The 55,742-nt window shown below is 68.1% G+C and carries 50 protein-coding genes, 2 tRNA genes and 1 pseudogene (1 of these 53 running past the window's edge); 15 read left to right on the forward strand and 38 right to left on the reverse strand.

Annotation, left to right across the window (positions count from 1 at the left end; all coding sequences use genetic code 11):
- Positions 1-279: 279 nt before the first annotated feature.
- Positions 280-1,689 carry a type I glutamate--ammonia ligase gene (glnA, locus tag ACK4IU_RS07875; protein ID WP_409733422.1) on the reverse strand — a complete coding sequence of 470 codons (1,410 nt, stop codon included), beginning with the start codon at positions 1,687-1,689 and terminating at the stop codon, positions 280-282.
- A 93-nt stretch (positions 1,690-1,782) separates the two neighbouring features.
- A complete protein-coding gene (locus tag ACK4IU_RS07880) occupies positions 1,783-2,121 on the reverse strand; it encodes a P-II family nitrogen regulator (protein ID WP_103255696.1) in 339 nt (112 codons plus the stop codon).
- A gap of 168 nt (positions 2,122-2,289) precedes the next feature.
- On the opposite strand from ACK4IU_RS07880, the gene ACK4IU_RS07885 reads away from it, so the two are divergent.
- Positions 2,290-3,996 (forward strand): NAD(P)H-hydrate epimerase, encoded by a 1,707-nt coding sequence (locus ACK4IU_RS07885; protein ID WP_409733426.1) that lies wholly within the window; start codon positions 2,290-2,292, stop codon positions 3,994-3,996.
- Positions 3,997-4,021: 25 nt separating this feature from the next.
- Here ACK4IU_RS07885 and ACK4IU_RS07890 read toward each other — a convergent pair whose 3' ends face one another.
- Positions 4,022-4,453, reverse strand: coding sequence for an Lrp/AsnC family transcriptional regulator (locus ACK4IU_RS07890; protein WP_128516412.1), 432 nt, complete (start codon positions 4,451-4,453; stop codon positions 4,022-4,024).
- Positions 4,454-4,667: 214 nt separating this feature from the next.
- On the opposite strand from ACK4IU_RS07890, the gene ACK4IU_RS07895 reads away from it, so the two are divergent.
- From ACK4IU_RS07895 to aguB, 3 genes are all read left to right on the forward strand, one after another.
- Entirely contained in the window at positions 4,668-5,813 is a 1,146-nt protein-coding gene (locus ACK4IU_RS07895) for a type III PLP-dependent enzyme (RefSeq protein ID WP_409733430.1), read from the forward strand.
- Positions 5,814-5,997: 184 nt separating this feature from the next.
- Positions 5,998-7,041 (forward strand): DUF2235 domain-containing protein, encoded by a 1,044-nt coding sequence (locus ACK4IU_RS07900; RefSeq protein ID WP_409733434.1) that lies wholly within the window; start codon positions 5,998-6,000, stop codon positions 7,039-7,041.
- A 30-nt stretch (positions 7,042-7,071) separates the two neighbouring features.
- Positions 7,072-7,944, forward strand: coding sequence for an N-carbamoylputrescine amidase (gene aguB / locus ACK4IU_RS07905; protein ID WP_409733437.1), 873 nt, complete (start codon positions 7,072-7,074; stop codon positions 7,942-7,944).
- A gap of 81 nt (positions 7,945-8,025) precedes the next feature.
- Here aguB and ACK4IU_RS07910 read toward each other — a convergent pair whose 3' ends face one another.
- From ACK4IU_RS07910 to gltX, 3 genes are all read right to left on the reverse strand, one after another.
- Complete coding sequence (locus ACK4IU_RS07910) at positions 8,026-8,649, reverse strand: alternative oxidase (RefSeq protein WP_409733440.1); 624 nt, start codon at positions 8,647-8,649, stop codon at positions 8,026-8,028.
- A gap of 135 nt (positions 8,650-8,784) precedes the next feature.
- Complete coding sequence (gltA, locus tag ACK4IU_RS07915) at positions 8,785-10,074, reverse strand: citrate synthase (RefSeq protein WP_409733443.1); 1,290 nt, start codon at positions 10,072-10,074, stop codon at positions 8,785-8,787.
- Between the two features lie 96 nt (positions 10,075-10,170).
- Positions 10,171-11,571: a glutamate--tRNA ligase gene (gene gltX, locus ACK4IU_RS07920; protein WP_409733446.1), complete on the reverse strand. Its 1,401-nt coding sequence runs from the start codon at positions 11,569-11,571 to the stop codon at positions 10,171-10,173.
- A gap of 81 nt (positions 11,572-11,652) precedes the next feature.
- Between gltX and ACK4IU_RS07925 the strand changes: the two genes are divergently transcribed.
- Positions 11,653-13,746, forward strand: coding sequence for a ComEC/Rec2 family competence protein (locus ACK4IU_RS07925; protein ID WP_409733449.1), 2,094 nt, complete (start codon positions 11,653-11,655; stop codon positions 13,744-13,746).
- Here the strand turns inward: ACK4IU_RS07925 and lexA are convergent.
- From lexA to pdxH, 15 genes are all read right to left on the reverse strand, one after another.
- The gene (lexA, locus tag ACK4IU_RS07930; RefSeq protein ID WP_409733683.1) at positions 13,740-14,426 is read right to left on the reverse strand and encodes a transcriptional repressor LexA; all 687 of its coding nucleotides are present in this window, start codon (positions 14,424-14,426) and stop codon (positions 13,740-13,742) included. The two genes, ACK4IU_RS07925 and lexA, sit on opposite strands and share 7 nt — an antisense overlap.
- A 79-nt stretch (positions 14,427-14,505) precedes the next feature.
- Positions 14,506-15,675 carry a molybdopterin molybdotransferase MoeA gene (locus ACK4IU_RS07935; RefSeq protein WP_409733452.1) on the reverse strand — a complete coding sequence of 390 codons (1,170 nt, stop codon included), beginning with the start codon at positions 15,673-15,675 and terminating at the stop codon, positions 14,506-14,508.
- A complete protein-coding gene (gene moaC, locus ACK4IU_RS07940) occupies positions 15,675-16,151 on the reverse strand; it encodes a cyclic pyranopterin monophosphate synthase MoaC (RefSeq protein WP_409733455.1) in 477 nt (158 codons plus the stop codon). The genes ACK4IU_RS07935 and moaC overlap by 1 nt, the downstream gene beginning before the upstream one ends.
- The gene (gene trpC / locus ACK4IU_RS07945; RefSeq protein ID WP_409733458.1) at positions 16,148-16,960 is read right to left on the reverse strand and encodes an indole-3-glycerol phosphate synthase TrpC; all 813 of its coding nucleotides are present in this window, start codon (positions 16,958-16,960) and stop codon (positions 16,148-16,150) included. The genes moaC and trpC overlap by 4 nt, the downstream gene beginning before the upstream one ends.
- Positions 16,961-16,968: 8 nt before the next feature.
- Positions 16,969-17,982, reverse strand: a complete 1,014-nt coding sequence (gene trpD, locus ACK4IU_RS07950; RefSeq protein ID WP_409733461.1) for an anthranilate phosphoribosyltransferase — start codon at positions 17,980-17,982, stop codon at positions 16,969-16,971.
- Complete coding sequence (locus tag ACK4IU_RS07955) at positions 17,979-18,566, reverse strand: anthranilate synthase component II (RefSeq protein WP_409733464.1); 588 nt, start codon at positions 18,564-18,566, stop codon at positions 17,979-17,981. Before ACK4IU_RS07955 ends, trpD begins: the two co-directional genes overlap by 4 nt.
- 225 nt (positions 18,567-18,791) lie before the next feature.
- Entirely contained in the window at positions 18,792-19,187 is a 396-nt protein-coding gene (locus ACK4IU_RS07960; RefSeq protein WP_409733466.1) for a phosphomannose isomerase type II C-terminal cupin domain, read from the reverse strand.
- A gap of 113 nt (positions 19,188-19,300) precedes the next feature.
- Positions 19,301-20,326 (reverse strand): L-threonine 3-dehydrogenase, encoded by a 1,026-nt coding sequence (gene tdh, locus ACK4IU_RS07965; RefSeq protein ID WP_409733686.1) that lies wholly within the window; start codon positions 20,324-20,326, stop codon positions 19,301-19,303.
- 8 nt (positions 20,327-20,334) lie between these two features.
- Complete coding sequence (locus ACK4IU_RS07970) at positions 20,335-21,525, reverse strand: glycine C-acetyltransferase (RefSeq protein WP_409733469.1); 1,191 nt, start codon at positions 21,523-21,525, stop codon at positions 20,335-20,337.
- Positions 21,526-21,671: 146 nt separating this feature from the next.
- On the reverse strand, positions 21,672-22,223 hold the full coding sequence (locus ACK4IU_RS07975; protein ID WP_409733472.1) for a helix-turn-helix domain-containing protein: 552 nt from the start codon (positions 22,221-22,223) through the stop codon (positions 21,672-21,674).
- 113 nt (positions 22,224-22,336) lie between these two features.
- Positions 22,337-23,740 (reverse strand): protein adenylyltransferase SelO, encoded by a 1,404-nt coding sequence (locus tag ACK4IU_RS07980; protein ID WP_409733475.1) that lies wholly within the window; start codon positions 23,738-23,740, stop codon positions 22,337-22,339.
- Between the two features lie 147 nt (positions 23,741-23,887).
- Positions 23,888-23,964, reverse strand: a tRNA-Pro gene (locus ACK4IU_RS07985).
- Positions 23,965-24,005: 41 nt separating this feature from the next.
- On the reverse strand, positions 24,006-24,485 hold the full coding sequence (locus ACK4IU_RS07990; protein WP_409733478.1) for a DUF192 domain-containing protein: 480 nt from the start codon (positions 24,483-24,485) through the stop codon (positions 24,006-24,008).
- On the reverse strand, positions 24,482-25,015 hold the full coding sequence (locus ACK4IU_RS07995; RefSeq protein WP_409733481.1) for a cold-shock protein: 534 nt from the start codon (positions 25,013-25,015) through the stop codon (positions 24,482-24,484). The genes ACK4IU_RS07990 and ACK4IU_RS07995 overlap by 4 nt, the downstream gene beginning before the upstream one ends.
- 116 nt (positions 25,016-25,131) lie before the next feature.
- Entirely contained in the window at positions 25,132-25,734 is a 603-nt protein-coding gene (gene pdxH / locus ACK4IU_RS08000) for a pyridoxamine 5'-phosphate oxidase (RefSeq protein WP_409733484.1), read from the reverse strand.
- 95 nt (positions 25,735-25,829) lie between these two features.
- Between pdxH and fabI the strand changes: the two genes are divergently transcribed.
- From fabI to trpE, 6 genes are all read left to right on the forward strand, one after another.
- Positions 25,830-26,660 carry an enoyl-ACP reductase FabI gene (fabI, locus tag ACK4IU_RS08005; protein WP_409733487.1) on the forward strand — a complete coding sequence of 277 codons (831 nt, stop codon included), beginning with the start codon at positions 25,830-25,832 and terminating at the stop codon, positions 26,658-26,660.
- A 13-nt stretch (positions 26,661-26,673) separates the two neighbouring features.
- The gene (locus ACK4IU_RS08010) at positions 26,674-27,288 is read left to right on the forward strand and encodes a LysE family translocator (protein WP_409733490.1); all 615 of its coding nucleotides are present in this window, start codon (positions 26,674-26,676) and stop codon (positions 27,286-27,288) included.
- 11 nt (positions 27,289-27,299) lie between these two features.
- Complete coding sequence (gene gpt, locus ACK4IU_RS08015; protein WP_409733493.1) at positions 27,300-27,827, forward strand: xanthine phosphoribosyltransferase; 528 nt, start codon at positions 27,300-27,302, stop codon at positions 27,825-27,827.
- 61 nt (positions 27,828-27,888) lie between these two features.
- On the forward strand, positions 27,889-29,082 hold the full coding sequence (locus ACK4IU_RS08020) for an aminotransferase (protein ID WP_409733496.1): 1,194 nt from the start codon (positions 27,889-27,891) through the stop codon (positions 29,080-29,082).
- Positions 29,083-29,179: 97 nt separating this feature from the next.
- Complete coding sequence (locus ACK4IU_RS08025) at positions 29,180-31,051, forward strand: peptidyl-prolyl cis-trans isomerase (protein ID WP_409733499.1); 1,872 nt, start codon at positions 29,180-29,182, stop codon at positions 31,049-31,051.
- The gene (gene trpE / locus ACK4IU_RS08030) at positions 31,051-32,559 is read left to right on the forward strand and encodes an anthranilate synthase component I (RefSeq protein WP_409733502.1); all 1,509 of its coding nucleotides are present in this window, start codon (positions 31,051-31,053) and stop codon (positions 32,557-32,559) included. Before ACK4IU_RS08025 ends, trpE begins: the two co-directional genes overlap by 1 nt.
- An 87-nt stretch (positions 32,560-32,646) precedes the next feature.
- Here the strand turns inward: trpE and ACK4IU_RS08035 are convergent, their stop codons facing one another.
- Both ACK4IU_RS08035 and ACK4IU_RS08040 read right to left on the reverse strand, forming a co-directional pair.
- Positions 32,647-34,332 (reverse strand): divergent polysaccharide deacetylase family protein, encoded by a 1,686-nt coding sequence (locus ACK4IU_RS08035; RefSeq protein ID WP_409733505.1) that lies wholly within the window; start codon positions 34,330-34,332, stop codon positions 32,647-32,649.
- Positions 34,333-34,662: 330 nt separating this feature from the next.
- Positions 34,663-34,736 (reverse strand) — tRNA-Cys (locus tag ACK4IU_RS08040).
- A gap of 131 nt (positions 34,737-34,867) precedes the next feature.
- Between ACK4IU_RS08040 and ACK4IU_RS08045 the strand changes: the two genes are divergently transcribed.
- Positions 34,868-35,881, forward strand: coding sequence for an NAD-dependent epimerase/dehydratase family protein (locus ACK4IU_RS08045; RefSeq protein WP_409733508.1), 1,014 nt, complete (start codon positions 34,868-34,870; stop codon positions 35,879-35,881).
- A 109-nt stretch (positions 35,882-35,990) separates the two neighbouring features.
- Entirely contained in the window at positions 35,991-37,352 is a 1,362-nt protein-coding gene (gene tpa / locus ACK4IU_RS08050) for a hypotaurine--pyruvate aminotransferase Tpa (protein ID WP_409733689.1), read from the forward strand.
- A 109-nt stretch (positions 37,353-37,461) separates the two neighbouring features.
- On the opposite strand, the pseudogene ACK4IU_RS08055 reads toward tpa, so the two are convergent.
- Positions 37,462-38,270: pseudogene (locus tag ACK4IU_RS08055) on the reverse strand (IS5 family transposase).
- Positions 38,271-38,454: 184 nt separating this feature from the next.
- Positions 38,455-41,154, reverse strand: a complete 2,700-nt coding sequence (gene mprF / locus ACK4IU_RS08060; RefSeq protein WP_409733511.1) for a bifunctional lysylphosphatidylglycerol flippase/synthetase MprF — start codon at positions 41,152-41,154, stop codon at positions 38,455-38,457.
- A gap of 63 nt (positions 41,155-41,217) precedes the next feature.
- Between mprF and ACK4IU_RS08065 the strand changes: the two genes are divergently transcribed.
- Entirely contained in the window at positions 41,218-41,919 is a 702-nt protein-coding gene (locus tag ACK4IU_RS08065; protein WP_409733514.1) for a DUF502 domain-containing protein, read from the forward strand.
- Positions 41,916-43,895: a VTT domain-containing protein gene (locus ACK4IU_RS08070; RefSeq protein ID WP_409733517.1), complete on the forward strand. Its 1,980-nt coding sequence runs from the start codon at positions 41,916-41,918 to the stop codon at positions 43,893-43,895. The genes ACK4IU_RS08065 and ACK4IU_RS08070 overlap by 4 nt, the downstream gene beginning before the upstream one ends.
- A gap of 40 nt (positions 43,896-43,935) precedes the next feature.
- Here the strand turns inward: ACK4IU_RS08070 and cyoD are convergent, their stop codons facing one another.
- The 13 genes from cyoD to ACK4IU_RS08135 form a co-directional block, all read right to left on the reverse strand.
- Positions 43,936-44,280, reverse strand: coding sequence for a cytochrome o ubiquinol oxidase subunit IV (gene cyoD, locus ACK4IU_RS08075; RefSeq protein WP_409733520.1), 345 nt, complete (start codon positions 44,278-44,280; stop codon positions 43,936-43,938).
- On the reverse strand, positions 44,277-44,900 hold the full coding sequence (locus tag ACK4IU_RS08080; RefSeq protein ID WP_409733523.1) for a cytochrome c oxidase subunit 3: 624 nt from the start codon (positions 44,898-44,900) through the stop codon (positions 44,277-44,279). The genes cyoD and ACK4IU_RS08080 overlap by 4 nt, the downstream gene beginning before the upstream one ends.
- Positions 44,897-46,972, reverse strand: a complete 2,076-nt coding sequence (locus tag ACK4IU_RS08085; protein WP_409733526.1) for a cbb3-type cytochrome c oxidase subunit I — start codon at positions 46,970-46,972, stop codon at positions 44,897-44,899. Before ACK4IU_RS08085 ends, ACK4IU_RS08080 begins: the two co-directional genes overlap by 4 nt.
- Positions 46,969-47,913 carry a cytochrome ubiquinol oxidase subunit II gene (locus ACK4IU_RS08090; protein WP_409733529.1) on the reverse strand — a complete coding sequence of 315 codons (945 nt, stop codon included), beginning with the start codon at positions 47,911-47,913 and terminating at the stop codon, positions 46,969-46,971. The genes ACK4IU_RS08085 and ACK4IU_RS08090 overlap by 4 nt, the downstream gene beginning before the upstream one ends.
- A 4-nt stretch (positions 47,914-47,917) precedes the next feature.
- A complete protein-coding gene (locus ACK4IU_RS08095; protein WP_409733532.1) occupies positions 47,918-49,345 on the reverse strand; it encodes an MFS transporter in 1,428 nt (475 codons plus the stop codon).
- Positions 49,342-50,892: a DHA2 family efflux MFS transporter permease subunit gene (locus ACK4IU_RS08100; protein ID WP_409733535.1), complete on the reverse strand. Its 1,551-nt coding sequence runs from the start codon at positions 50,890-50,892 to the stop codon at positions 49,342-49,344. The genes ACK4IU_RS08095 and ACK4IU_RS08100 overlap by 4 nt, the downstream gene beginning before the upstream one ends.
- Positions 50,889-51,890 (reverse strand): HlyD family secretion protein, encoded by a 1,002-nt coding sequence (locus tag ACK4IU_RS08105; RefSeq protein WP_409733538.1) that lies wholly within the window; start codon positions 51,888-51,890, stop codon positions 50,889-50,891. The genes ACK4IU_RS08100 and ACK4IU_RS08105 overlap by 4 nt, the downstream gene beginning before the upstream one ends.
- A gap of 82 nt (positions 51,891-51,972) precedes the next feature.
- Positions 51,973-52,134 carry a DUF3096 domain-containing protein gene (locus ACK4IU_RS08110; protein ID WP_409733541.1) on the reverse strand — a complete coding sequence of 54 codons (162 nt, stop codon included), beginning with the start codon at positions 52,132-52,134 and terminating at the stop codon, positions 51,973-51,975.
- A gap of 5 nt (positions 52,135-52,139) precedes the next feature.
- Entirely contained in the window at positions 52,140-52,646 is a 507-nt protein-coding gene (locus ACK4IU_RS08115) for a DUF1269 domain-containing protein (RefSeq protein WP_409733544.1), read from the reverse strand.
- A gap of 24 nt (positions 52,647-52,670) precedes the next feature.
- Entirely contained in the window at positions 52,671-53,942 is a 1,272-nt protein-coding gene (locus ACK4IU_RS08120; protein WP_409733547.1) for an NAD(P)/FAD-dependent oxidoreductase, read from the reverse strand.
- Positions 53,939-54,829 carry a mechanosensitive ion channel family protein gene (locus ACK4IU_RS08125; RefSeq protein ID WP_409733549.1) on the reverse strand — a complete coding sequence of 297 codons (891 nt, stop codon included), beginning with the start codon at positions 54,827-54,829 and terminating at the stop codon, positions 53,939-53,941. Before ACK4IU_RS08125 ends, ACK4IU_RS08120 begins: the two co-directional genes overlap by 4 nt.
- 16 nt (positions 54,830-54,845) lie before the next feature.
- Complete coding sequence (locus tag ACK4IU_RS08130; RefSeq protein WP_409733552.1) at positions 54,846-55,238, reverse strand: DUF302 domain-containing protein; 393 nt, start codon at positions 55,236-55,238, stop codon at positions 54,846-54,848.
- Positions 55,239-55,250: 12 nt separating this feature from the next.
- Positions 55,251-55,742: the 3' portion of a 3-hydroxybutyrate dehydrogenase gene (locus ACK4IU_RS08135; protein ID WP_409733555.1), read on the reverse strand. The gene runs 297 nt beyond the window's last position; the window shows 492 of its 789 coding nt (coding positions 298-789); the start codon falls outside the window, past its right edge; the stop codon is at positions 55,251-55,253.

Consider the following 55,742-nt stretch of genomic DNA (forward strand, 5'->3'; position numbering starts at 1 on the left):
GCCCGGCCAAGCGCGCGCAGGTCGAAGGGCGGACGCTGCCCGCCCGAGGCCCAGATCTCGGGTCGTCCCCTTTCCCCGCGCCTGTCCGAGGGTTCCCGTGCCATCGCCGTCCCGCCTGCTTCCGCGCCGCAGGTTAGCCGTGCCGAACCTGCTTTCCAAGCCGTTAATGTCCGCACAATAATCCAGACTTTGCAATTATTTGGTCTGGGTGTCCCGCTTGGACGCACATGAAAAAGGGCGCCCTCGGGGGCGCCCTTTTCCCTTCACTGTCCCCAGGTCTCAGCAGGAATAGTACAGCTGATACTCGACCGGGTGGGGGGTATGCTCGTAGGCATAGACCTCTTCCCATTTCAGGGCCATGTAGGCCTCCAGCTGGTCGCGGTCGAACACGTCGCCGGCCAGGAGGAAGTCCATGTCCTTCTCCAGCTCTTCCAGCGCCTCGCGCAGGCTGCCGCAGACGGTCGGGATCTGCGCCAGCTCTTCCGGGGGCAGGTCGTAGAGGTCCTTGTCCGAGGCCGGGCCCGGGTCGATCTTGTTCTTGATGCCGTCAAGGCCGGCCATCAAGAGCGCCGCGAAGGCCAGGTAGGGGTTCGCCGACGGATCGGGGAAACGGGCCTCGACGCGCTTGGCCTTCGGGCTTTCGGTCCACGGGATCCGGACGCAGCCCGACCGGTTGCGGGCCGAATAGGCGCGCAGAACCGGCGCCTCGAAGCCCGGGATCAGGCGCTTGTAGCTGTTGGTGCCGGGGTTCGTCAGCGCGTTCAGCGCCTTCGCGTGCTTCAGGATGCCGCCGATGAACCACAAGGCCTCCTGGCTCAGGTCGGCATACTTGTCGCCGGCGAACAAGGGCTTGCCGCCCTTCCAGATCGACATGTTGACGTGCATGCCGCTGCCGTTGTCGCCCTTCATCGGCTTCGGCATGAAGGTCACGGTCTTGCCGTAGGCATGGGCCACGTTGTGGATGACGTACTTGTACTTCTGGATGTTGTCGGCCTGTTCGACCAGCCCGCCGAAGACCATGCCCAGCTCGTGCTGGCAGGTCGCGACCTCGTGGTGGTGCTTGTCGACCTTCATGCCCATCCGCTTCATGGTCGAGAGCATCTCGCCGCGGATGTCCTGGGCCTCGTCGATCGGGTTGACCGGGAAATAGCCGCCCTTGTGGCCCGCGCGGTGGCCGTAGTTGCCGCCCTCGGTCACCGTGTCGGTGTTCCAGGCGGCGGCCTCGGCGTCGATCTCGTAGGCCACCTTGCGCGGCGTCACCGAGTAGCGCACGTCGTCGAAGATGAAGAATTCGGCCTCGGGCCCGAAATAGGCCGCGTCACCGATGCCGGAGGACTTCAGGTAGGCTTCCGCCTTCAGCGCGGTCTGGCGCGGGCAGCGGCTGTAGGCCTCGCCGGTGTCGGGCTCGACGACGTTGCAGTGCACGGCCATGGTCTTTTCGGCGTAGAACGGGTCGATGTAGACCGAAGCCGCATCCGGGATCAGCTTCATGTCGGACTGGTCGATCGACTTCCAGCCCGCGATCGACGAGCCGTCGAACATGAAGCCTTCCTCGAAGAAGTCCTCGTCCACCAGGTCGGCGACCAGCGTGACGTGCTGGAGCTTGCCCTTCGGGTCGGTAAAGCGGATGTCGACGTATTCGACTTCCTCGTCCTTCATCAGTTTCAGAGCTTTGCTTACTGCGCTCATCATGCTGCCTTTCGGTTGGGTTTCGGTTTGGACCTTGCGGCCCGATTCTGGTCAAGCCCAGGAATTTTCGAAGAAAATTCCTGGGCCGTCGCGTCAGACGGCATCGTCTCCGGTCTCGCCGGTGCGGATGCGGATGGCTTGTTCGACGGGCGTGACGAAGATCTTGCCGTCGCCGATCTTGTCGGTGCGGGCGGCTGCGATGATCGCCTGGACGGCGGTGTCGACCATGTCGTCGGTCAGGACGACCTCGATCTTCACCTTGGGCAGGAAGTCCACGACATATTCGGCGCCGCGGTAAAGCTCCGTGTGGCCCTTCTGCCGCCCGAAGCCCTTGACCTCGGTCACCGAAAGACCCTGGATGCCCGCCTCCTGAAGCGCCTCCTTCACCTCGTCAAGCTTGAACGGCTTGATGATCGCTTCGACTTTCTTCATGGGCTGGCTCCCCCGGTACGTCCTTGCCCCTCTGACCACTTCCCCATGAGAGGGGCAATGTGACAGGGTTTCCTTGCGGGCGGATCCACGGGGAATCCCGGGGTGCTGCCTAAAATTTGTGCAATACGCCTGTTGTATGGGCAGTTTGAAATCCGGGATGCGCAAGAAATGACCGAACTCCTGACCGCCGCGCAGATGCGGGCCATCGAACAGGCGGCGATTGCCACGGGTGAGGTCACGGGCCTGGAGTTGATGGAGCGCGCCGGGCGGGGCGTGGTCGAGGCGATCTTCGAGGAATGGCCGGAGCTGAGGGCCACCTCGCACCGAGCGGTGGTCCTCTGCGGGCCGGGCAACAACGGCGGCGACGGGTTCGTCGTGGCGCGGCTGCTCAGGGAATGGGGCTGGGAGGTGGAGGTCTTCCTCTACGGCGACCCGGAGCGGCTGCCGCCGGACGCAAGGGTGAATTGCGAGCGATGGCGGGGGATGGGGGAGGTGCGGCCGCTGCAGAACGATTCGCTGCCCCCATGGGCCGAAGGCACGGCTCTCGTGGTGGATGCCCTGTTCGGCATCGGTCTGACGCGCCCCTTCGAGGATCTGGATGCGGTTCAGGGCGAACTGAACTGGTGGCGATCGGCCAGACGCACGGGGGAAACCCCGCGTGTCGTGGCGGTGGATGTTCCAAGCGGTCTTTGCGCCGACAGCGGGCGCTATCCGGCCAGCGCGGCTGGCAATCCGCTGGACGACCGGGTCCTGGCGAACCTGACGGTGACATTCCAGACACCGAAGCCCGGCCACTACCTCGGGGTCGGCCCCAGGGCCTGCGAGCGGTTGCGGGTGGTGCCCCTGGGCCTCGCCGCTGATGCAGGCGTGACGCTGATCGAGCGGCCGACGGCGACCGCGCGGCTGGGCAAGGCAACCGGGCACAAATATGCCTACGGCCACGCCCTCGTCCTCTCCGGCCCCTCCGGTCGTGGCGGGGCGGCGCGGCTGGCGGCGCGGGGGGCGCTTCGGATCGGGGCAGGACTGGTGACGGTGGGGTGTCCTCCCGAGGCCATACCGGAGAACGCCGCGCGGCTGGATGCGGTGATGCTGCGGGCGGTTGCGGATGGGCTGATGCTGGAGGAGGCGCTGGAGGACAAGCGGATCAATGCGCTGTGCGTAGGGCCGGGGTTGGGGATCGATGCGCGTGCCAGGGAGGTGGTGGCGGTTGCGCTGAGTATTCCGGCCGGGAGCCCCCCACCCCTCTCCCCTCCCCACGGGGGGGAGGGGAGCGGCGAAGGTCAGGCGTCCCGCACAGACGGTGACGGTGACTCGCTTCCCCTCCCCCCCGTGGGGAGGGGAGAGGGGAGGGGGGCCCCGACCTCCGAAAGACGCCATCTGGTCCTAGATGCCGATGCACTCACCATCCTGTCCCAACACCCCGAGTTCTTCGACGCCCTGCACGACGGATGCGTCCTGACCCCCCATGCCGGGGAGTTCGCTCGCCTCTTCCCCGACATCACCGAAAAGCTTAACCAGCCCGCCACCAAAGGCCCCGCCTATTCCAAGGTCGACGCCACGCGCGAGGCGGCAAAGCGGGCGGGCTGCGTGGTCCTGTACAAAGGCCCGGACACGGTGATCGCCGACCCTACGGGCCGCTGCGCCATCAACTCCGCCCACTACGGCCGCGCCGTGCCGTGGCTGGCGACGGCGGGGTCGGGGGATGTGCTGGCGGGGTTCATCACCGGGCTACTGGCGCGGGGGGGTTCACCCTTCGAAGCTGCCTGCACCGGGGCCTGGCTGCATGTGGAATGTGCGCTGTCCTTCGGGCCAGGGCTGATCGCCGAGGACCTGCCGGAAGAACTGCCGAAGGTGTTCCGGGCTTTGGGGGTGTGACGGTGCGTTGTAGCACACCCTACGCCTAAACCGCCCGGTCGATCTTGGTCGAGAGGTGGATCAGGCTCTCCGACGCCCTGACCCCGGTCATCGCGCCGATCTGGTCCAGCACCGAATCGAGCACCTGGGTGTTGGGGCAGGCGACCTGCACCAGAAAGTCGAAGCGGCCGGAGGTGGTGAACACCCGCTCGATCTCGGCAATCGACTTCAGCCGCGCCAGAACTGCGGCCTGCGAGCGGGGTTCGATGGTCAGCAGGACCGAGGCGCGCAGCCGCCCCTCCCGTGCGGCCTCTCCCAGTTTCAGCGTGTAGCCCGCGATCACGCCCGAGGTCTCCAGCCGCTCCAGCCGCGCCTGGATCGTCGACCGGGCGACCTTCAACCGGCGCGAGAGGGTCGCCACCGAAACCCGCGCGTCGGCCGAGAGCAGCCCGATGATGTTGCGATCCAGTTCGTCCATGCAATCTGCCGTCCTTTTCGTCATTATAACGACAGAATGGCGCATTTATATAGTTTTGTTCGGTGAGTTTGTAACCCATATGCGGCATCCTCGATTGCAGGAAAAGGGCGGCTCATACGCACCTGGCCTGGTTCACTTGAAACCACGCTGGTGCCCGGTCCCATAGCTGCACGGGGAAGGGCGAAGCGTCTTGTTGGCAAAGGGAAATACGCCGATGGGACTCTCCAAGACAATCTGGACAAACCCGACTGACTTTCTGAAGAAGCAGGCGCCGGAAAACCCCGTGCTGTTCTTCGCGCCCTCGGCCGCACAGGCAGCTGCGCGCCGGTTCATCGACGGCTTCCCGGGCATGGTGACCTATGCCGTCAAGTCGAACCCCGGCGAGGAAATGATCGAAAACCTGGCGGCGGCGGGCGTGCGCGGCTTCGATTGCGCTTCGCCCTTTGAGATCGACCTCATCCGCCGCCTCGTGCCGGACGCGGCGATCCACTATAACAACCCGGTGCGTGCGCGGCACGAGATCGCCCATGCGGTGACGCGGGGCGTGAAGTCCTACAGCGTCGATTCGAAGTCGGAACTGCAGAAGCTGATCGAGATGGTCCCGGTCGAGGGCACCGAGATCAGCGTGCGCTTCAAGCTGCCGGTGGCGGGCGCGGCCTACAACTTCGGCGCCAAGTTCGGTGCGACGGTGGAACTGGCGACTGAACTCCTCAAGACCGTGGTCGAGGCGGGCTACATCCCCTCGATCACATTCCACCCGGGCACCCAGTGCATCGATCCCCACGCCTGGGAATCCTACATCCGCGAGGCCGCGAACATCGCGCGCGGCGCCGGCGTGAAGATCGCGCGGCTGAACGTGGGCGGGGGCTTCCCCTCGCACCGGCTGGCCGCGGTGGTGCCGCAACTGGAAGAGACCTTCCAGCTGATCGACCGGGTGACGTCCGAGGCCTTCGGCGCCGACCGTCCCGCGCTGGTCTGCGAACCCGGCCGGGCGCTCTGCGGCGACGCCTTCGCGCTGGCCGCCCGCGTAAAGGCGCTGCGCGACGGGACGCATGTCTTCCTGAACGACGGCGTCTATGGCTCCCTGACCGAACTGCCGATGATCGGCGTGATCGACCGGATCGAGGTGCTGTCGCCCACCGGAGAAAAGCGCACGGGCGAGGCGATCCCCCGCATCGTTTTCGGGCCGACCTGCGATTCGGTGGACCGGCTTCCGGGGGAAATCCCGCTGCCCGCCGACCTTCAGGAAGGCGATTTCGTCGTCTGGCAGGGTATGGGGTCCTATTCGACGGTCACCAACACCCGCTTCAACGGCTTTGGCGAGTTGCAGATGGCAACGGTCCTCAGCCTGAAGCTCTGACTGTTTGAAATTCCTGTGAAATCCTGACGCTCGGCTGGACAGGAACCGCCGGGCGTCTAGCATTGCGGTCAGGGAATCTTTACCCGCGCTGCGCGACGATGCCCCAGCGCCGAACCGAAGGAGACCCGCCACGCGCCTTCTGGACCGCCTCCGCAGCTTTTTCCGCCGCACGGTCGAGCCCGAGGTGGAACCGGCCCCCGCGCCTGCGCCGGGAAGGCAGAGGGGCGTGGTCGATCATGTGGTCATCCTCGATGGCACCATGTCCAGCCTGGAGCCGGGGCGCGAGGCGAACCCTGGTATCCTGTTCCGGCTGTTGCAGGAGATGGGCACCCATGCCAACCGGCGGCTCTATTACGAACCGGGGATGCAATGGGAGGGCTGGTTGCGCGGCGTGGCGATCCTCGAGGGACGCGGAATCGCCCCGCAGATCCGCCGCGCCTATGGCTGGCTGGCCTCCGGCTATCGCCCTGGCGACAGGATTTTTCTGTTCGGATATTCGCGCGGGGCCTTCGCGGTCCGCTCGCTTGCGGGGGTGATCGACCGGGTGGGCCTGCTGCGCCGGGAACATGCCACTGAACGCGCGGTGCGCCTGGCCTGGCGGCATTACGAACGCGGCGCGGACAGCCCGGCCGCCGAGGCCTTCGCGCGGCGCTTTTGCCATGGCGAGGCGCCGATCCAGATGGTCGGGGTATGGGACACCGTGAAGGCACTGGGCCTGCGGCTGCCGTTCTTCTGGATGTTTGCGGCGGACCGCCATGCCTTCCACAGCCATCAGCTCGGCCCCTCGATCCGTCACGGCTATCACGCCCTGGCCCTGCACGAGACGCGCGAGGCCTTTGCGCCGGTGCTCTGGGAGTGTCCCCCCGGCTGGGAAGGCAACGTGGAACAGGTCTGGTTCCGCGGCGCGCATGGCGACATCGGCGGACAGATCGGGGACTTTCAGGCCGCGCGGCCCCTGGCGAACATCCCGCTGGTCTGGATGCTGGACCGGGCCGAGGCCCTTGGGCTGGCGCTACCCGATGGCTGGCGCGAGCGGTTTCCCTGCGATCCAGAGGCGCCGATGGTCGGCACCCTGCGCAGTTGGGGCAAGGCGTTCCTGTTGCGGCGCAGGCGCCGGGTCGGCCGCGACCGGTCGGAACGCCTGCATCCCACGGCAGTCGCGACCGCAGGCAAGCGTTGGCCTGTCCAGAGTGGAATCGGGCTTCAAGCCGCCCCGCCAGAGACTTAGGGTAAGACGCATCTGCCCGGAGGACACCCCATGCGTCACGTTACCCTTGCCGCCACCCAGTTCGCCTGCAGCTGGGATCTGCCCCTGAACCTCGAGTCTGCCGAACGTGCGATCCGCGCGGCCGCCGCGAAGGGCGCGCAGGTCATCCTGGTGCAGGAACTGTTCGAAGCGCCCTACTTCTGCATCGAGGAGCGGCCGGAATACTTTCGCCTGGCCCGCCCGGCCGAGGGCCACCCGCTGATCGCGCATTTCAGCGCGCTCGCGCGCGAGTTTGGCGTGGTGCTGCCGTGTTCGTTCTTCGAGAAGGCGGGGCAGTCGCATTTCAACTCCTGCGCCATGATCGACGCGGACGGTCGCGTGTTGGGGGTCTACCGGAAAAGCCACATCCCGCAGGGGCCGGGCTACGAGGAAAAGTTCTACTTCTCGCCCGGCGATACCGGCTTTCGGGTCTGGGACACGGCCTTCGGTCGGATCGGGGTGGGCATCTGCTGGGACCAGTGGTTCCCGGAAGCCGCGCGCGCCATGGCGCTGATGGGGGCCGAGATGCTGCTTTACCCCACCGCCATCGGGTCCGAGCCGCCCGCTCCCGATCACGACAGCCAGCCGCACTGGGAAGCGGTGATGCGCGGCCACGCCGGGGCGAACATCATGCCGGTCGTGGCATCGAACCGCATCGGCCGCGAGGTCGCACCGGGGGGCCGGGAAGTGACCTTCTATGGCTCGAGCTTCATCGCCGGACACATGGGGCAAATTCTGGCCCGGGCCTCGCGCGACCGGGAAGAGGTGCTGACCGCCACCGTGGATCTGGAGGCGATCGCCGAGCTTCGCGCCAGTTGGGGCCTGTTCCGCGACCGGCGGCCCGAACTTTACCGGGCCGTCGGGACGCTGGACGGGCGGGGCTAGGCTCCTCGCTCCGCTTTCGCCTCGCTCCTCGCCAGCGAAGAGCGAAGAGCGAAGCGCAGGCGAAGGCGAAGGGACGAGCGGTCAGGCGGCCTTCAGTTCGTCGGCCATCTGGTGATTGCGGTCGCGGTGCCCAGCCTCGTCGGCGCGGACGGCGATGACCACGTCGCGCAGCCGCGCGCCTTTGCCGAGGTTCCAGTAGTCGATGGCGATCTGTGGGGCGGGGACGTTCTCCACCTTGCCGGCGTCGATCTGTTCCAGATACTGGGTGTAGCTGACCACCGCCTCCTCTTCGAGATAGCCGACGATCCGGTGCGCGATGCGTGGAGTGAAGAGATACAGCCAGAAATAGGCGTTATAGAAGATTGCCTGCCCCAGCATGATGATCCCGCGTTCCAGCCGCGAGGGCTGCGCGACGTGAATGAAGGTCATCAGGTGCATGCGTTCGTTGTCGGCCTCGTCCAGAAGCTCCTTGATCCAGCCCTGGTCGTCGCGGATGTGCCGCAGCGCCTTCAGGTGCTGGAGCAGGCCGCCGACCATGCCGGGAACGGCGGCGACGGTTTCCAGCACGACCGCGCGGTGGCCATAGCGTTTCGAGAAGAAGGCGTCGGCGAACAGGCGCATGAACTTGACGGTCCGCAGCGCGACCCGGTCGCCAAAGGTGACGGGCGCATGGTGCGCGGTCAGGTCCGGGTAGGTGTCTTTCATGGCAAAACTCCGCAGGGAAAGAACCCCCCAGATGTGGGTCGTTCCTGACGGAAATCATCAGTCATGCCCTGCGACCTGTCGGCGCACGAAAAGGCCGCCCGAAGGCGGCCTCTCTGTCCGTCGCTGTCCTGCGCCTCAGCGGTGGCGCAGGTCGACGTAGTCGCGCTTTTCCGGGCCGATGTAGAGCTGCCGCGGACGACCGATCTTCTGGTTCTTGTCGGCGATCATTTCTTTCCACTGGCTGATCCAGCCCACCGTGCGGCTGATCGCGAAGATCGGAGTGAACATCGAGGTCGGGAAGCCCATCGCCTCGAGGATGATGCCCGAATAGAAATCGACGTTCGGGTAGAGCTTCTTGGAGACGAAGTATTCGTCCTCCAGCGCGATGCGCTCCAGTTCCTTGGCGACCTGGAGAAGCGGGTTGTTCTCGATGCCGAGCAGTCCGAGCACCTCGTCGGCGCTCTCCTTCATCACCTTGGCGCGCGGGTCGAAATTCTTGTAGACCCGGTGGCCGAAACCCATCAGCCGGAAGCCGGAATTCTTGTCCTTGGCCTTGGCGATGTATTCCGGGATGCGATCGACGGTGCCGATCTCCTTCAGCATCTCCAGGCAGGCCTGGTTCGCCCCGCCATGCGCCGGGCCCCAGAGACAGGCGATGCCGGCTGCGATGCAGGCGAAGGGGTTCGCGCCCGACGACCCCGCCAGCCGCACCGTCGAGGTCGAGGCGTTCTGTTCGTGGTCGGCATGGAGCATCATGATGCGATCCATCGCCTTTTCCAGCACGGGGCTGACCACATAATCCTCGGCCGGGACGGCAAAGCACATGTGCAGGAAGTTGCCCGCGTAGGACAGCGCGTTCTTGGGATAGACGAAGGGCTGGCCGACCGAATACTTGTAGGCCATCGCGGCGATGGTTGGCAGTTTCGCGATCATGCGGATCGCGGCCACCTCGCGCTGCCAGGGATCGTTGATGTCGGTCGAATCGTGGTAGAAGGCCGCCATCGCGCCCACCACGCCCACCATCGTGGCCATCGGATGCGCGTCGCGGCGGAAGCCGCGGAAGAAATAGTGCATCTGTTCGTGCACCATCGTGTGCTTGGTCACGCGCTGCGTGAAGTCGGCAAGCTGGGCGGCGGTCGGCAGTTCGCCGTAGAGCAGCAGATAGCAGACCTCGAGATGGGTCGATTTCTCGGCAAGCTGTTCGATGGGGTAGCCGCGATACAGCAGTTCACCCAGATCACCGTCGATATAGGTGATGGCGCTTTCGCAGGATGCCGTCGAGGTGAAGCCGGGATCGAAGGTGAAGACGCCCGCCTCGCCGTAAAGCTTGCGGATGTCCAGCACGTCGGGGCCCAGGGTGGGTTTGTGGACCGGAAGGTCGTAGGTCTTCCCGTCCAGTTCCAGTTTTGCAACTTTGTCCGACATGGTTCTCCCCGGTGATGAAGGTCGCACCCGGCACCGGGCGCGGCCATTGGCAATCCTGCACCCCGGTCGGGGCGGCTTCAAGGCCGGGGGGCGGGGTCAGCCCGCCGCATCCTCCAGCCGGTGAACGGTTTCATCACGACCGATGACGAGCATCATGTCGTAAACCGACGGTGTAACAGTTCTCCCCGCAAGTGCGGCCCGCAACGGCGCTGCCAGCTTGCCGAAACCGATGCCGTTCTCCTCGGCAACCGCGGTCAGGATCGGCTCCAGCGCGTCCTTTGTCCAGCTAGCATTTTGCAGTCGCGGCGTCAACGATTTCAGTATACCACGGGATACCGTATCCAGCGCCTCGGCCGCCTTGGGATCGGGTCGGATGGGACGCTCTGCCAGAAGAAAAGCAGCCTTTTCCATGAGTTCCGGGAAGGTCTTCACGGATTTCTTCAGGAAGGGCAGCGCGGCCATCATCCGGGCTTCCTGTATCGCCGATAGAGGCGCGCGCCCCGAGACGGAGAGGAAGGCCTTCAGTTCATGCAGCAGTGCGGCATCGTCGGCCATCGCCATGTGATGCCCGCAGGTGTTCTCCAGCTTCTTGAAATCCAGCCGGGCGGGCGCGCGACCGATGCCCTTCAGGTCGAACATCTTCATTGCCTCTTCCGAGGTGAAGATTTCGGCATCGCCATGCGCCCAGCCGAGCCTTGTGAGGTAATTGCGCATTCCCGCGGCCGGGTAGCCCATCGCCTGATACTCCTCGACGCCCGTCGCGCCGTGGCGCTTGGACAGCTTCTTGCCGTCCGGCCCGTGGATCAGCGGGATATGCGCCCAGACCGGCACCTGCCAGCCCATCGCGTCATAGACCATCTGCTGCCGCGCCGCATTGTTCAGGTGGTCGTCGCCCCGGATCACATGGGTCACGCCCATGTCGTGATCGTCCACCACCACCGCCAGCATGTAGACGGGCGTCCCGTCGCTGCGCAGCACGATCATGTCGTCCAGCGTCGCGTTCTGGATCACCACGCGGCCCTGCACCTGGTCGTCGATCACCGTCTCGCCGGTGCGGGGGGCCTTCATGCGGATGACATAGGGCGCGCCTTCGGGATGCGTGGCGGGATCGGCGTCGCGCCAGGGCGACAGGAACACGGGATACCGCCCCGCGGCCTCTTCCGCCGCGCGGAAGGCCGCGATTTCCTCCTGCGTCGAGAAGCACTTGTAGGCCGTTCCTCGCGCAAGCATCTCGTGCGCGACCTCGGCGTGCCGGTCGCGGCGGGCGAACTGGCTCACCACCTCGCCGTCCCAGTCGAGCCCCAGCCAGTTCAGCCCGCGCAGGATGGCGGCGGTTGCTTCGGGGGTTGAACGTTCGCGGTCGGTGTCCTCGATCCGCAGGAGGAACTTGCCGCCTCGCCCGCGCGCATAAAGCCAGTTGAACAGCGCCGTCCGCCCGCCGCCGATGTGCAGGTAGCCCGTGGGCGAAGGCGCAAAGCGGGTGACGACCTGAGACATGACGGGATTAACCTTTCGGAAACCATGGCGGGCGTAGGATCGCTGCCGGGTTTAGGCAATCGCGGGGTGGGAGACAAGGTGGTGGCGCGGCTCCTCCTGGCACCGCTTGGGGCGCTGCAGGCGGCGCGGGGGACGCTGTTCCCCTGGATCGCCGTGCTGATCGGCTGCGGCATCGGGGCCTGGTTCTCGGTTCCCGAAGAGCCGGGGGCGGTGGGCTACGCGCTTGCCGCGCTGGCCCTTGTCGCGGGCGCGGTCCTCGGCTGGAGGTCCGACCTGGCGCGGCCGCTCGGCCTCGGCCTTGCCGCGCTTGCGGCGGGCTGGATCGCCGCCGGGATCCGCGCCCATGCGCTGGACGCGCCGATGCTGACCTTCCGCTACTACGGCCCGGTCGAGGGCCGGATCGTCGAGATCGACCGCTCGCAGTCCGATGCGCTTCGGCTCACGCTGGATCAGGTGGTGCTGCGGGAGGTCACGCCTGAAAGGACGCCTGTCCGGGTCCGCATCTCGTTGCAGGAGGACCAGGAGTGGCTGGTGCCGATCCCGGGCCAGGTGGTGATCCTGACCGCGAACCTTGCCGCCCCGGACGGGCCGGTGGAGCCCGGGGCCTTCGATTTCCGCCGCATGGCCTTTTTCGACCAGCTGGGCGCGGTGGGATATACCCGCACCCCGGTCCTTCTGCTGGAGGAGCCCTCGGGCGCTGCGCTGCCCATCGATCGGCTGCGGATCTGGCTGACACAAGGCATGTTGGCCCACATGGACGGGCAGGCCGGGGCCTTTGCGGCGGGGGCGATGACGGGGGACCGCTCGGCCATCACCGAGGACACGGTGCAGGCGCTGCGGGACTCTTCGCTTGCTCACCTGCTTGCGATTTCGGGGATGAACATGGCGTTCCTAACCGGCTTCGTCTTCGCGCTGTTCCGCTATGGGCTGGCGCTGATCCCCTTTGTCGCGCTGCGGGTGAACACCAGGAAGGTTGCGGCCGTGGTCAGCCTGGGCGTGGCGCTGTTTTACCTGCTTCTGTCTGGTGCCAACGTGGCGACGGAGCGCGCGTTCATCATGATCTCGGTGGTTCTGGGCGCGGTGCTACTGGACCGGCGCGCGCTGTCGCTTCGGTCGGTCGCCGTGGCGGCGCTGATCCTGATGCTCATGAAGCCCGAAAGCCTGCTGGAACCCGGCTTCCAGATGTCATTTGCGGCGACCATCGCGCTGATCTTGGGATTTCAGGCGCTGGACGGCAGCATCTATCGCCAGCAGGTGCCGCGCTGGCTGATGCCGGTCTTCACGCTGGTGCTGAGTTCGCTGATCGGGGGGCTGTCGACCGCGCCCTACGCGGCGGCGCATTTCAACCGGTTCACCGATTACGGGCTTCTGGCAAACCTGCTGACCGTCCCGGTCATGGGCGCGGTCATCATGCCCGCGGGGGCCGTCGCTGCGTTGCTTGCGCCCTTCGGCCTCGCCTGGCTGCCGCTTTGGTTCATGGAGCAGGGCGCGCGCTGGATCCTGTTCATCGCGCACGAGATTTCGTCCTGGGAAGGCTCGGTCACCGCGATCCCCGCGCCGGGGCCATGGGTGATCCCGATGCTTACGCTTGGGGCGATCTGGCTGATCCTATTGCGGGGAAGAGTGCAGGCGGTGGGACTGGTTCCGGTGGTGGCGGCCTTCGTGCTCTGGGCCCTGGCCGAACGTCCCTTGCTGCTCATCTCGGGCGACGGGCGCCTGGTCGGGCTGGCGGGCGCCGAGGGGCGGGCCCTGTCGGCCGCCAAGGGCGGGGGCTTCGCGGCGGAGAACTGGTTGCAGAACGACGGCGACCTTACGCCGCAGGACGCAGCCGCTGCGCGCCCGGGGTTCGAGGGCAACAAGGGCGAGCGCTGGTTCGACCTTGGGGGCCTGAGGGCGGTGGCGCTTTCGGGCAAGGGGGCGCAGGAGAGGCTGGCCGGGATTTGTGCGCGGGCCGATCTGGTGATCCTTGCGGCGAGGGCAGAGGCTGCGCCCGCCGGGTGCCCGCTGATCGACGAACGCGTGCTGCGCGAGACCGGGCCGCTTGCAATCTGGCAGGATGGGGCAGGGCTGCGGTTTCAGAAAACGAAGGGGGCGCACCGTCTCTGGTCAGCCCCGTCTGGCGGCGTTGACTTGCCCGACCTGCGGTCGCGGCGGGCGCAACTCGCCCGTCAGTAGCTGCGGATCAGGCCCACGAGGCGACCCTGCACCTTGACCAGATGGTCGGGGAAGACCCGCGTCTCGTAGGCCGGGTTGGCGGCTTCAAGCGCGATCATGTTGCCGCGGCGGCGGTAGCGCTTCAGCGTCGCCTCGTGGTCTTCCACCAGCGCCACGACGATATCTCCGTTGTCCGCCGTGGACTGTTCGCGGATCACCACGATGTCGCCATCGTTGATCCCGGCCTCGATCATGGAATCGCCTTTGACTTCAAGGGCGTAGTGCTGCCCCTTGCCCGACAACATCGACCCCGGCACGGCCACATGGTGCGACACCTCGGAAATCGCCTCGATCGGCACGCCGGCGGCGATGCGGCCCATGACGGGCAGTTCCAGCGCATGCACGGCCGAGACCTCCATCGCCTCGCGCGGTGGATCGCTGCGGTCGCCCTGGATCACCTTGGGGCTGAAGCCGGGTTTCTCCATTGCCTCGGGCAGCTTGACAATCTCCAGCGCGCGGGCGCGGTGGGCGAGGCGGCGGATGAACCCCCGTTCCTCAAGCGCGGTGATGAGCCGGTGGATCCCCGACTTCGAGCGCAGGTCCAGCGCATCCTTCATCTCGTCGAAGGAGGGCGGCACCCCGTCGCGGTCCATCCGCGTCTTGATGAAGTCCAGAAGTTCCAACTGCTTGCGTGTCAGCACGGGGACAACCTCCACATCATGCGTTTTCATAATGTTCTGCCCGTGTTCCCGGTTTGTGTCAAGAGATATCCACAAGGGGTCAGAGCGGCAGGTAGGGCACCGTGTCCCCGGCGCGACAGGCGGGGGCGTCGATGGGCCGGATCAGCAGCGCATCGGCCTGGCCGAGGATCGACAGGAGCGCCGAGTCCTGCCGGTCGAAGGGGGCGATTTCCGGCAGGCCGTCGGTCTGCACAAGCCGCGCCCGCATGTAATGCGCCCGCGGGCCGTTCGCGGGCAGGTCCACCGTCAGGCGGGCCTTGCGGGGAAGGGGCGCAGGCGCGGGGTCGCCCAGCATGGCCCGGACCATCGGCAGAAGGAACAGATGCCCGCAGACGATGGCGCTGACCGGGTTGCCCGGCAGGCCCAGCATCGGCACGCCGTTCAGCCGCCCCGCCATCAGCGGCTTGCCGGGGCGCAGCGCCAGCTTCCAGAAGCTGTGCTCCAGCCCCGCCACCTTGCCGACCAGGTCGTGATCGCCGACCGAGGCCCCGCCGATGGTGACGACCAGGTCCGCGCCCTGGGTCAGGTCGAGGACGGTGAGGAGTTCGACCTCGTTGTCCCGGGCGATCGGCAAAAGGCGGGCCTCGCCGCCCGCGGCCTCGACCATCGCCTTCAGGGCAAAGCCGTTCGAGGCGATGATCTGGTCCGGGCGCGGGTCTTCGCCCGGCATCACCAGCTCGTCGCCGGTGGCGACAAGGGCGACCACCGGCTTGCGCGTGGCCTGCACGACGGGGATGTTCATGGCGGCCAGAAGCGCCAGGTCGGTCGGGCGCAGGCGGCGGGGGGAAATGCTCTCTCCGGCCCGGAAATCCTGGCCGCGGGGGCGGATATGGGTGGCGGTGTCGAGCCCCTCCTTCAGCAGGATGCGGTCGTCCAGCCGGACCACATCCTCCTGGATGATGACCCGGGTCGCGCCCTCGGGCACCGGGGCACCGGTGAAGATGCGCACCGCCTGGCCGGGGCCGACGGTCCCCTCGAAGGCATGGCCGGCGCCGGCCTCGCCGATCACCAGGAAATTGTCGTCCGGCCCGGGGTTGCCCTGCACCGCATAGCCGTCCATCGCCGAGGCCGCGAAGGGCGGCTGGTCGCGGGTGGCCACGGCAGGGGCGCACATCCAGCGACCGGCGGCCTGGGCCAGCGGCACGGTTTCCGGCTGGAGCGGCGCGACAAGCGCCAGGCAGCGGGTCAGCGCCTCTTCGACCGTTATCATCAGGTCGCCTCGTAACGGCCTGATTTTCCGCCGTCTTTCAGGATCAGCCGGATGCCGTCGATCACCATGGACTTCTCGACCGCCTTGACCATGTCATAGACCGTCAGCGCCGCGACCGAGACGGCGGTCAGCGCCTCCATCTCGACCCCGGTCTGGCCCGAGGTCTTGACGGTCGCCTCGATTCTGACACCCGGCAGTGCGGGGTCCGGGGTCAGGTCCAGTGCGACCTTGGTGATGGGCAGGGGGTGGCAGAGCGGGATCAGGTCCGACGTCTTCTTGGCCGCCATGATTCCGGCCAGCCGCGCGACGGACAGGACATCGCCCTTCTTCGCCCGGCCCTCGGTGATCAGCGCCAGCGTCTCGGCCGTCATCCGCACCGCGCCCGCCGCGACGGCCATGCGGTCGGTCACCGGCTTGTCCGAGACATCGACCATATGGGCCTGGCCCCGGTCGTCGAAATGCGACAGCCCGCTCATAGCCCGCCCTGCGCGGTCAGGGGGCGGGCGAGGATCGCCCGCGTCGCAGCGGTCACGTCGGCCTGCCGCATCAAGCTTTCGCCGATGAGGAAGCAGCGCGCCCCGTATTGCGCGAGGTCGGCCAGGTCGTCCGGGGTGTAAAGCCCGCTTTCGGCGACGATCATCCGGTCCTCGGGCACACGCCGCGCGAGTTTCCGGGTGGTGTCCAGCGTCACCTCGAAGGTGTGCAGGTTGCGGTTGTTGATCCCGATGAGCGGCGACTTGAGCAGCGCCGCGCGCTCCAGTTCCGCCTGGTCGTGGACCTCGATCAGCACGTCCATGCCCCAGTCCATCGCGGCGGCCTCAAGCTCGGCGGCCTGGGCATCGTCCAGCGAGGCCATGATCAGCAGGATGCAATCGGCATTCAGCGCGCGGGACTGGGCGACCTGGTAGGTATCGTAGAGGAAATCCTTGCGCAGGCAGGGCAGCGAGACGGCGTCATGGGCGGCCACCAGGTAGTCGTCGGCCCCCTGGAAAGAGGGCGCGTCGGTCAGGACCGACAGGCAGGTGGCGCCCCCGGCCTCATAGGCCCTGGCCAGCGCCGGCGGGTCGAAATCCGGGCGGATCAGTCCCTTGGAGGGGCTGGCCTTCTTGATCTCGGCGATCAGGCCATAGCCGGTGAGTGTGGCCTCGCGCAGGGCGCGGGCAAAGCCGCGCGGCGCGGCGGCGGCGCGGGCCGCGGCTACGACCTCGGACAGGGGGACAGCGGCCTTGGCCCTGGCCACTTCCTCCAGCTTGTAGGCCTTGATGCGGTCGAGAATGGTGGACATGTGGCCTCTCAGGCGTTCGTCAGGCGGCGGAGCGCGTCAACCTTGGCCCTTGCCGCGCCGGAGTCGATCGCCTCACGGGCCAACGCCACGCCCTCGGTCAGGGTTCCCGCCTTGTCGGCCACCACAAGAGCGGCAGCGGCGTTCAGAAGGACGGCATCGCGATAGGCCCCGGGCGCGCCGTCGAGCAGGGCGCGCAAGGCCGCCGCGTTATCGGCCGGGGTGCCGCCAAGGATCGCCTCGAACGGATGGGGGGCAAGGCCCGCATCCTCGGGATGCACCGTGAAATCCCGCACCGCGCCGTTTTCCACCGCCGAGACCGAGGTCGGGCCGCAGATGGTCAGCTCGTCGGTGCCGTCCGAGCCATGGACGAGCCAGGCCTTTTCCGAGCCCAGGGCAAGGAGCGTCTCGGCCATCGGCCGGATCAGCGCGTCCGAGAAGGCGCCGGTCAGCTGGCGTTTCACCCCGGCGGGGTTGGTGAGGGGCCCGAGGATGTTGAAGATCGTCCGGGTGCCGAGTTCCGCGCGCACCGGCATGACATGGCGGATCGCGGGATGGTGCATCGGCGCCATCATGAAGCCGATGCCGGCCTCGCTGAGGCATTTCTCGACCACGTCGGGGCCGACCATCACGTTGAGGCCAAGCTCGGTCAGCGCATCCGCCGCGCCGGACTTGGACGACAGGTTGCGGTTGCCGTGCTTGGCCACGGTGACGCCCGCGCCGGCCACGACGAAGGCGGTGGCGGTCGAGATGTTCAGCGTCCCCTTGCCGTCGCCCCCGGTGCCGACGATGTCCATGGCCCCCGCCGGGGCCTTCACGGCATTGCACTTCGACCGCATGACCGAGGCGGCGGCGGCGTATTCGTCCACCGTCTCGCCCCTTGTGCGGAGCGCCATCAGGAAGCCGCCCATCTGGGCGGGGGTGCCTTCGCCTTCGAACAGCGCATTGAACGCGGCTTCGGCCTCGGCCCGCGTGAGGGGGCGGTTCGCGGCGGTGCCGATCAGGGGCTTCAGGACATCGCTCATGCCGGGACCTTCGCCTTCGCCTCGTCGAGGAAGTTCCGCAAGAGCTGGTGGCCGTGTTCCGAGGCGATGGATTCCGGGTGGAACTGGACGCCCTCGATCAGGTGGTGCTTGTGGCGGAGCCCCATGATCGTGCCGTCTTCCAGCCAGGCGGTGACCTCAAGCTCGGCGGGGAGCGTGGCGCGGTCCACGACCAGCGAGTGATACCGCGTTGCCTGGAAGGGCGAGGGCAGGCCACGGAACACGCCTTTCCCGGAATGGTGCATGGTCCCCATCTTGCCGTGGACGATCTCGTGGCAGCGGACGACCTTGCCGCCGAAGGCCTCGCCGATGGTCTGGTGGCCGAGGCAGACGCCGAGGAGCGGGATGCCGGCGGCCGCGGCAGCGCGGGTCAGGGGCAGGCAGATCCCGGCCTGCGCCGGGTCGCAGGGGCCGGGGGAGAGGACGATGACCTCGGGCGCCATGCCGATCACGTCCTGGACTTCCAGCGCGTCGTTCCGTTTCACGACCACCTCCGCGCCAAGCTCGCCCAGGTAGTGGACGAGGTTGTAGGTAAAGCTGTCGTAGTTGTCGATCAGGAGGAGCATCGGTCGGACCCAGGCGGCTACCGGCCGGTTATCGCCGATGCGGGGGGCCGTGTAAACCGGGGTTTCCGTCGCCTGTCCACGCCGGACGACTTTGCGGGTCTTTGAAAATCAAGGGCTTGGCTGCGGGCATTCAGGGTGCGTTTACCAGACCGGCCGGCTCCTCGCTTCCTTCGGTCGCTCCTCGCGATGGGCCTCCGACGAGCGACCGAAGGAAGCGAGGAGGCGTCAGTCGTGCCGGATCACGTCGTCATCGGCAAGGTAGCAGCCCGAGTCGACCGCGATGATCAGAACCGGCAGCCGCCCCGGATTCTCCAGACGGTGCGCCTGGCCGAGGGGGATGTGCACCGCATCGCCTTCCTGCACCAGGCGCGCGAGGACGCCCACGGTGATTTCGGCCGTGCCCTCGACCACGACCCAGTGTTCCGAGCGGTGGAGATGCGATTGCAGCGAGGTCGCTTCGCCCGGGGCAAGGCGCAGGGCGCGGACCCGGAAGCGGGCGCCCGTGGCCAGGGTGGTGGCCGGCGCCGGAAGGGCCGCGCCCTCGGCCTGGAAGGCCGCAGCGGGTGCCTCGGCAAAACCTGTCGGTCGCGATCCGTCCATCATCTCATGTCCCTTCGCCATGGCGAAAGCAAAGCAGGGCAATGGTGAACGGGCGATTAACGCTGCAAGGCCATTTCGCGGCATTTCCACGGCACGGCCGCCAGCCCCGCGCATCGGTCGCGGGCGGCGACCGGTCAGGTCCAGTCGAGCACCACCTTGCCCGACAGCCCCGACCGCATCGCGGCGAAGCCGTCCTGGAACTCGGCCACCTTGAAGCGGTGGGTGATGACGCGGCGGATGTCGAGCCCGTTCTCCAGCATGGCGATCATCTTGTACCAGGTCTCGAAGATCTCGCGGCCGTAGACGCCCTTGATGGTGATGGCCTTGAAGACGATGCGGCTCCAGTCCACCGGCGACTTGCCGGGCGGGATGCCGAGCATGGCGATGCGCCCGCCCATCACCATGTGCTCGACCATCTGGTCGAGCGCGGCCTGGCTGCCCGACATCTCCATCCCGACGTCGAAGCCCTGCGTCATGTGCAGGCCCGCGTAGACCGACTTCAGCTCGGTGGTGGCGACGTTCACCGGGATCACGTCGGCCACCTGACCGGCCAGGTCGAGCCGCGCCTGGTTGATGTCGGTGATGACGACGTGGCGGGCGCCCACATGGCGGGCGACGGCGGCGGCCATGATGCCGATGGGGCCGGCGCCGGTGATGAGGACATCCTCGCCGATCAGGTCGAAGGAAAGCGCGGTGTGGACGGCGTTACCCAGGGGATCGAGGATCGCGCCGATCTCGTCGTCGATGGCATCGGGTAGGGGGACGACATTGAAGGCCGGAAGCCGCAGGTACTGGGCGAAGGCGCCCGGTTCGTTGACGCCGATTCCGCGGGTTTCGGGGTCGAGGTGAAAGCGCCCCGACCGGCTTTGCCGCGAGGTCTTGCCGATCAGGTGGCCCTCGCCCGAGCAGCGCTGCCCGATCTCCAGCCCTTCGACATTGCGGCCCTTCTCGACGATGATCCCCGCGAATTCGTGGCCCGTCACCAGCGGCACCGGGACAGTCCTTTGCGCCCAGTCGTCCCAGTTCCAGATATGGATGTCGGTGCCGCAGATCCCGGTCTTGTGGATCTTGATGAGCACGTCGTCGGGGCCGATGTCGGGGACGGGACGGGTTTCCATCCAGAGTCCGGGCTCGGGGCGGGCCTTGACCAGAGCCTTCATTTCATTCGTCATTCCAGCACTCCCGTGGCTTTGCCGGCGGCGGTGAAGGCGTCCAGCGCGAAGTCGAGATCCTCGCGGGTCAGGGCCGCGCTCATCTGGGTGCGGATGCGGGCGGCGCCTTTCGGGACGACGGGGAAGAAGAAGGGCGCGACGTGGACGCCGCGGGTGTTGAGATCGGCGGCCATGGCTTGCGCGAGCCTTGCGTCGCCCAGCATGACCGGGATGATCGGGTGGTCGCCGGGCAGGAGGGTGAAGCCCGCGGCGGTGAGGCCCGCGCGCCAGTAGCGGGCGTTGTCGGCAAGGCGCGCGCGCAGGTCGTCCGCCTGCTCCACGATGTCGAGCGCGGCAAGCGCCGCGCCGACCACGGCGGGGGGCAGGGCGTTCGAGAAGAGATAGGGCCGCGCCCGCTGGCGAAGAAGGTCGATCACGGGCTGTGGGCCCGCGACATAGCCGCCGAGGGCCCCGCCAAGCGCCTTGCCGAGGGTGCCGGTCAGGATATCGACGCGAACGCCCGCGCGGGCTGGTGTACCGGCGCCCTTCGGGCCGGTGAAGCCGGTGGCATGGCAGTCATCGACCATGACCAGTGCCCCGTAAGCGTCTGCAAGGGCACGGATTTCCGGCAGCCTCGCATAGTAGCCGTCCATCGAGAAGACGCCGTCCGTCGCGATCAGGATGAACCGCGCGCCATCCGCCTTCGCCGCCTTCAACTGGGCTTCGAGGTCGGTCATGTCGCTGTTGGCGTAGCGGTAGCGCTTCGCTTTGCAGAGCCTGATGCCGTCGATGATCGAGGCATGGTTCAGCGCGTCGGAGATGACCGCGTCCTCGGGGCCGAGAAGCGGCTCGAACAGCCCGCCGTTGGCGTCGAAGCAGGCGGCGAAGAGGATGGAGTCGTCGTGGCCGAGATACCGCGCAAGGCGGCTCTCCAGCCGCCGGTGCAGGTCCTGCGTGCCGCAGATGAAGCGGACGCTCGCCATGCCGAAACCATGGTCGTCCATCGCGGCCTTGGCGGCGGCGATCAGGCGGGGGTCGTCCGCGAGACCGAGGTAGTTGTTCGCGCAGAGGTTCAGCATCTCGCGCCCCGCCATCCGCACATGCGCGCCCTGCGCCCCGGTGATGAGGCGTTCGCGTTTCATCAGCCCCTCCGCATCGATCTGGGCGAGGGTGGCGGCGATGTGGCTCAGGAAGGCCGTTTCCGTCATGGCAGAACCCTTTCCGGTTTGGCGGAATGTGCATCGAGCTGCGTCATGTGTCAACTTGACGGATAAGAATCCTTCATAACGGAGATCGATTTGCTCTTTCCCAAATACTCCACGGGGGTCCGGGGGTGTGAAACCCCCGGGGCCGGTCAACTGTCCTGGACGATCAGGATGGCGCGTGCGGCACCCTTGGCCGCGATCTGGTGCGGGCGGTCGGCGGGGTAGCGGGCGACATCGCCGGGGGTGAGGCTGTCGCTGGCTTCGCCCGAGGTCACGGTCAGGTGTCCTTCGAGGACGGTCAGGTGCTCGCGGCAGCCGGGGGAATGGGGGTCGGAGGTGAGGTGGGCGTCGGGGGCGAAGGCGAGCTCATAGACCTCGTGCTGGCCGACGCTTTCGGGGGCCGAGAGGATGCGGATGGTGACGCCACCCCGCTGGATCACCGGGGCAGAGCCGGCGCGGATGACCTCGATGCCGGGGGCGGGGCGGCCTTCGAGGAGGCCCGCGAAGTCCAGCTGCAGGGCCTGGGTCAGCGCCCAGAGCGTCGCGACCGTGGGCGAGGATTCGCCGCGTTCGATCTGGCTGACCATCGAGCGGGAGACGCCGGAGAGTTTAGCGATGGCGTCGAGCGACAGCCCGCGCGCCTTGCGCGCCGTGCGGAGCGAGGCGGCGAGGCGGTCGTGGATGTCGGAGCGGTCGGCCATGACGGCATGGTGGCGGGGAAGGGCGGGGGCGTCAATCTGCGGGGCGCGCTCGTCGTTGACTTCGTCACTCCTCGCTCGCGACGAGGCGACGAAGTCGAACGAGGAGCCCACTGTCAGGTGCCGCAGAAGGTGACGTAGGGGCCAAAGCCGGTCGGGGCAGGCAGGATGAAGGGTTCGGCCTCGACGAAGGGCTGCCGGATCGCGGCGAGAAGGGCGTGGAACGGGGCCAGGTCACCCGCGGTGGCGGCGGAAAGGGCCTCCTCGACCTTGTGGTTCCTCGGGATCACGGCGGGGTTCGCCCGGGCAATCCGGCCTTCTGCCCCGTCTCCGGCCCGGGCGCGCCAGCGGGGCAGCCAGGCTTCCATCCGCGAGAAGTCCGGAACGATGGGGCGGAGCGCAGCCTCGTCGGCGAGGCGCCGGAAGGTCAGCGTCCAGTCGGCGCCCTCCATCGCGGCCAGCAGGTCGTCTGCCAGTGCCGCATCGCCCGGCTCCTCGCCGACAAGTCCCAGCTTGCGCCGCATGACCCCGATCCATTCGGCCCGGTAGCGGTCGGCGATGCCCGCAAGGCGGTCGTTGGCGATCTCGACCGCCCGGTCCGGCACGGGATCGAAGAGCGGAAGCAGCGTCTCGGCCAGCCGCGCCAGGTTCCAGCCCAGGATCAGCGGCTGGTTGGCATAGGCGTAACGGCCCTGGTGGTCGATCGAGGAAAAGACGGCGCCCGGCGCATAGGCTTCCATGAAGGCGCAGGGGCCGTAGTCGATCGTCTCGCCGCTGATCGCCATGTTGTCGGTGTTCATCACGCCATGGATGAAGCCGAGGCCCATCCATTCGGCGATCAGCCGGGCCTGGCGGGCCGCCACGGCGTCGAACAGCGCGAGATAGGGGGGCTCGGCCCCGGCGAGATCCGGGTAGTGGCGGGCGATGGCATGGTCGGCCAGCGCCCGGACCTTGGCCGTCTCTCCGCGCGCGGCGAAGAACTGGAAGGTGCCCACGCGCAGGTGGCTGGCCGCAACCCTCGCCAGAACCGCGCCGGGCAGCTTCGTCTCGCGCCAGATCTCCTCTCCGGTGGCCACGACGGCCAGCGCTCGGGTGGTGGGCACGCCCATGGCGGACATGAACTCCGAGATGAGGAATTCGCGCAGCATCGGGCCGACCGCCGCCTTGCCGTCGCCGCCGCGCGAGAAGGGCGTGCGGCCGGAGCCTTTCAGCTGAATGTCGAACCGGCCCCGCGGGGTGACGACCTCGCCCAGGAGATGCGCGCGACCATCGCCGAGCTGCGGCGAGAAGCCGCCGAACTGGTGGCCGGCATAGGCCTGGGCGATGGGATCGGCCCCGGGCGGAAGCGCCGCGCCCGAGAACCAGGCCGTGGCCTCGGCTTCGGTGATGTCCAGACCAAGTTCTGCGGCCAGTGGAGTGTTCAGGGCCAGAAGCCGTGGAGCGGGCGCGGGATCAGGCGCCACGCGCAGGTAGGTGCCGGGCAGATCGCGGGCATAGGAGTGGTCGAAGGCAATGGACATCTGGGTCCCCTTTCCCGAGGGATATGCGCCTTGCATCGCCGCACGGCAAGGCTGCACCGGGCCTGACCGGAGCCGGCGCGCCCGGCCGGACGGGCCGGGGCCTCCGGCGGGAGTATTTGGGAAAAGGGCAAGTGCAGGGTCGGGGGGTGGTCGGGGCGGCGGGATTCGAACTCGCGACCTACGGTACCCAAAACCGTCGCGCTACCAGACTGCGCTACGCCCCGACAGCGTCACCCTTAACTGCATCGACCGGGAAAGAAAAGGCTTAGCCGTCGCAGGGCCAGGCGGCCGAGGCGGCCGGGATCGAGGGATGGCGCAGGATCGCGCCGGGGGCGATGCCGAGCCTGGCGGACAGCCCCGCGTTGATTTCCAGCACGAACATCACCCCGGGGCCACCATCGATCGGGGTGAGGTCGCCGGGAACGGCATTGGCATGCACGCGGGTCACCGTTCCGGTCGGATCGGCGAAGATCATGTCCAGTGGGATCAGCGTGTTCTTCATCCAGAAGGACGGTCGCCCTGGGGCGTCATAGACGAAGAGCATCCCCTGGAATGCGGGCAGGTTCTCGCGGAACATCAGGCCCTGCGCACGTTCCGCCGGATCGTCAGCCAGTTCGACGGCAAAGCTTTCGCGGCCGTCGTGCCAGCGGATGTCCAGACGGTCGGGCGCGCAGGCCGCCTCGGCCCAGGCCACCCCAGGCAGGGCCGCAAGGACCAGCGAGAGGACCAGCCGCCCTCTTGTCAAGGCTTGTCCCGGCTTGCGACTTCCCAGGAAACGACCTGGACCGCCATACGGCCACGTCGTCCCTCGATCACCCGCAGGGCGACCGCTTCTCCGGCGCCGAGATCGGCGAAACCCGAAACGCGCAGCACCTCGGCATGGATGAAGATATCCTCGGGGCGTCCGAACACGTTGGCAAAGCCGAAACCCTTGCCCTTGTCGAACCATTTCACTCGCGCGGGTTCCAGCGGCAAGGCCAGGATATCGGCGCTGACCAGTTGCGCGGCATCCTCGCCGAATGGCAGGACAACGCCTTCGGGCGGGTCAATCCTGGTGACTTCGATCGCCTGCACGCCGCGTTGCGTGCGCTGGATGCGCACCTCGATTCCGGCGCCGTCCGCGACGGAACCCTGACCATAGTTCCTCAGTACGTTGGCGTGCAGCAGGATGTCCGCTTCCGTCTGGTCCGATATGATGAACCCGAAACCCTTGGATGGATCAAACCACTTTACGCGACCATGCACGATCTGCACGGTCTCATCTTCTTCCGTCATCGACAGAGCCTTCTCCCCAGAATGAGCCCTAGACCGCACTGATGGCGGAAATGCCCGGCCGGGATCAAGGGCAATTCAACAGATGGACGATTATTTTTGCGCTGCGGTGAACACGTCTACGGGTTCAGGCGGGTGATGTCCCAAGCCGATCCTTGATCAATCCTGCGCCAGCGGAAGCGGTCGTGCAACCGGAATGCGCCGTCGGCCCAGAACTCTATCTCGACCGGCGTGATGCGGAAGCCGCCCCAGAAGGGCGGGCGGGGGGGATTGGGCCCCTTCGTCACGGCGACGCGCGCCGCCTCTGCCAGCAGCGCCTCGCGCGAGCTGAGGGGTTCGGATTGCCGGCTGGCCCAGGCCCCGAGACGGGATTTCAGGCTGCGGCTGGCGAAATAGGCGTCCGCCTTCGGGCCATCCTCGCGGGTGACGCTGCCGCGGACGCGGATCTGGCGGCGCAGCGATTTCCAGTGCAGCACGAAGGCCGCCTTGCCCGAGGCCGCGATTTCCTGGCCCTTGGCCGAGCCGTAGTTGGTGTAGAAGACGAAGGCGTCGTCCTCGATCTCCTTCAGAAGCACCATGCGGACATTCGGCATGCCCTGCGGATCGACCGTGGCCAGCGCGATGGCGTTCGGGTCGTTCGGCTCCTGCGCCTCGGCCTCGGTCAGCCAGGCGCGCGCGATGGCGAAGGGGTCGTCGCCTTCGAAGATGCCGGACCGGTCCATGGAAGCTCCTTTCCCTGGCTTGCGGACCTGCCTTGAAGGAAGGACCCGCTTCGCCTACACGTCAATGTCACCGAAAAGTGGGCGAGGGGCCGGGAATGTCAACGGGACTGATGCAGGGCAAGCGCGGGCTGATCATGGGTCTGGCCAATGACAAGTCGATTGCCTGGGGCATCGCGCAGGCCGTTGCGGCCCAGGGGGCGGAACTTGCGTTCAGCTACCAGGGCGAGGCGCTGAAGAAGCGGGTGGAACCCCTGGCCGAGACGCTGGGCAAGCCGCTCCTGTTCGAATGCGACGTGGCCAGCGACGACAGCATCGACGCGCTGTTCTCCGCGCTGAAGGCGGAATGGGGTCAACTGGACTTCCTCGTCCATGCCATCGGTTTCGCCGACAAGAACGAATTGCGCGGCCGCTATGTGGACACCAGCCGCGCCGGCTTTGCGCTGGCGATGGACATCTCGGTCTATTCCTTCACCGCCGTCTGCCAGCGCGCCGCGGCGATGATGGGGCAGGGCGGCAGCCTGCTGACGCTCACCTACTACGGCGCGGAAAAGGTCATGCCGCATTACAACGTGATGGGCGTGGCGAAGGCGGGGCTGGAGGCGTCCGTGAAGTATCTGGCCGAGGATCTGGGCAAGGACGGCATCCGGGTCAACGCGATCAGCGCGGGGCCGATCAAGACGCTGGCCGCCAGCGGGATCGGCGATTTCCGCTACATCATGAAATGGAACGAGCTGAACTCGCCGCTCCGCCGCAACGTGACGCAGGAAGAGGTGGGCAAGGCGGCGCTGTATCTTCTGTCCGACCTCGGGTCCGGCACCACGGGCGAGAACCTGCATGTGGATGCGGGCTACCATGCCATCGGCATGAAGGCGATCGAGGCGCCGGACATCGATCTGCTGGCGGGCCGGAAAGAGGGCGGCCAGTGAGCCGGGCCAACCCATGACGCTTGCGGCCTTCCTCGCCTTTTCGGGCCTGGTTCTGTTCGCCGTGGTTTCGCCGGGACCGGCGGTGCTCATGTCGGCACGCACCGGCCTCGCCGAAGGTTTCCGGACCGGGGTGATGCTGGCGCTGGGCATCGCCACCGGGGCGGCCTTCTGGGCGCTGGCGGCGATGTTCGGGCTGCACCTGATCTTCGACGCCGCTCCCTCGCTCCTCTGGGCGCTGAAGATCGGCGGGGCGGGATACCTGATGTGGATGGCCTGGCACCTCTGGCGCGACGCGAAAACGCCTTTCATCGCCGAGGACGCGCGGCCCGTGCCTCGGACCCCCTTCGCGGCCTACCGGCTGGGCCTGTGGACCAACCTGTCGAACCCCAAGGCCGTGGTGATCTATTCCTCGATCTTCCTTGGCACGATCCGTCCGGAAACGCCGGTCTGGATCCTGGCCGGCCTGATCGCGATGATCCTGGTCCTGGAGACCGCCTGGAACAGCCTTGTCGCCCGAATCTTCTCGCTGGACCGCACGCGGGCCGCCTATATCAGTCTGAAAACCGTGATCGACCGCTCGTTCGGGGCCATGCTGGCCCTTCTGGGCGTCAAGATCGTCGCCACCTGAAGGAGGAACCCATGTCCGCCGACCGCCTGCCGCATGAAAAGGGGTTTCATGTCAGCTGGGACCAGATCCACCGCGATGCCCGCGCGCTAGCCTGGCGGCTGGACGGCAAGGGGCCGGGCGAGGGGGGGACCTGGAAGGCGGTGGTCGGGATCACGCGCGGCGGGCTGGTGCCGGCGATGATCGTCAGCCGCGAGCTGGACATCCGGGTGGTGGATTCGATCAGCGTGAAGTCCTACCATTCGGGCGGCGGCAAGCAGGACCAGCGGCGCGAGGCCCAGGTCATCAAGGCGCCGAACCCGGAGGTGATGGGGACGGACGGCGCGGGAGTGCTGATCGTCGATGACCTGGTGGATTCGGGCAAGACGCTGGAGCTGATCCGCCGGCTTTATCCCAAGGCGCATTTCGCCTGCGTCTATGCCAAGCCCGAGGGCGAGAAACAGGCCGACACCTACATCACCAGCGTGAGCCAGGACACCTGGATCTTCTTCCCCTGGGACATGGCGCTGCAATACGTCCAGCCGATGCGCGGGTCGGACTGAAAGCTCCTCGTCGCATTGCATGCGCTCGTCGCCGGGCGCCCCACGACGAGAAGCGCAGCGCATGAGGAGTTTGCCCGTGATCCATCCCCTGAACCCTGCCTTCGCCGCGACCGAGCCGCCCCCGGTGATGGAGGCCCGGCGCTGGATCGAGGGCGTCAGCTTCCCCGCCGACCGCCCGCTGATCAACGTCAGCCAGGCCGCGCCGGTGGAGAGCCCCCCGCTCGCCCTGCGCCAGGCGCTGGCCGAGGCCGCGCTGAACGATCCGCAGGCCCATCTCTACGGCCCGGTCCTCGGCCTGCCGGCGCTGCGGGAAGAGATCGCCCGGCAATGGTCCGTGGCCTACGGCGGCAGCGTCTCGCCGGCCCAGGTCGCCATCACCCAGGGCTGCAACCAGGCCTTCTGCACGGTCCTGGCCACCCTCGCCGGACCGGGGGACGAGGTGATCCTGCCCACGCCCTGGTATTTCAATCACAGGATGTGGCTCGACATGGCCGCGGTGCGGACCGTGCCGCTCGACACCGGGCCGACGCTGATCCCCTCGGCCGAGGCCGCCGCGGCGCTTGTCACCGACCGGACGCGGGCGATCGTGCTGGTCAGTCCGAACAACCCCGGCGGGGTGGAATACCCGGCCGAAACGCTTTCCGCCTTCCGCGACCTCTGCCGGTCCCGGGGCCTCGCGCTCATCGTGGACGAGACCTACCGCGACTTCGACAGCCGGACAGGCGCGCCGCACGACCTCTTCGCCGATCCCGACTGGTCCGATACGCTGATCCAGCTTTACAGCTTTTCCAAGGCCTACCGGCTGACCGGCCACCGCGTCGGGGCCATCGTCGCGAGCGCCGCGCGGCTGGCCGAGGCGGAAAAGTTCCTCGACACCGTCGCCATCTGCCCCAGCCAGCTGGGCCAGATCGGCGCGCTCTGGGGGATGCGGAACCTGGCGCAATGGGTGGCGGGGGAACGGGACGAGATCCTCGCCCGCCGCGCCGCGATGGTCGCGGGTTTCGCCGCCCTGCCGGGCTGGAAACTCCTCGGCTGTGGCGCCTATTTCGCCTATGTCGAACATCCCTTCGACCTCGCCTCGGACGCGCTGTGCAAGCGGCTGGTGACCGAAGCCTCGCTCCTGATGCTGCCCGGCACGATGTTCCAGCCCGAAGGGGCCGAGGCAGGCCGGCGCCAGATCCGCATCGCCTTCGCCAACGTCGACGCCGCAGGCATCGGGGAGGTGGTCCTGCGGCTGGCGGCCTTCCGGCCCTGACGGGCCCGTGACCGGGCGCGCGCCCGGGCGATCTTGACCTTGCCCCCCGGGGGGCTTCCAACTATTCACCTCGCACGAAGCAGACGAAGGCGGACCCATGGCCAGGACCCAGACCGAAGAAGGCAAGCGCCCGCGCGGCAAGGCGCAGGAAGTTGCAGTCTGGATCCTGATGGGGATGCTGATCCTCGGCCTCGGCGGCTTTGGCGTCACCAGCTTTTCCGGCGGCGTGACCAAGGTCGGCAGCGTCGGCCGGATCGACATCACCACCGACGACTACGCCCGCGCCTTGCAGACCCAGGTCAACGCCTTCTCGCAGCAGATCGGCCAGCGGATTTCGGTTCAGGAGGCGCTGGCCTTCGGCATCGACAAGCAGGTTGTGCAGGGCCTGATCGCGCGGGCCGCTCTGGACAACGAGGCCGAACGGGTCGGCCTGTCGGTCGGCGACGAAGTGGTGGCCTCGGAACTGATGCGGATGGATGCGTTCAAGGGGGCTACCGGCGGTTTCGACCGCGAGGCCTACCGCTATACCCTGAACCGCGAGAACCTGACCGAGGCGCAGTTCGAGACCAACCTGCGCCGCGACGTCTCGCGCAGCCTGTTGCAGGGCGCGGTCAGCGGTGGCTTCGTCGCGCCGAAGGCGCTGACCGATACGCTCTATGCCTGGGCCGGGGAGCGGCGCGGGTTTTCCATGCTGCGACTGGCCGAGGCGGACCTGCCCGCCCCCGTGGCCGAGCCGACCGAGGCCGAGCTGAAGGCGCATTACGAGGCACATCTCGACCGCTTCACCAAAGCAGAAGCCAAACGGATCACCTATGCCGCTCTGCTGCCCGAGGCCATCGCCAAGGATCAGCCGGTCGATGACGCGATGCTGAAGAAGCTTTACCAGGACCGGATCGACGAATTCGTGATCCCCGAGCGGCGTATCGTCGATCGGCTGGTCTATCCCGACCAGGCCGCGGCCGAGGCCGCCAGGGCCAAGCTGGACTCGGGGACGTCCTTCGAGGACCTGGTGGCCGAACGGGGGCTCACGCTGGAGGCGGTTGACCTCGGCGATGTCGAGGAGGAGGAACTGGATGCAGCCGGTCCGGCGGTCTTTGCCGCCGCCGAGGGCGAGGTGGTCGGGCCGCTCGACTCGAGCCTCGGTCCGGCCCTGTTCCGGGTCGCAACCGTTCTTGCCGCCCAGGAAACCACCTTCGAGGCCGCGCGCGAGACGCTTGCGGCCGAGTTCCAGACCGATGCCGCCCGTCGCCTGATCGCGGATCGCGTGGAAGAGATCGACGACCTGCTGGCCGGGGGCGCGACGCTCGAGGATCTGGCGAAAGAGGCCGGGCTGACGCTGGCGACGCTCGACTATGTGCCGGGCCAGCCGGGCGATACGCTGATCGAGGGCTATCCGGCCTTCAGGCAGGCGGCCGAGGCGGTGAAGGCGGACGACTTCCCCGAGGCCATCCTGCTGGACGATGGCGGCCTCGTCGCCCTGCGCCTGGACGAGATCGTGCCGGCCGCGCCGATCCCGTTCGACGAGGCGCAGGAGAAGGTGGCCGAGGACTGGCGCAAGGAGGCCCTGGCCAAGGCGCTGGCCGCGCGGGCGAGCGAGATCAAGGCGGCGCTGGAGGGTGGCGCCTCGATCGGCAGCTTCGGCATCGTGGACGTGACCCCCGAGATCGACCGCAACGGCTTTGTCCCCGATGCGCCGGACAGTCTGGTGGGCGATGTGTTCCGCATGAAGGAGGGCGATGTCCGGGTGATCGAGGCTGACGGCTTCGTGGCCGTGGTCCGGCTGGACCGCATCCTGCCCGCCGCGACCGAGGGCGAGGAGGCCGAGGCGATGCAGGCCTCGCTGGCCGCCCAGGCGCAGCGGGCCATCGCCGGCGACGCCTTCGCCGCCTTCACCAATGCGCTGACCGCCGAGGCCGGCATCACGTTGGACCAGGCCGCGATCAACGCCGTGCATGTGAGCCTGCCCTGATGCAGTTGTCGCCCGGTTTTGCCGAGTTTGAAGCGGGCTGGAACGCCGGCAGGAACCAGATCGTCTGGGCGCGGCTCGCGGCTGACCTGGACACGCCCGTCAGCCTGATGCTGAAGCTGGGCGATGCCCGCGCCGATACCTTCATGCTGGAGTCGGTCACCGGCGGCGAGGTGCGGGGACGCTACTCCATCGTCGGCATGAAGCCCGACCTCGTCTGGCGCTGCCGCGGCACGCAAGCCTCGATCAACCGCGAGGCGCGCTTCGACCGGCAGGCCTTCACCGACCTGCCGGGCCACCCGTTGCAGACGCTCCGCGACCTCCTGGCCGAATGCCGGATCGAGATGCCCGAAGGCCTGCCTGCCGTCTCGGCCGGGCTCTTCGGCTATCTCGGCTACGACATGATCCGGCTGGTCGAACATCTGCCCCAGGTCAACCCCGATCCGCTCGGCCTGCCGGATGCCGAACTGATCCGGCCCTCGGTCGTGGCGGTGCTCGACGGGGTCAAGGGCGAGGTGACGGTGGTCGCCCCGGCCTGGGTCGCCTCGGGCCTCTCGGCGCGGGCGGCCTATGCCCAGGCGGCGGAACGGGTGATGGACGCGCTGCGCGATCTCGACCGGGCGCCCTCGGCCGCGCGCGACCTCGGCGACAGCGCGCCGGTCGGCCCGGCTGTGTCGAACTTCACGCACGAGGGCTACAAGGCCGCGGTCGAGAAGGCCAAGGAATACATCCGCGCGGGCGACATCTTCCAGGTCGTGCCCTCGCAGCGCTGGTCGCAGCGGTTCACCCTGCCGCCCTTCGCGCTCTACCGCTCGCTCAGGCGGACCAACCCTTCGCCCTTCATGTTCTTCTTCAACTTCGGCGGCTTCCAGGTGATCGGCGCCTCGCCGGAGATCCTCGTGCGGCTCCGCGACGGCGAAGTGACGGTCCGTCCCATTGCAGGCACCCGCAAGCGGGGGGCGACCCCGGAAGAGGACAAGGCGCTCGAGGCCGACCTGCTGGCCGACCCCAAGGAACGGGCCGAGCATCTGATGCTTCTCGACCTCGGCCGCAACGACGTGGGCCGGGTGGCGAAGGTGGGCACGGTGCGGCCGACCGAGACCTTCGTCATCGAACGCTACAGCCACGTCATGCACATCGTCTCGAACGTGGTGGGCGAGATCGCGGAGGGCGAGGACGCGCTGTCGGCGCTTCTGGCCGGGCTGCCGGCGGGGACGGTCTCGGGCGCGCCAAAGGTGCGCGCGATGGAGATCATCGACGAGCTCGAGCCGGAAAAGCGCGGCATCTACGGCGGCGGGGTCGGCTATTTCGCCGCCAACGGCGAGATGGACTTCTGCATCGCGCTGCGCACGGCGGTGGTGAAGGACGAGACGCTCTACATCCAGGCCGGCGGCGGAGTGGTCTTCGACAGCGACCCCGAGGCCGAATACCAGGAAACCGTCAACAAATCCAACGCGCTGCGCCGCGCGGCCGAGGATGCGGGCCGCTTCGCGGGCCGGGGGAACGCCTAGCGCCGCCTCCTCGTTCGACTGCGTCTCCTCGTCGGGAGACAGGCGAGGAGTGACGCAGTCATCGACGAGCCGGGGCCTGCCGGCCCCTCAGTCCACCTTCAGGACCGCCGTCACCGGCGCCAGCGCCACCATCGCGCCGCGCCCTTCGACCGTCCATTCCAGAAGCGCCGCCGCCAGTTCGGGCGAGGCGGTGCCCACCACCGCCACCCGGCCATCCTGTCCGGCCTTGAACACCGCCCGGTCCATCAGCCGGCGCAGGGCGGCGCGGTCGGTCCCGGCGGTGTCGAGATCGCGGAACACCACCGCGGCCTCGACATCCTCGCGCCGCGCCAGCTGGTCGGCGGCGTTCAGCCCCCCGTCGCGGGTCAGGAGGCCGCGCCCCCCCGCCTTGAGGATCGGCACCACGGCGCCCGCCAGTCCCCGGTTGCTCTGGAAGGTCGGTTCGGCCAGGTCCATCACCGCCACGGCTTCGGGCAGGCCCTGTTCCATGCTCTGGAACGCCACCTCGACATCCGAGGCCTGCGCGCCGGGGGCGATGCCGGTAACGAGCATCACCACCTCGCGGCCGGCGGCCCGGTAGATTGCCGCGCGCTCTGGCGTGGCGGGGTCCAGCGGATCCAGCGCGAAACTGACCGGGAAGGGCAGGGCGGCGAGGCCCGCACGATCAAGATCGGCGGCGCCGTCGTCGATCAGGACGATGGCCAGGGGCGGCTTGGCGGCAGGGTTCTCGAAGGTCGCGGCAAAGCGGGCGATCGGACGCGGATCCTCGGGCACGGGCGCCGCGGCCGCTGCCGGGTCGGTGGCGGGGTCGGCGACCGCCTCGGGTCCGGCCTCCTCGGCGGCGCGCCCGATGATCACGCCTTCACCCCTGCGCACCAGGCGGGGGGCCGGGGTGAAGGTCGAGCCGTTGGCCTCCCCGGTCGCGGCATCCGGCGTTTCGGGCGTGCCGGGCATCGAATCGGGCTGGACGCCGGGAAGTCGGGGCGCCGGATCCTCGACCGCCGTCTCGGGCATGGCATCCATTCCGGAAGGCGCGCCTGTCCCCGCCTCGGCCATGTCCGCCTCGGGGGACGCTTCGGGCGGCAGGGTGGCCTCGGGCGACGCTTCGGGCGCGTCTTCCTCCACGGGTGCGGCCGGCGATTCCGGTGCGGGCTCCGTTTCAGCCAGTGCGGCGGGGGCAGGGTCCGACCCGGTTGCGGCCTCCGGCGCGACCGCGGGAGGCGTGGGTTCCGCGCTGGCCGAATCCGCCGTCGCGGTCTCTGCCGGTGTGGCAGAACCGGGTTCGGCGGCCGCATCGGGGGCGGCGTCGGCCAGCAGCGTTGCGTCGGCCTCAGGCGCGGCTGGCGGTGCGGCTGGCGGTTCGGGCGAGGCTAGGTCGGGCGTCGCCGCCGCATCGGCCAGTGTTTCGGCGGGGCGGTCCGGGGGCACGGCGGTTTGCGGTGCCGTGACCTCGGTCGCGGCAGGACCGGCAGGGTCGGCGAGCGCCGCGGCATCGGCGCCGGGGGGCTCGGGCGCGGCAAGACCGCTGTCGGCCCCGGGGATGTCTGGCAGGACCGGGGCGGGCGCCGGCGCTTCAGCGGTCTCGGTCGCGGTGCCCGGTGCATCCGACCCGGTCACGGCGACGGTCGGCGTGCCCGTGTCGGGCGGCACGGCCCCGCCCTCCGCCCCGGCCTCTGGCATGGGGTCCGGCAGGGCGCTTTCAGCCTTGTCCGGGTTGGACGGCGCACCTGCATCCGCGGCAGCAGGCTCGGGCGCCGTGATCGGAGTGTCCATCGCGTCTGGCGGCTTGGACGGTCTCTGCGTCGGGGCGACAACCGACCCGACCACCAGGCCCCCGGCGACTAGAAGGCCGCCAGACATCATGCCGAGAACGAATTTGCCGACCACCTGTGCCTCCTGCTCTCTCGCCGCGCGGATCCCAACAGGCTTGCCTTGCCTGGCTTCGATCCTTGGCCGCCGCCAGTTGCCCCAGCGGCATTCCCAAGTCGCCACACAGTATAGCGTGCGGCTGCGGAGGGTTCACCTCTTTTTGTGCCTGCGTCAACATCTTGCGCGGAAGTTCACGCGCAGCCGGCCAACCTGTAGTTCACACGGAAAGGGGAATGGAGGCGGGTACCGGAATCGAACCGGTCTACACGGATTTGCAATCCGCTGCGTAACCTCTCCGCCAACCCGCCGCGAAGGTGGGGTTGGGATAGCGGAACCCGACGGCGGCTGCAAGGGCAATGGCAAGAGGTTGCGCCCGCGCGGCTTGACTTGTCCGAGGGGGGCGGGGATTGTCCGCCGCAGGCAGGAAGGGAAGGCTCGGGTGCAGAAGGTCCTCATCACCGGGACGGCCGGTTTCATCGGCTTCCACCTCGCCCGCCACCTTCTGGCGGCGGGGCACAGGGTGCATGGCTACGATGGCATGACCCCCTATTACGATGTCGCCTTGAAGCGGCAGCGCCATGCGCTGTTGGGCGGGATGTCGGGGTTTTCCGCCACCGAGGCGATGCTGGAGGACATGGCGACGCTGGAGCGGGTGGCCGCGGATTTCGCGCCCGATGCCATCATCCACCTCGCCGCCCAGGCCGGGGTGCGCTACAGCCTGACGCATCCCCGCTCGTATATCGAGACCAATTTCACCGGCAGTTTCAACGTGCTGGAGGTCGCGCACCAGCTGGGCGTCCGGCACCTGATGATGGCCTCCACCTCCTCGGTCTATGGCGCCAACCCCGAGATGCCCTTCCGCGAGACCGACCGCACCGACCACCCGCTAACCGTCTATGCCGCCACCAAGAAGGCGGTCGAGGCGCTGTCACATTCCTATGCCCATCTCTGGGGCCTGCCTGTGACGCAGTTCCGCTTCTTCACCGTCTATGGTGCCTGGGGCCGGCCAGACCTCGCCTATTTCAAGTTCGCCAGGGCCATCCTGCAGGGCGAGCCGATCGACGTCTACAACCACGGTGAGCTCTGGCGCGACTTCACGGCAGTCGAAGACCTGGTCGAGGGCGTCGCCCGCCTCCTGCCGCTGGCCCCGCCCGCACCGGGCGCGCGCGGCGCGCCGGTGGAGGGCGACAGCCTCAGCCCCGTCGCGCCCTGGCGGATCGTCAACATCGGCAACTCCGACAAGGTGCATCTGATGGACTTCATCCGCACCCTGGAATGGCTCCTCGGCCGCAAGGCGGTGCTGAACCTGATGCCCATGCAGCAAGGCGACGTGCCCGCGACCTGGGCGGATTGCGCGCTTCTGGAACGCCTGACCGGCTTTCGCCCGCAGACCGACCTTGCCACCGGCCTTGCCCGTTTCGTAGACTGGTACCGCGACTACACCCGCGCCTGACTGGCCCTATCGGCGTCCGGTCTCTGGTCCTAAAGCCCGGCCCCGACCCCGCCTATACTGGCGCGCGAAACCATTCGAAAGGACGCCCCCCGTGGAAGACTATGCAGGCATGAACGACATCGGCGCCGTGGTCGAGGCCGACCGCGCCCATGTCTGGCACCATCTGTCGCAGCACAAGCAGTATGAAACCGTCGATCCCCGCGTCATCGTCGAGGGCAAGGGGATGCGGGTCTGGGATGCCAAGGGCAAGGAACACATCGACGCGGTGTCCGGCGGTGTGTGGACCGTGAACGTGGGCTACGGCCGCGAAAGGATCGCCAATGCCGTCCGCGACCAGCTCCTGAAGCTGAACTATTTCGCGGGCTCCGCCGGCTCGATCCCGGGTGCGATGTTCTCCAAGGCCCTGATCGAGAAGATGCCGGGCATGTCGCGGGTCTACTACAACAACTCCGGCTCCGAGGCGAACGAGAAGGTCTACAAGATGGTGCGCCAGATCGCGCACCGGCACCACGGCGGCAAGAAGTGGAAGATCCTGTATCGTGACCGCGATTACCACGGCACGACCATCGCCGCGCTTGCCACCTCGGGTCAGGACCAGCGCGCGATGCAGTACGGGCCGTTCCCCGACGGCTTTGTCCGCGTGCCGCACTGCCTGGAATACCGCAAGCAGTGGGACGTGGAGAACTACGGCGAGCGTGCTGCCGACGCGATCGAGGAGGTGATCCTCCGCGAGGGCCCCGACACCGTCGGCTGCCTGATCCTGGAACCCGTGACCGCCGGCGGCGGCGTCATCGTCCCGCCTGAAGGGTATTGGGAGCGTGTGCAGGAAATCTGCAAGAAATACAACATCCTCCTCGCCATTGACGAGGTCGTCTGCGGCGTGGGCCGCACCGGCACCTGGTTCGGCTACCAGCATTACGGCATCAAGCCCGACTTCGTGACCATGGCCAAGGGCGTGGCCTCGGGCTATGCCGCGATCAGCTGCACCGTGACCACCGAGGCCGTCTTCGAGATGTTCAAGGACGACGCCGCCGACCCGCTCAGCTACTTCCGCGACATCTCCACCTTCGGCGGCTGCACCTCCGGCCCCGCGGCGGCGCTCGAGAACATGAAGATAATCGAGGAAGAGGGCTTGCTGCAGAACACGCTCGACATGGGCGACTACTGCCTGTCGAGCCTCAAGGCGCTGATGGACAAGCACAAGATCATCGGCGACGTGCGCGGCAAGGGCCTCTTCCTAGGGGCGGAACTGGTGACCGACCGCGCCACCAAGGAACCCGCGCCCGAGAAGATGGTCCAAGCCGTCGTCGCCGACTGCATGGCGCAGGGCGTCATCATCGGCGCCACGAACCGGAGCCTGCCGGGGCTGAACAACACGCTGTGCCTCAGCCCCGCGTTGATCGCGACGAAGGACGATATCGACGAGATCACCACTGCCATCGACGGCGCGCTGACGCGGGTGTTCGGCTGAGTTTGATCTCATTGAGTGTAGCAAGGGTGCCCACGTTGGGCACTCTTTTGCTTTCAAGAGGAGTAAGCTCTTTGGCATGTGTGCCTCAGGGTCAGGACTCGTTGTTGTATCAGGGCCAGAAGAGGACGGTTGCGGCGAGGACGATCGCCGAGAGGAAGACCTTCGGGCATCTGTCGTGGCGGGTGGCGACCCTGAGCCGATCCTTCAGGCGCCCAAACATGATCTCGGTCCTGTAGCGGCGTTTGTGGCGGCGCTTGTCATGCTTGATGGGCTTGCCACGCGACTTCCGGCCAGGAATGCAGGGCTTTATCCCCTTGTCTTTCAACGCTTCTCGGAACCAGTCGGCATCATAGCTGCGGTCGGCCAGCAGCCACTCCGCCTTTGACGGGCTGCCCAGAAGCGCGGCCGCTCCCATGCAATCGCTGAGATGGCCTTAGGTCATCAAGAACCGGATCGGGCGACCGTCTGCGTCGGTGACGGCGTCCAGTTTGGTGTTAATGCCGCCCTTTGTGCGGCCAATCAGACGGCCCCTTCGGTCGCCTGGCCCCCCTTTTTCGACCGCGGGCTGGTCGCCGTGCGGTGCACCTTGAGATACCCTCGCCAGTGGTTCTCGGACCAATGGCGAACCACTGGCTCGACGTCGATCATCACCGTCTTCGGCACAACGGCCTCGGCAGCCAACCCAACCATCATGCGGGCGAAGATGCCCTTCTCGCTCCATCTTTTCCAACGGTTGTAGAGGGTCTTGGGCGGGCCATATTTCCTGGGCGCATCACGTCACCGCAAGCCATTGCGATTGACGAAGAATATGTCGCTCAGCACACGCCGGCCATCGACGCGCGGCTTGCCAGGGATCGTGGGAAAGAACGGTTCCAGACGCGCAATCTGCGCCTCGGTCAGGAAGAAAGGATTGCGCATCGCTCAGTCTCCTTGCGGAGGCTTAGTTGCGCCGCCAGAGCAAAATCAATGGGTCCTGACCCCAGGGCTAGTGGCCGAGGGAACGGGTCTGACGTCTGACCTTCTCCATAATGAGTAAGTGACTTGTTTTTATGTGTTGTTGAGTGTGATCAGTTACTTGCCGTTGCCGAAGGTTCAAGAGCGGTCACGTCATGCTGCGACCGGGACGGCGGCGATGTAACCGCTCAGCCGCCCCCGCAGGGTGAGGATCAACCGGCCGGTACCCTCTTCCCCCGATCAGCCGGGCCGCATCGGCGAGCGTCAGGAGCGGCGGCAGCGCCGAGGGCGCGGCCAGGTAGCGCGGTCGCCAGTCGGGGTGGAACTTGTCCTTGAAGGCGCGTAGGCCCTCGAAGTTGTAGAAGTTGCCACCGTGGCGGTAGATCAGCGCGCCGAAGCGGTCCCACAGCCGGCGGCTGCGCTCGGGCGCCAGTCCGGACAGGGGCGCCATGCCCAGCGAGAAGTCGCGGTAGCCCTGCGCCTTGAGTTGCAGCATGAGCTCGGTGAACAGGAATTCCATCGTCGTGCCGGGGGCCGCGTCGACATGGCGCATCAGGTCGATGGTGGCCATGGCGCGGGTGTGCGTGGTCAGGATGTTGGCGAAGGCGACGATGCGGCCCTGGTGGCGCACCAGCGCGAGCGGCCAGCGGTCCAGCCAGGCCGGGTCGAAACGTCCGACCGAAAAGCCCTTCTCGCGCGAGTGTTTGGCCCTCAGCCAGTCGTCCGAGATGGTGCGCAGTTCGGCGATCAGCGCCGGATCGTGCGGGGGCTGCACGATGTCGAGCGTGAGGCCGTCGCGCCCCGCCCGGGCGTGAGCCGCCCGCAGCTTCTTGCGCTCGGGCCCGTCGAGGGAAAAGCCGGTCAGATCCACCACCGCCTCCTCGCCCATCTTGTGCAGGACAAGGCCCAGTTCCAGCAACAGGGGTACGTCCTCGACCCCCACTTCGTAGAACACCGGCCGTGCTCCCGCCTGCCGGGCGGCATCCACGAAGGCCAGCGCTGCTTCGGCAGCGGCCTCGCCAGGGCCAACCGGGCCGCCGTAGGCGATCCAGGACCGGCCCGCGACACCGTACATCACCAAGCCGCCCCCGTCGTCCGAAAAGATCAGCGCCTTGTCGCCGGTCAGGGCGAAGCCCGCATCCGGCCGGTCGCTGGCCTCGGCGACCGAAGCGGCGCGGGAAAGCTCGCCGGCCTCCGGCAGCGCAAAACGATGTCGCGGCGCGTGCAACAGCATCCAGAACGCAGCCAGCCCGACGATCAGGCTGGCCACCAGCCCCGCCCGCAGCGCGCGCGGCGCACGCTCGTCCACCGCGAACTGCCACCAGAGCTCGTTCGCATAGGGCGTGCCCTTGTGGGCGAAGAAGAGCACAAAGCTGAAGGCGGCGATGGTGGTGGAGACCAGAACGATCCAGCCGGGGCCCAGCGCGGCATGGGTCAGCCTGGTCCGGCGGTGAAACGCGCGCCGGAATGGCAAGAGGATCAGGACGGCCAGCGCGAGGAAGCCGGGCCGCTCCCAGTCGAGGCCGTGGAGCAGTGCCACCAGAACCCCGGCTGCCATCGCCGCAAGCGTCAGCCAATAGGCCCCGAGACTGCGTCGCATGATCCCCAGCGCAAGCACGATGAGTCCGGCGCCGAGCGCCGAGGACAGAAGCGCCGAGCCTTCGACGAAGGCCAGCGGGAACAGCGCCTCTGCCACTTCCGCTGCTTCGGTCGTGGGCGGGATCAGGGCCGACAGGCTCATCCACAGGCCGGAGCCGAAGACCATGACCGCCAGCACCAGCGGCGCAAGCGGTGCGACCGCACGCAGGGCGGGGTCCATCGCGGCCATGGCGCGGCCGAAGGCCGTGGTGCGCACCCGCGCGCCGGTCGCGTGCCAGGCCTCGTAGAGCGCGAGCAGGATCAGCGCCAGCACGAAGGGGACAAGGTAATAGACCAGACGGTAGAGCAAGAGCGCCGCCGCCACCTTGTCCACCGGCGTGCCGGCGGGCATGGCAACGATCACGACGGTCTCGAACACGCCGATGCCGCCCGGAACGTGGCTGACGATGCCCGCCATCGTGGCCGCCGCGAAAACCGCAAGGAACGTCAGGAAGCCGAGATCGGCGGTCGGCAGCAGAAGGTAGAGCGTCAGCCCGGAAAATCCGATGTCGCCCAGGCTAATCAGCACCTGCATGCCCAGGATCGGCAACGAGGGCGCGCGGATCGTGAAGCGGCCTACTGTCAGGCTGCGCCCCGAGGCCGAGGCCCAGACCAGCGGCAGGACGATGGCGAGGATCGTGCCGATGGCCGCGAGCCGGATCGTGGCAGGCGCGAAGGGCAGGACCGGGGCCAGCGCGTCCGGATGCAGCGCCAGCGCGCCGAGGCCCACGACGGTTGCCGCCACCCCGAAGGCCACCGACGCGAAGGTGGAGACGGCCGCCACGTCATAGCCGTCAAGCCCGAGGCCCGAATAGACCCTCCAGCGCACCGCGCCGCCCGAAAGGGCGGTCAGCCCGATCGTGTTGCCGAAGGCATAGGCCATCAGCCCGCCGGTGAGCACCACAGGGACGGGCAGCGGCTTGCCGATGTGGCGAAGGGCCGACCAGTCGTAGCCCGCAAGCGCGAGATAGCCGCAGAGCGTGGCCGTCAGCGCCAGCGCCAGGGTGGTCCAGGGTGTCGCCCGCACCTGCGCCGCGACTTCGGCCAGGTTGACCGGTGCCAGCAGCCGGTAGAGCGCCCAGAGGCCCACGGCGAAAAGTCCTGCCGCAAGGACATAGGGCAGTGCCGCCCGCACGCGGGGCCAGGAGCCCGAACTGTAGGCAGAATCTCCGGGGTCGTTGGCCATGAGTGGTCCGTTTTTCTTGGGCATGCCCGTCGTCGATCTTTATGTTAGGCAGATGAATTTGCGGCAACGGAAAAGGAATACGCGGTGGTGGGCCTTCTGAAACGGATCTGGCACAGCGGCGTGATCGGCAGCTTCCTGACCGGATTGGCGGTTCTGGCGCCGCTGATCCTGACGCTGATGATCCTGCAATGGATCATGGCCCGTCTTGCTGGGGCCTTCGGACCCGGCACCTGGGCAGGCGAGTTGTTGGCCCGCGCAGGTTCGGCCTTGGTCGGGCAGAACCACGGCATCGTCGCCTTCCTGCTTGGCCTTCTGGCCGTCCTAGCCGGAATCTGGGCACTCGGGGTGCTGGTCCGAGGCCGGGCGCGCAAGGGGATCGAGGCCTGGCTTGACGCTCTGTTCTCGCGCGTGCCGCTTCTGCGGCTGGTCTATCGCCCGGTGGCGCAGGTCTTCCGCCTCATGGCAGGCGGCAGCGGCGACGAGATCAAGGCGATGCGCGTGGTCGTGGTGCGGTTCGGAGGCGCCGGAGGGGCCGATGTCCTGGCGCTTCAGGCAAGCACGCAGGTCTATGACAGGCCCGGCGGCGACCGGCGGGTGATGGTCTATCTGCCGACCTCGCCCCTGCCGATGTCCGGGGGTCTGGTGCTGGTGCCCGAGGCCAGCGTCGCCCCCGTGCCGGGCATGAGTGCCGACGACCTCTTGCGCGTCTATGTCTCGCTCGGGGCGCTGACGCCGGCGCGGCCGAACGCCTTCACCGGGGCGGAACCGATCGGGGCCTCGAAGGCATGAGCCAGATCGCCCCGGCCTTCACGGCCTTCTTGGAACAGCACGCGAATCTGGCGGCCGTGCTGGTCTTTCTTCTTGCCGCCTCGGAATCCCTGGTCGTCGTCGGCGCCTTCATCCCCGGCACGGCGATCCTTCTGGGGCTGAGCGCGATGATCGGCATGGGGCATCTGCCGCTCTGGCCGGTGCTGATCGCGGCGGCCCTGGGGGCAATCGCGGGGGACGGCTTTTCGTGGTGGGTGGGCCATCGCTGGCGCGAAAGGATCGCCGGACTCTGGCCTTTCAGCCGTCACCCCCGGCTCATCGCGGACGGGCAGCGGTTCTTCGACCGCCATGGCGGCAAGAGCATCCTGATCGCGCGCTTCACGCCGGGCGTCCGTGCAATCGTGCCGGTCGTTGCCGGCGCCTCGGGAATGCCGGCTCGGCGCTTCCTTGCGGCCAACATCGGCTCGGCCCTGCTCTGGGCGCCGGCGCATGTGCTGCCGGGGGCGCTGGCCGGCCTGGGTCTGGGGCTGGTCGGACATGTCAGCGCGCGGCTTCTTGTGCTTGCCTTGGGCCTGATCGTCGCAGTCGTGGCTTCGCTGTTTCTGCTGCGGATGCTGTTGCGCTGGCTTCTACCTCGGGCGGATGGGCTGCGTGCCCGAACTGCCGCGCGCCTGCGCACCCTTCCGGCCACGCCCTGGCGGCGCGCGGCGCTGGCGGTTCTGAGCCCCGATGACGACCTGCGCCCGATGATCCTTCTCGGCCTGCCGCTTGTCCTCGTCGCGCTGGCGCTGGCGGGACTGGCCGAGGAGGTCGCCGACCGCGCGGGCCTTGCCCGGGCCGATGCGGCGCTGAGCCGGGCAGTGACAGGGCTGCGCAGCGAACCGGGGGATGAGGCGATGGCCTTCGTCACCAACCTGGGCGATGCGCCGGTGATCATGGCAGCGACGGCGGCTGCGGTGCTGTGGCTTCTGATCCGCCGCCGCTGGCATCTGGCAGCGGGGGTGGCGGTTGCGATGGGGCTGTCGACCGCCTTTGCCACGGCGATGAAGCTGGCATTCGCCATCCCGCGCCCGACCGCGCTTTACGAGGGAGCCCAGGTCTTCGGATTTCCCAGCGGGCACGCGACCGGCGCGGCGGCGCTGTTCGGCCTCCTGATCTGGTTCTCATGGCGCGGCCTGGCACAGCCCTGGGGCTTGCGGCTGGCCGGGTTACTGGCCGCGCTGGTCGCCCTCATTGCCGCGTCGCGCATCTATCTGGCCGCGCATTGGCCCTCGGATGTGGCGGGGGGGATGCTGCTGGGCGCGGGTCTGACGCTGATCTTCGCGCTGGCCTTTCGCCGGGCCGACCCGAAGCCGGTCGCCGGCGGCACCCTTGGCGCGGCGATGGCCGTCTTCGCGGGCTTCGGCCTCTGGCATGCCGCCACGACCCTCCCGGAGGCGCTGGCCCGCTATGCTCCGGTCGCCGCCCCGGTGCAGGCGATCCCGCGCGCGGACTGGCTGGCCGGGGACTGGGCGACGCTGCCCTTGCGGCGCATCGACCTTCTGGGCGAGACGGAAGAACCCTTTGTCCTGCAATGGGCCGGAGACCCGGCAGCCCTGCAGGCCCTGCTCGCTGCCGAGGGCTGGCGCGTGCCGCCTCCCTTGTCCTCGGCCCTTGGAACCTTCCTGTCGCCCGCCTCTGGCCCCGAGGCGCTCCCGGTCCTGCCCCGACTGAACGACGGCGCCTATCCGGTGCTGACCATGATCCGCCCCGGCCCGGACGGTGCTTCGCGTGAGGTTCTGCGCGTCTTTGCCTCGGGCCATACGGTCGAAGCGGCCGGCATGACGCACCCCATCCTGTTCGGCGCGGTGGAGGGCGAGAGCCTGCAGCGACCGCTTGGCTTCCTGACCATTGCGGTTGCCGACGACGGGATTGCCCGTTCGGCAGTTCCGGCAGTCTCGCAGCTGATCCGGGTGGCGTCGGGCGACAGGAGCGTCCTGTTGGGGCCTGCAAGCTAGGCCCTGTCCGTCCTAAGCCGACCGTTCGGGAGGCGACGGCCTATGGCCCCGTCATCCCCGGCATCATCCGCTGGCCGAGATCGCCGAGCACCCAGACGGTGCCGCCGACCACGATCAGAAGGACCAGGGCCGAGAACAGGATCAGCTGCAGATCCTCGCGTTTCTGCCGGCTGAGGTCGATGTGCAGGAAATACCTGAACTGCACCACCACCTGCACCAGCGCTGCGACCCCGATCACCACAAGGACCGCCGCCCGCGGAAGCGCGCCCGTCCAGACCAGCGCGAAGGGCAGTGCCGACAGCAGAGCCGCGAGAACCAGGCCGGTGCGGGAGGACCGCGCCTCGCGGCGTTCCTCGTCCCCGTTCTCAATGTCGTCGCGGATCATGCCAGGCCCCCCAGGAAGACGACCGAGAAGATCCCGATCCACACGATGTCGAGGAAATGCCAGAACAGCGCCAGCCGCAGGAACCGGGTCTTGACGGCATCTGTGGGCCCGAAAATGCGCAGCTGCGCCAGCATCACCACGGCCCAGATACATGCGGCCGCCACATGCAGCCCGTGCAGTCCGACCAGCGCGAAGAAGGACGACAGCCAGCCGCTGCGCGCGGGCCCGGCGCCGGCTGCGACCATGCCCGACAGGTCACGCAGTTCCAGCACGAGAAAGCCCAGCGCCAGCACCAGCGCCGCAAGCGTCCAGGGCACCAGCCGCTCCGGCCGGTGTTTCAGCGCGATGCCGGCCATGCCCATCGCGTAGCTCGACGCCAGAAGAAGCCCGGTCTGCGCGGCGACGGAGGCCAGGCTGAACAGCTCCTGCGGACCCGGTCCGCCCGCCCGGCCCATCGGATTGGCCATAGAGGCATAGGTGCCGAGGAACAGCCCGAACAGGATCAGGTCCGACATCAGGAAGACCCAGAAGCCGAACAGGACGGTTTCCGCCTTCTCATGCGCCGCGCCGTGGCGCGGGCCGAGGTTCAGGCCGGGATGCAGGGGCGCGCGGTCGGTCATGCCGCGGCCTCCACCAGCGCGCGGCCTCGGTTCTGGGGACCCGTTTCCTCCATCCGGCCGATTGGCGGCGTGGCCGCACGCAGCGCGCGGAGGGCTTGGTCGGCGCGGGCGATCTCCTCGGCCGGGACAATGCGCGTGGTCCCGACCTGGAAGCTGCGCCCGATCATCAGCGCGATGCAGGCGACAAGCGATGCCGCCGCCAGCCACCAGATGTGCCAGACGAGGCCGAAACCAAGCATCGTACCGAAGACGGCATAACCCATGCCCTGCGCGCTGTTCTGCGGCAGTTCGATGTCCTCGTAGCTCGGGGCTTCGGGATCGAGCCGGCCGGTCTCCTTCAGCCGGGTGAAGTCGTCGCGGTCCTCGACCTGCGGCAACAGGGCGAAGTTCCATTCGGGCGTCGGGGCGGGGATCGACCATTCGAGGCTGCGCCCGTCCCAGGGGTCGCCCGCCGGAACGGCCAGCGCCGCGCGGTTCCTGATCGAGACGGCAAGCTGCACGGCCAGCGCCGCCACCGCCGCGAGCACCAGCCCGCCGCCGAGGGCCGAGACGATCATCCAGGGCTGATAGGCCGCGATGTCGTAGGCATAGGTGCGCCGCATCATGCCCATCAGTCCCACGGCATAGAGCGGCAGGAACACCAGCGAGAAGCCGACGATCCAGCACAGTGCAGCGATGGTGCCCCAGCGTTCGTCGAGGCGAAAGCCGAAGACCTTGGGGAACCAGAAGCTGTAGCCCGCCAGCATCCCGAACAGCACCCCCGGCACCAGCACGTTGTGGAAATGCGCGACCAGGAACAGGGTGTTGTGCACCTGGAAGCTGATCGTCGGATTGGCCAGCTGGATCCCGGTCAGCCCGCCGATCACGAAGAGGAACAGGAAGCCGATCCCGTAGATCATCGGCACCCCGAACCGGATGCGGCCGCGGAACAGGGTGGCCATCCAGTCGTAGACCTTCACCCCCGTCGGCACCGCGATCAAGAGCGTCGCCGCGCCGAAGACGGCGTTCAGGAAGGGGCTGCCGCCCATGGTGAAGAAGTGGTGCACCCAGACGGTGAAGGCCAGCACCGCGATCGCCATGGTCGCCCAGACCAGTGAGCGGTAGCCGTAGAGCCGCTTGCCCGAGAAGGTCGAGAACACCTCGGAGAACACGCCATAGGCCGGCAGCACCAGCAGATAGACCTCGGGATGGCCGAACAGCCAGAAGAGGTTGGCGAAGTTCATCATGTTGCCGCCGAGATCGTTGGTGAAGAAGCGGAACTCGGCATAGCGGTCGAGCGCCAGCATGATCGTCGCGGCGGTGATCGGCGGCAGGGCGAAGATCATCAGGATCGCGGAGCACAGCACGGTCCAGACGAACATCGGCATGCGCATGAAGGTCATGCCTGGCCCGCGTTCCTTGTAGATGGTGGCGGCGAAGTTGATGCCCGACAGCGTCGTGCCCACCGACGATATGGCGATTGCCCAGATCCAGTAGTCGGGTCCGACCCCGGGGCTGAAGACGATGCCGGTATAGGGGGGATAGCCGCTCCACCCGCCGGTCGAGAACTCGCCCACCACCAGCGAGATCATCATCAGCGCCGCCCCCGCCGCCGTCAGCCCGAGGCTGATGGAATTGAGGAGCGGAAAGCTCACGTCCCGCGCGCCGATCTGCAGGGGCATGACGATGTTGATGATCCCGGTGACGAAGGGCATCGCCACGAAGAAGATCATGATCGTGCCGTGGGTCGAGAACAGCTCGGCATAGTGGTTGGCGCTGAGGAACCCGCCGCCGTCCAGCGCGAAGGCGTGGTGCAGGCGCATCAGGGCACCTTCGATCACGGCTCGGGCCAGCATGACCAGCGCCAGGACGACGTACATCACCCCGATCCGCTTGTGGTCGAGACTGGTCAGCCAGTCCGACCAGAGCGGCCCGAGGCTGCGCGTCAGGACCAGGCCGGCCAGCACCGCGACGGCGGCCACGACGACCAGTCCCGCCGCGCCGGCGCCGATCAGGTTGCTGGCCGTGGGGTCGGCCAGCGCCTTGGCGAAGGGCAGCGCCTCCCAGGACAGGCGGCCGAGCAGATCGGTCATGGCGCGGCTCCTCCATGGTCATGCCCGGCCATGGCCCCGGCGAAGGCGGGCGCACCCGGCTGGTCGGACGCCGCGACGCCGGTGGGGGCCATGTAGCGGTGCAGGATCCCCTCGTAGAGACCCGGCTCGACGGTTGCGAAGCCGAGCGGCAGCGGCCGGTCAAGTGCCGCAGCAGCGGCCGCGCCGGTCGATGGCGCGGCAAGGACGGCATAGGCCGCCGCATCGAGGGTGCCGCCGCCGGCGCGAAGATCGGCCACCCAGGCCTCGAAGGCTGCGGGTTCGACGGCGCTCAGCACGAAGCTCTGTCCGGCGAAACCTGGGCCGTTGTATTGCGTGTTGCGCCCGACGTAGTCGCCGGCCGCATCGGCGCGCAGGAATTGCCGCGTCTCCATGCCCGGCATGGCGTAGATCTGCCCGGCCAGCGCGCTGACCATGAAGGACTGCATCACGCTGTCCGAGGTCAGGCGGAATTCGACCGGCACGCCCCGTGGCACCGTCAGGTGATCGACGGTGGCCACGCCCTGATCGGGCAGGATGAACAGCCATTTCCAGTTCAGCGCGACCGCCTGCACGCGCAGCGGCGCGGTGCCGGGATCGATCGGCCGGTAGGGATCGAGGTCGAAGGCGTTGCGCACCAGCTGGAAGCCGAGGAAGCCCACGATTGCGAAGGGGATGCCCCACATCAACAGTTCCAGCGCGCGGGATTCGTCCCAGCGCGGCGCATAGCGCCCGCGTCCGCCGCGAAAGCGGTAGCGCCACAGAAGGACCGGGACCAGGACGAAGACCGGCAGGATGGCGATCAGCGCAATCAGCGTGATCGTCACGAAATGCGACAGTTCCGATTGCGCCGCCGGCCCGCCGGGGGCGAGGAACGACACGCCCGGCGGCGCGCATCCCGTCAGAAACAGAATGACCAAAGTGGGCGTTGCAGGACGGGCCATCGGATCACACCCTGTCGTGCTGGCGGTGGGCATGCTCGGCCCGGTGCCGCAGCGCCGCGGCCTCGCCCTTGCGCAGCGCGGTCAGGCTGAGCGCGGCGATCATCAGGACGGCCGCCATGGCCCAGAAGGCGGCCGGGAAATGTGCCAGTTGCGGCGGGGCTTCGGGGGCGGGATTGCCGCCCATCTGCAGCACGAAGGCCGAGAGCGAGATGCCCGCCGTCAGCCCCACCTGCTGCGAGACTGCGGAAAGGCCGGTGGCGCGGCCCATCTCCTCCTCCGTCGCATCGACGAAGACGATGCCGTTCAGCCCCGTGAACACCAGCGCCTGCGCGAAGCCCGCCAGGATCACCAGCGGCACGATGACCGCGTAGTTCACGCTCTGGATCGTGCCGAGGCCGAGGAAGGCCGCCGTGCTGACCAGCGTGCCCGCGATCAGCGTGCGGCGAAAGCCGAAACGGTCGAGAATCCGCGGCGCAAGGGCGCGCATCGTCAACCCTCCCAGCGCGAAGAGCCCGCTGAGCAGGCCAGAGACCAGGATCGACAGCCCCAGCCCGACCTGGAACAGGAGCGGCAGGAGGAAGGCCGCCGCCCCGCCGCTCATGCGGAAGATCGTGCCCGAGACGATGCCGACGGTAAAGGTGTGATGCCGGAACAGACGCGGATCGACCAGCGCATCGCTTCGCCCCCGCGCGCGGATCGTGTAGAGCGCCATCACCGCCAGACCCGCCGCCATGGCCCCGAGGGCGACGGGCGTCGAGACCAGATGTTCGCCGAGGCAGGACAGGCCGAACAGCCCGGCGCCGAGGCCGAGGGCGGAAAGGACGAAGCCGGTGCGGTCGAGGGGCGCGACCGGCTCGGGCGGCAGGCGCGGAATCAGCGCCACGGCCAGCGCAATGGCGATCAGACCGATTGGCAGGTTGACGAGGAAGATCCAGCGCCAGCCCAACGTCTGGGTTACGGTCGCGCCCACGAGCGGCCCCAGCGCCGGACCCATCAGCGCAGGCACCGTGATCCAGGCCAGCGCCTGCACCATCTCGTCCTTGGCCACGCCGCGCAGCACGATCAGACGGCCCACCGGCACCATCATCGCGCCGCCCGCGCCCTGCACCGCGCGCGACAGGACCAGCCCCGTGAGCGTCGATTGCGCGGCGCAAAGGGCTGATCCGGTCAGGAACACCACCATCGCCGCGACGAAGACCCGTCGCGCCCCGAAGCTGTCGGCCAGCCAGCCCGACACCGGCACCATCGCCGCGAAGGCGATCAGGTAGGTGGACAGCGCCAGTTTCAGGGACAGGACGGGGACCGACAGGTCTTTCGACAGGACCGGCAGCGCGGTGGCCAGCACGGTGGCGTCCGTCGTCTCCATCAGCATGGCCAGCGCCACGATCAGCGGCACGACCACGCGCGCCCGGAAGTCCTGTGTCGCGGTCAATGCGCCATCCCTGCCTTGGCGCCGGTCTTCGGCTTCTGCATCAGCGCCACGAAGGGCAGCATGGCGAAGGCCGCCCAGCCGGTCAACGCGAAGGCGTCCTGGAAGGCCAGCATCTGCGCCTGCCGGGCGATCACGCCCGACAGCTGCGCGGCCGCCGCCGGGTCGGTCGGGGATAACCCCAGCGGCGCCAGCCAGGCCGCGACCTCGGGGCGGAACGGGGTGATGTCCTGCACGAGGACGCTCCAGTGGAACTGGGTGCGGGTGGCCACCTGCCAGCCCACCACGGCGATGCCCACCGACGACCCGATGGATCGTGCGACGCCGTAGATGCCCGAGGCCTCGTCCTGCCGGTCGCGCCCTACGTTCTGGAAGGCCAGCGTGGACATGGGCACGAAAAAGAGTCCCATGCCAAGGCCCGAGACCATGCCGGGCAGCGCGATGTCCCAGAAGCCGGCGTCGAGGTTCAACCGCGCAAGGCCCAGATTGCCAAGGCCCAGCGCGCACAGCCCCAGCACCAGAAGGACGCGCGGATCGACCCGGCCCATCAGCACCGCCCCGGTCAGCACCATCGAGGCCCCGGCGGCAAGGCCCCGCGGCATGAACAGAAGGCCCGCATCCACCACCGGATAGCCCAAGAGCCCCTGCACGAAGAGAGGCAGCACCGCGATCGTGCCGAACATGGCAAGCCCGAAGCCCAGCATCGTCGCGTTCGCGGCGGCGAAACTGCGGTCGCGCAGAAGCGCGAAGTCGATGATCCCGTCCCGCATCCGCCAGCCGCGCGCGACGAAGACGGTGCCCGCGAACAGCGCGACCAGCGCGGCAACCTGGATCAGGCGCGAGGCGAACCAGTCGCGCGTCTCGCCCAGGTCCAGCACCATCTGCACCGCGCCGATCGCCGTGACCATCAGCGCAAGGCCGAGCCAGTCGATATGGACGCGCCGCACGTCCTCATGCGGCAGTTCGCCCGCCATCATCATCAGGGCGAAGGCGGCAACCGGCAGGTTGACGTAGAACACGGCGCGCCAGCTGAAATATTCGGTCAAGAGCGCCCCCAGCGTCGGCCCCAGCACCGGGGCCACGACCACGCCGAGGCCGAACAAGGCCATGGCCTGGCCGCGCTTTTCCTTGGGAAAGGCGTCGAACAGGATCGACTGCGACAGGGGGATCAGGAAGGCCCCCGCCAGCCCCTGGCCCAGGCGGAAGGCCACCATCATCTGCACGTTCTGCGCCAGCCCGCAGAGCATCGAGAAGCCGGCAAAGGCGAGGATCGCCCAGGTGATCAGCCGCCGCCGCCCGAACCGGCGCACGAAAAGCCCGGTCAGCGGCATCACGGCGACCGAGGCGACGATGTAGCTGGTCAGGATCCAGACCGTCTGGTCCGAGGTGATGCCGAAGGCCGCCTTGATATGCGGCAGCGCCACGTTGACGATGGTCGAGTCGAGCACCTCGAGCACCGCCGTCAGCACCACGGCCAGGATCACCGTCCAGCGCACGGCGGGCGGCGCGGCGGTGTCGGCCGGGGCGGTGTCGGCGGCAGCGGCGGTCATGGCGCGGGCGCTGCGGTGGTGTCCACGGTGACGGTGCTGGACGAGCCTACGCGCAAGGGCATGGTGGCATCGCCCGAGCCTGCGTCCAGCGCGATGCGGACCGGAAAACGCTGTGTGACCTTGACCCAGTTGCCGGTCGCGTTCTGCGGCGGCAAGAGCGAGAAGACCGCCCCCGATCCCGCCCCGATGCTGTCCACCCGGCCCGTGAGCCTCATCCCCGGATACATGTCGATGGTGACGCTGGCCTTCTGGCCGGGGCGCAGGCGGGCAATGTCGGTTTCCTTGAAATTCGCATCCACCCACCACTCGCCGTCCTCGACGATGGAAAACAGCGGCTGGCCGGCCGAAACCATCGCGCCCGGCCGCAGCGAGAGATTGGCCACCCAGCCGGTGACGGGGCTGCGCAGCACCGCATCGTCGAGAGCAATCCGCGCCTGTTCCAGCAGCGCCATCGCGGCGCGCACGGCGGCGTTCTCGGTGCCCTGCGCGCCCAGCTGATCCTGCGCGGCCTTCAGCGCCGCGGCAGCCGCGTCGCGCGCCGCCTGCGCCCCGTCGCGCGCCGTGCGGGCATTGTCCAGTGCCGCCTGGGCCAGATCGCCGCGCGCATGCAAGGTCTCGGCCCGGTCGAAGGCGGTCTGCGCCTGGTCGAGCGCGGCCTCGGCCTGGGCGAGCTGCGCCTCGGCCGCGGCGACCTGCGCCGCGCCCGCCCCAGCGCTCTGGGCAGCCTGTTCGAAGGCGGCCTGCGCCGCACCGAGTTCCGCGCGCAGGATGTCGTCCTGCAGGCGCAAGAGCACCTGGCCCTTGCGAACATGCTGATGCTCCTGCACCTCGACCTCGCCGACCCTGCCGCCGACGCGCGCCGCCACCGTCAGCACATTGGCGCCGACATAGGCGTCGTCGGTCGACGGGAAAAGCTCCTGGTGGCGCCACCACCAGGCCAACCCGCCCCCGGCCCCGGCAAGGACCACGATCAGCAGAAGAATCTTGAACGATTTCATTGCAATCCCGCAGTGCTGTGGACCCTGCGACGCGGTCTTGTGCCGCAGGGTCGGATGGTGGCTTCGGGGCAGGGCAGGGGCCTCAGGGCCCCATCGGGCCGCCCATCAGCGCCGGAAAGAGGCCCGCAAGCCCGATCAGGATCAGGTATATCGCCACGATGTAGTTCAGCAACCGCGGCATGACCAGGATCAGGATGCCCGCGATCAGCGCCGCGAGCGGCCCCAGCACCAGGTGCATCTGCATCCCCATCATCCCGCGGCCGCCTTCTTCTGCGCCTCGACGAAATGCGCCCGCAGCTTGGCTTCGTCGGTCGAGGACAGGTTGGTGCGCAGCACCGTGCCGCCGAGTTCCGCCAGATGCCCGATGACCCGGTCCGAGGTCACGTTGCGCGCCATCATGAACAGCGCCGCCTTGCCGGGCGACAGGGTCCTGGCCACGTCCTTCATGAAGTCGTCGCGGATCCCGAAATCGCTGAGCGCCCCGGCCACGGCACCCGCCGCCGCCCCGGTGACCAGCCCGATCAGCGGGTTCAGGAACAGGACCCCGATCAGCAGCCCCCAGAACGAGCCCGACATCGCCCCCAGCGACCAGGGGTTCACCATCTGGCGCAGATGCACCTTGCCGCTTTCGTCGGCCACCGCCACCACGGCATCGCCCACGTCGGCGTAGTATTCGCTCGACAGCTCGAACAGCTTCTTGCGCGCAGCTTCCGCCGTTTCGGCGTTGTCGTAACCGATCACCACCAGTTCAGCCATTTTCCGTCTCCTTCTTCCTTGCGGTTACAGGTTCACATGTTCGGCCGACCACTCGGCGAGCGGCAGGCCCCAGTTCGGCACGCGGCCGTGGTTGCGGAAGAACATCTCCTTGTAGGCCAGCTTCTGCGCATAGGGCAGGCGACCCATGCGCAGCTCCTGGATGTCGCCGCCGAACCAGCTTGTCGCGTGAATGTAAAAGGCCTTGCCGCCCCCCATGTCGCCGATGCAGACGACCTCGGGCATCCAGGGCGCGTCGGCCTTCGCCGGCTCCATCATGCCCACATCCCTGGCGATCTGCCGCCCGACGATCTCGCATTCCTGATGCCCGATGGCGCCGAGCTTCGGCACCGTCAGCGCCGCGGCGTCGCCGCAGGCGAAGACCTCGGGCCGGTCGGGGTTGCGCATGCGCATGTCGGTGATGACGAAGCCCACCTCGTCGCAGATCGGCAGCCCGCGCAGGAAGTCGTGCGGCTTCCAGTTCGGGAACACGATCTTGACCTCGGCCTTCAGCGTCCGGCCGTCGAGGAACTCGATCCCCTCGGCGGTCAGGCGGCGGATTCCTCGCGTCTCGTTCATGTAGCCGAAGCCCATCTTGCCGGCCGCGTCCAGAAGCTGCGCCACGACCTTTTCGCCCGCGTCCTCGGCAATCAGCTTCGCGGGGGTGAAGATGGTGATGTTCTTCGCGCCACCCTTGCCGTGGGCCTCCAGCCAGTGGGAGAGAGACAGCGACACCTCCACGGGCGGGCCCTCGCAGGCGGCGAGCGCGGTGGGCAGCCAGTCGGGGCGGCCCTTCGTCCCCTGTTCGAACCGCTGCGAGCCCACGGCGATCGGCCCGCCCTTGTAGTGATGGGTCAGGTAGTCGATCAGCCGGTTGGCGTGGAAGGCGTCCGACACGGTATGGCCGTGTTCGGCAAAGCCCTCGATCTCGTCATAGGCCAGCCGCGCCCCCAGCGCGATCACCACATAATCGTAGTCCAGCCGGTATTCCGGCGCGCCGGGGCGTTCGGCGGGGCGCACCCGCACCTGGCGGGCGTCGAGGTCGAGGCCCAGCACCTCGGCCTGCTGAAAACGGATCCGGTCGCGGGCCAGAGTCTCGACCAGCGGCATGTGCATGGTCACGGCCGGGTCGCGGCCCTCGAAGATCTCCAGCGGGATGTTGGGGATGTAGTCGAGATAGGCCTTGCGGTCGATCACGGTGATGTCCACCGCGTCCTTCGCGTGGTCGCGGATCTTCTGCGCCGCCCCGAGCCCGGCGAAGTTCCCGCCGAGGATCAGGACCTGGGGTTTGCCGGTCATGTCGGCTCTCCATCCTTGATGCGGCCCGGTTCCGCCGGGTCGGCGGCCTGCGCGGGCGGGGCCCGGTGCAGGATGATGTTCTGGTAGGCGTAGGGGATCTCGATCCCCTCGGCGTCGAAACGCAGCTTGATGTCTTCCAGCAGGTCGGCCTTCACGGTCGCGGCGACGCCCGCATCCGCGCACCAGGCGCGCAGCGTGAGGTCAACGCTCGAGGCCGACAGCGCCACGACCGGGCAGCCCGTCACCTCGCTGACGCCCGGATGGCCGGCGGCCAGTGCCACCGCGATGCGGCGGGCCTTGCCGATGTCGGCGCCGTAGCCGATGGAAAAGGGCACCTGCGCCATCACGCGGGGATCGACCGTGGTCAGGTTGATCGTCGTGGCCTGGGCGATCACCGAATTGGGCAGGACGACACGGCGGTTGTCCCAGGTCTTGAGCACCGTGTAGCCGAGGCTGACGCTTTCGACCGTCCCGGTCTCGAGCCCCGTCGGCGCGGTCACCTGCAGCCGGTCGCCGAGGCGGAAGGGGCGGTAGAAGATCAGCCCGATCCCGGCCACCAGGTTGGACAGAGTGGACTGCACCGCCAGGCCCACCACCACCGCCGCGATCGAGACCGAGGCCAGAAGCGCCGTCGCAAGCCGGTTCAGCACCGGCACCGCATGGGCGAAGATCATCAGCACCACCGCCCAGATGAAGACATGCCCCGCCTGCCGCAGGAAGCCCGCGCTCATCCGGTCGATCCGGCCGTCGCGGTCGCGTTCCATGAGCGCCCGCACCCCGCGCGACCAGAGCCGCGACAGGACGAAGCCCGCGGCAAACAGCACCGCCGCATAGGCCGCGACCCCGGTCGGAGTGTCGCCCTGAAGATGCGCGAGCCAGCCGGTCATCGTCGTGCCCCCGGCGTCAGAGCGAGCCGACGGCCCGCGCAAGCCGGGCGCGGACCTCCTCGGCGATCCCGGCCAGTTCGGGGCGTCCCGCCCGGCCCAGCGAGGCGACGGGATCGACCGCCGACACCTCGACCGCGCCGCCCTTGTCCTGCACGATCACGTTGCAGGGCAGAAGCGCGCCGATCTTGTCCTCGACCTGCAGCGCCTGGTGGGCTAAGCCCGGGTTGCAGGCGCCGAGGATCCGGTAGGCCGGACGCTCGGCGCCAAGCTTGGCCCGGAAGGTCGCCGCGATGTCGATGTCGGTCAGGACGCCGAAGCCTTCCTTCGCCAGCGCCGCCCGGACCGCCTCGATCGTCGCGTCGAAATCGGCGCCCGGCAGCGCGCGGGTGATGTGGAACGTGTCGCTCATCGCGTCTTCTCCTCAGGCCATGTTCCAGCCGTGGCTGACGTTCAGCGCCTGCCCGGTCAGGGCGTTGGTCGGGAAGGCCGCGAAGACGAAGGCCACTTCGGCCACATCCTCGACCGTGGTGAACTCCTTGTCCACCGTCTCGCCCAGCATGACGCGCTCGATCACCTCCTTCTCGGAGATGCCGAGTTCGGCCGCCTGCTCGGGGATCTGCTTTTCCACCAGCGGCGTGCGCACGAAGCCGGGGCAGATCACGTTGGCGCGGATGCCGTGCTTGCCGCCCTCCTTGGCGATGACGCGGGCAAGGCCCAGAAGCCCGTGCTTGGCCGTGACATAGGCCGATTTCAGGGGCGAGGCCTCGCGCGAATGGACCGAGCCCATGAAGACGATGGCCCCGCCGCCCCGCGCCTTCATGTGCGGGATGCAGGCCTTCGAGGTCAGGAAGGCGCCGTCGAGGTGGATCGCCAGCAGTTTCTTCCAGTCGGCGAAGGGGAACTCCTCGACCGG

Source organism: Tabrizicola flagellatus (assembly GCF_046295235.1).
GTDB lineage: Bacteria > Pseudomonadota > Alphaproteobacteria > Rhodobacterales > Rhodobacteraceae > Tabrizicola > Tabrizicola flagellata_A.

What these genes read in the sequence shown, in the direction of transcription:
- trpC (WP_409733458.1), bottom strand. Translation starts at nt 16,960, where the DNA reads ATGTCCACCATTCTCGACCGCATCAAGGCCTACAAGCTGGAGGAAGTG.
- ACK4IU_RS08035 (WP_409733505.1), bottom strand. Translation starts at nt 34,332, where the DNA reads ATGGACACTCCGATCACGGCGCCCGAGCCTGCTGCCGCGGATGCAGGT.
- ACK4IU_RS08080 (WP_409733523.1), bottom strand. Translation starts at nt 44,900, where the DNA reads ATGACCGACCGCGCGCCCCTGCATCCCGGCCTGAACCTCGGCCCGCGC.
- ACK4IU_RS07995 (WP_409733481.1), bottom strand. Translation starts at nt 25,015, where the DNA reads ATGACGGAAGAAGATGAGACCGTGCAGATCGTGCATGGTCGCGTAAAG.
- pdxH (WP_409733484.1), bottom strand. Translation starts at nt 25,734, where the DNA reads ATGGACCGGTCCGGCATCTTCGAAGGCGACGACCCCTTCGCCATCGCG.
- trpE (WP_409733502.1), top strand. Translation starts at nt 31,051, where the DNA reads ATGCAGTTGTCGCCCGGTTTTGCCGAGTTTGAAGCGGGCTGGAACGCC.
- ACK4IU_RS08025 (WP_409733499.1), top strand. Translation starts at nt 29,180, where the DNA reads ATGGCCAGGACCCAGACCGAAGAAGGCAAGCGCCCGCGCGGCAAGGCG.
- ACK4IU_RS08120 (WP_409733547.1), bottom strand. Translation starts at nt 53,942, where the DNA reads ATGACCGGCAAACCCCAGGTCCTGATCCTCGGCGGGAACTTCGCCGGG.
- ACK4IU_RS08020 (WP_409733496.1), top strand. Translation starts at nt 27,889, where the DNA reads ATGAGGAGTTTGCCCGTGATCCATCCCCTGAACCCTGCCTTCGCCGCG.
- ACK4IU_RS08090 (WP_409733529.1), bottom strand. Translation starts at nt 47,913, where the DNA reads ATGGCCCGTCCTGCAACGCCCACTTTGGTCATTCTGTTTCTGACGGGA.
- ACK4IU_RS07885 (WP_409733426.1), top strand. Translation starts at nt 2,290, where the DNA reads ATGACCGAACTCCTGACCGCCGCGCAGATGCGGGCCATCGAACAGGCG.
- ACK4IU_RS08105 (WP_409733538.1), bottom strand. Translation starts at nt 51,890, where the DNA reads ATGAAATCGTTCAAGATTCTTCTGCTGATCGTGGTCCTTGCCGGGGCC.
- ACK4IU_RS07970 (WP_409733469.1), bottom strand. Translation starts at nt 21,525, where the DNA reads ATGACGGAAACGGCCTTCCTGAGCCACATCGCCGCCACCCTCGCCCAG.
- ACK4IU_RS08110 (WP_409733541.1), bottom strand. Translation starts at nt 52,134, where the DNA reads ATGCAGATGCACCTGGTGCTGGGGCCGCTCGCGGCGCTGATCGCGGGC.
- ACK4IU_RS07890 (WP_128516412.1), bottom strand. Translation starts at nt 4,453, where the DNA reads ATGGACGAACTGGATCGCAACATCATCGGGCTGCTCTCGGCCGACGCG.
- ACK4IU_RS07980 (WP_409733475.1), bottom strand. Translation starts at nt 23,740, where the DNA reads ATGTCCATTGCCTTCGACCACTCCTATGCCCGCGATCTGCCCGGCACC.
- aguB (WP_409733437.1), top strand. Translation starts at nt 7,072, where the DNA reads ATGCGTCACGTTACCCTTGCCGCCACCCAGTTCGCCTGCAGCTGGGAT.
- ACK4IU_RS07910 (WP_409733440.1), bottom strand. Translation starts at nt 8,649, where the DNA reads ATGAAAGACACCTACCCGGACCTGACCGCGCACCATGCGCCCGTCACC.
- moaC (WP_409733455.1), bottom strand. Translation starts at nt 16,151, where the DNA reads ATGAGCGGGCTGTCGCATTTCGACGACCGGGGCCAGGCCCATATGGTC.
- ACK4IU_RS07975 (WP_409733472.1), bottom strand. Translation starts at nt 22,223, where the DNA reads ATGGCCGACCGCTCCGACATCCACGACCGCCTCGCCGCCTCGCTCCGC.
- ACK4IU_RS07955 (WP_409733464.1), bottom strand. Translation starts at nt 18,566, where the DNA reads ATGCTCCTCCTGATCGACAACTACGACAGCTTTACCTACAACCTCGTC.
- trpD (WP_409733461.1), bottom strand. Translation starts at nt 17,982, where the DNA reads ATGAGCGATGTCCTGAAGCCCCTGATCGGCACCGCCGCGAACCGCCCC.
- mprF (WP_409733511.1), bottom strand. Translation starts at nt 41,154, where the DNA reads ATGCCCAAGAAAAACGGACCACTCATGGCCAACGACCCCGGAGATTCT.
- ACK4IU_RS07960 (WP_409733466.1), bottom strand. Translation starts at nt 19,187, where the DNA reads ATGGCGAAGGGACATGAGATGATGGACGGATCGCGACCGACAGGTTTT.
- fabI (WP_409733487.1), top strand. Translation starts at nt 25,830, where the DNA reads ATGTCAACGGGACTGATGCAGGGCAAGCGCGGGCTGATCATGGGTCTG.
- ACK4IU_RS08125 (WP_409733549.1), bottom strand. Translation starts at nt 54,829, where the DNA reads ATGACCGGCTGGCTCGCGCATCTTCAGGGCGACACTCCGACCGGGGTC.
- glnA (WP_409733422.1), bottom strand. Translation starts at nt 1,689, where the DNA reads ATGAGCGCAGTAAGCAAAGCTCTGAAACTGATGAAGGACGAGGAAGTC.
- gltX (WP_409733446.1), bottom strand. Translation starts at nt 11,571, where the DNA reads ATGTCTCAGGTCGTCACCCGCTTTGCGCCTTCGCCCACGGGCTACCTG.
- ACK4IU_RS08070 (WP_409733517.1), top strand. Translation starts at nt 41,916, where the DNA reads ATGAGCCAGATCGCCCCGGCCTTCACGGCCTTCTTGGAACAGCACGCG.
- tpa (WP_409733689.1), top strand. Translation starts at nt 35,991, where the DNA reads ATGAACGACATCGGCGCCGTGGTCGAGGCCGACCGCGCCCATGTCTGG.
- tdh (WP_409733686.1), bottom strand. Translation starts at nt 20,326, where the DNA reads ATGAAGGCTCTGGTCAAGGCCCGCCCCGAGCCCGGACTCTGGATGGAA.
- ACK4IU_RS08130 (WP_409733552.1), bottom strand. Translation starts at nt 55,238, where the DNA reads ATGAGCGACACGTTCCACATCACCCGCGCGCTGCCGGGCGCCGATTTC.
- ACK4IU_RS08100 (WP_409733535.1), bottom strand. Translation starts at nt 50,892, where the DNA reads ATGACCGCCGCTGCCGCCGACACCGCCCCGGCCGACACCGCCGCGCCG.
- gltA (WP_409733443.1), bottom strand. Translation starts at nt 10,074, where the DNA reads ATGTCGGACAAAGTTGCAAAACTGGAACTGGACGGGAAGACCTACGAC.
- ACK4IU_RS07935 (WP_409733452.1), bottom strand. Translation starts at nt 15,675, where the DNA reads ATGATAACGGTCGAAGAGGCGCTGACCCGCTGCCTGGCGCTTGTCGCG.
- ACK4IU_RS07880 (WP_103255696.1), bottom strand. Translation starts at nt 2,121, where the DNA reads ATGAAGAAAGTCGAAGCGATCATCAAGCCGTTCAAGCTTGACGAGGTG.
- ACK4IU_RS08115 (WP_409733544.1), bottom strand. Translation starts at nt 52,646, where the DNA reads ATGGCTGAACTGGTGGTGATCGGTTACGACAACGCCGAAACGGCGGAA.
- ACK4IU_RS08085 (WP_409733526.1), bottom strand. Translation starts at nt 46,972, where the DNA reads ATGACCGATCTGCTCGGCCGCCTGTCCTGGGAGGCGCTGCCCTTCGCC.
- cyoD (WP_409733520.1), bottom strand. Translation starts at nt 44,280, where the DNA reads ATGATCCGCGACGACATTGAGAACGGGGACGAGGAACGCCGCGAGGCG.
- ACK4IU_RS08010 (WP_409733490.1), top strand. Translation starts at nt 26,674, where the DNA reads ATGACGCTTGCGGCCTTCCTCGCCTTTTCGGGCCTGGTTCTGTTCGCC.
- ACK4IU_RS07895 (WP_409733430.1), top strand. Translation starts at nt 4,668, where the DNA reads ATGGGACTCTCCAAGACAATCTGGACAAACCCGACTGACTTTCTGAAG.
- gpt (WP_409733493.1), top strand. Translation starts at nt 27,300, where the DNA reads ATGTCCGCCGACCGCCTGCCGCATGAAAAGGGGTTTCATGTCAGCTGG.